Here is a 48,684-nt window from a genome sequence, read left to right as displayed (position 1 = left end):
GCCCCACCCACCGTTCACTCGGGAGCCCGGGAACCGTTCCCGGCCAGCGCCCCTGCGGGCGCGACGGCCCCCGCGGTGACGGCCTCGGTGCTGACGTCGTCCGACGCGGCCACGCTGACCGTGCGGTGGCCGTCGTAGACGTCCCGGTCGAGCTCGCCCTCGGCGTTGGCGACGAGGACCGCGACGAGCGTGTCCCCGTTGACGTTGAGGAAGGTCCGCAGGATGCCCGTGAACCAGTCGACCGCGATGAGCAGGCCGACGGCCTGCACCGGGAGCCCGAGGGACGCGGCCAGGAACATGGCGACCACGGGGAAGCCGCCGGGGACGGTGATCGTGCCCATGTTCAGCAGGATCGCGAGGGCCATGCCGAAGACGATCTGACCGGGGCTGAGCTCCACCGCGCCGGCCTGGGCGAGGAACAGGACGACGATCGTGTAGTTCAGCACCGCGCCGTAGCTGCCCATGGTCAGCCCCACCGACAGCGTGAAGTTCGCGACGCGGCGGCTGACGCCCACCTTCTCGACGGTGTTCTTCAGCACGGTCGGGAACGTCACGGCGGAACTGGTCGTGGTGACGGCGATCGCGGTCTGCTCGGCGAGCTTGCGGGGGAGCCGGGCGGGGTTGATCCGCGCCCGGACGGTGACGATCGCGACGAACAGCACCGTGAGGACGACGACGCCCAGCAGCGTCGTCCCGAGGTAGGCGAGCGCCGTGGTCACGACGCGGAACCCGACGTCGCCGGCCAGCGCCGCGAGGAGGCAGAAGACGCCGACCGGCGCCACGTGCATGACGAGCCGGGTCAGCCCGAGGACGACCTGCTGGAGCTGGTCGAACAGGTCCAGGACCATCCGGTTGCCGGTGCGGGCGACGTAGCCGTTCAGCGCGACGCCGAACAGCAGCGAGAACACGATGATCGGCACCATCGTCGCGGTGGACATGGCGTCGAAGATGTTCGTGGTCACGAACGCCGTGACGGTGTCCTGCCAGCCCGCGGCCGGTCCCGCCGACTCCGCGAGCTCGGGGTCGAGCTCCCCCGCGAAGACCATGCCCTGACCCGGCCGGATCGCCTGGCCGAGAGCCCACGCGACGAGGGCGGCGACGACGGAGAGGCTCAGCATCCAGCGGAAGGTGCGGAACGCGAGCCGCCCGGTGCCCGCGCCGGCCATCGACCCCGTGGCCACGATCACCGACGTCATGACGAGCGGGACGATGGCCATCTGGACCAGGCGGATGAACAGGTCGCCGACGACCTCGAGGTTCGCCGCCCACTCACCGGCGACGAGACCGAACACGACGCCCCCGACCGCACCGGCGCCGATGAGGGCGGCGGGGTGGCGGAGGTTCACGGTGGGAGCGGTGACCGGCACGGGTACCTCCACGGGGTGCGGGCTGCGCACCGGGTGGTGCGTCCACCTCCCATTCAGGTGGCTCGCCGTTTCCGGACGGTTACGTCACCATCACAGCGCTGTGAAGGCGGAACCCCGTCGGCGACTCACCGCGCGCCCGGGCGGGCCGGTCCTCCGGTGTCGTCCCTCCCCGCCCGGCTGGGACCATGGACGCGACGCCGACCACCGACCCCCGGGAGCGACCGGACCGTGCACGCCCCAGGACCCGGCGCACCGCCGCCCGAGAGCGCGGCCATCGAGCTCTACTACGACGACTTCGCCCCGCACTACGTGCCGGGGTGGCGCTCGCTGGAGCACTACGGGCCGCTCGTCGCCGACTTCCTGCTGCGCACCGTGACGCCCGAGTGCCGGGTGCTCGACGTCGGGTGCGGACCGGGGCAGCTGACCCGCGACCTCCCGCCCGACGTGTCCGTCACGGGCATCGACCTGTCCCCGCAGATGCTCGCCCGGGCCGAGGAGGGGCGGCCGGGAGGCCACTACGAGCGGCACGACTTCCACGACCCGCTGCCGGGCGGGTGGGAGCGCTTCGACGTGGTCGTCGCCGTCGGGTGCCTGGAGTTCTGCCGCGACCTCCCGGCGACCCTGCGCCACCTCGCGGACGCGTGCGTGCCCGGGGCCCGGCTGCTGGTGGGCGTCGTCGAGGACCGCACCGCCCAGGCGCCGGGCCACACCCGCCGGGCCTTCTCCGACGAGGGCCTGCCGGGCGTCGACATGCACTGCTACGACGAGGCCGCGCAGCGGGCGGCCGTCGAGGCCGCCGGGCTGTCGGCCGCGTCCTACCGGTTCCTGCCGGCCTGGCGCCACGACGAGTACTCCCTCGTCGTGCGCTACGGGTGGTGGGAGCTGCGCAAGGACGCACCGGGCCGCTGAGCACCGGCGCTGCGGGCCGGCTCAGAGCAGGTAGCGGAACAGGGGCTCACCGGCGGCGACGCGCTCGAAGCTCGCGGGGGAGCCGCCCATCCGCGCGAGCAGCGCGGGCAGGTCGCCGGGGTGGGCGATCTCCAGCCCGACCAGGGCCGGACCGGTCTCGCGGTTGCTGCGCTTGACGTACTCGAACAGCGTGATGTCGTCGTCCGGGCCGAGGACCTCGTCGAGGAACCGCCGCAGCGCCCCGGGTTCCTGCGGGAAGTCGACGAGGAAGTAGTGCTTGCGGCCCTCGTGGATGAGCGCGCGCTCGACGATCTCGGCGTAGCGGGACACGTCGTTGTTCCCGCCCGAGACGACGCACACGACGCTCGACCCCGGGGCCAGGTCGACGGCCTCCGCGAGCGCGGCGGTGGCGAGCGCGCCCGCGGGCTCGGCGATGATCCCGTCGGTCTGGTACATCGCGAGCATCTCGCGGCAGATCCGGCCCTCCTCCACGGTGACGAGCTCGGTGCGGTGCGCGGCCACGACGGGGTAGGTCGACGCCCCGACCTGGCGCACCGCGGCCCCGTCGACGAACGTGTCCAGGTGCGGCAGGGCGACGGGCCGCCCCGCGGCTACGGCCGCCGCCATCGACGCGGCGCCCGCGGGCTCGACCCCGACGACGCGGACGCCGGGGTGACGCTCGCCCATCCACGCGAGGACCCCCGCGAGCAGGCCGCCGCCGCCGACGGGGACCACGAGCACGTCGGGCGGGGCGCCCTGGGCGGCGACGGCCTGCTCGACGACCTCGATCGCGACGGTGCCCTGCCCGGCGACCGTGCGGGGGTCGTCGAAGGCGGGCACGAGCGTCGCGCCCGAGGAGCTCGCGTGCTCCGTCGCCGCGGTCGCCGCGTCGTCGTAGGTGTCTCCCACGACGACGGTCTCGACGAACGCACCGCCCAGGTCGGCGATCCGGTCGCGCTTCTGCCGGGGCGTCGTGCGGGGCAGGTACACGCGCCCCGGCACCCGCAGCGCCGCGCACGCGTAGGCGACGCCCTGGCCGTGGTTGCCGGCGCTCGCGCAGACGACCCCGCGGGCCCGGGGGCCCGCGCCGAGCTGGGCGATGAGGTTGTACGCGCCGCGGGCCTTGTAGGAGCGGACCACCTGCAGGTCCTCGCGCTTGAGCCAGACCCGCGCCCCCGTCGCCTCCGAGAGCCGGACGCTCGGCTCCAGCGGCGTGGTCCCGACGACCCCGACGAGACGCCGCGCCGCAGCCTCGACGAGGGCTGCGTCCACCGCGCCCCCCGCGTCGGGCGCCGTCGTCCCGGGGAGGGGGGCGGCGGGCGGGCCACCGCGGGCGTCAGTCGTCATGACCCCATGGTCGCGCCGCGGGACGGCGCGGGCCGACGGTGGGGGAGGCGCGCCGCTTGGCGGCGACGGTCCGTCACCGCCGCGACGCGGGTCGTGACCTCGACCACAGGCCGGGGGCGGGGGTGCCGGTGACGGCAAGGCTGCCCTATCCTCGGCAAGCCTCACCTCACCTGGTGCGGCGTCCTGCGGAAGGGGTCGCACGTGCTCGCCACCTTCGTCATCGGGCTCCGCGAGGGGCTCGAGGCGGCGCTCGTCGTCGGCATCGTCGCGGCGTTCCTGCGCCAGCGCGGCGAGGCCCGGGCCGTGCGCCAGGTCTGGATCGGCGTGCTGGCCGCCGTGGTGCTGTGCGCCGGCGCCGCCCTCGCGCTGCAGTCCTACTCGCAGGGCCTGCCTCAGCTGCAGCAGGAGCAGCTCGAGACCGTCGTCGGCCTCGTCGCCGTCGCGATGGTCACCTACATGATCTTCTGGATGACGCGCCACGCGCGGTCCATGAAGGGCGACCTGGAGCGGGCGGCGGGTTCCGCGCTCGCCCGCGGCTCGTCCTGGGCCCTCGTCGCGATGGCCTTCCTCGCGGTGCTGCGCGAGGGCCTGGAGACGTCGGTGTTCCTGCTGGCCACCTTCCAGAACTCGGCGGACAACGCCGCCGGCGCGATCGGCGCCGCCCTCGGCATCCTCGTCGCGGTCGTGCTCGGCTACGGCATCTACCGCGGGGGCGTGAAGATCAACCTGAGCCGCCTCTTCCGCGTCACCGGGGTCCTCCTCGTCGTCGTCGCCGCCGGCATCGTCATGGGCGCGGCCCACACGGCCCACAGCGCCGGCTGGCTCCTGGCCGGTCAGCAGCAGGTGCTGGACCTCTCCGCGCTGGTGCAGCCCGGCACGGTCCGGGCCGCGGTCCTGCAGGGCGTCCTCGGCTGGCTGCCGCGGCCGACGCTCGCAGAGGTGCTCGCCTGGGTCGTCTACGCGGTGCCCATGCTCGTCGTCGTGCTGTGGCCGCGCTCGGGCCGCCGCGTCGGCCAGCGGTCCCCGCAGCCCGTCTCCGCCTGATCCCACCGTCTCGTCCGACCGCTCCTGGTGCCGCCGCCCGGCGGCACCGTCCTCCCGAAAGGCGTTCCCGTGTCCCGCAGTCCGCAGTCCCCGCGCACCAGCCGCCCGCTCGTGGCCCTCGCCGCGGCCGGTCCGCTGCTCCTGCTCGCCGCGTGCGGCGGCGGGGCGCAGGCCGAGGGCTCCGCCGCGGAGGGCTCCGTCGTCACCGTGACGATCTCCGACGACCGGTGCACGGCCGAGCCGGACAGCGTCTCGGCCGGGTCGACCACCTTCAACGTCACCAACGAGGACGCCTCGGCGGTGACGGAGGCCGAGCTGGTCAACGCCGGCGGGCGCATCCTCGGCGAGCGCGAGAACCTCACGCCGGGCCTGAAGGCGAGCTTCTCCCTGAAGGTGGAGCCGGGCGACTACAGCATCCAGTGCCCCAACGCGGCCACCGAGCTGACGCCGTTCACGGTCACGGGTGCCGCGGCCACCGCCGCGGCCACGACCGACCCGCTGTTCACGGCGGCCACGACGGGTTACCAGACGTACGTGAAGGAGCAGATCGCCCAGCTGGTCCCGGCGACCCAGGCCTTCGCGGCCGCGGTCGAGGCGGGCGACGTCGAGCGGGCCAAGGCGCTGTACGGGCCGGCGCGCGCGCCCTACGAGCGGGTCGAGCCGGTGGCCGAGAGCTTCGGCGACCTCGACCCCGCCATCGACGCGCGCATCGCCGACGTCGAGGACCCGGCCACGTGGTCGGGCTTCCACCGCATCGAGCAGGCCCTGTGGGTCGAGGGCAGCACGGCCGGCATGGCCCCCGTCGCGCAGAAGCTCGTCGCCGACGTCACCCAGCTCCAGACGCTCGCGCAGCAGGTCACCTTCCAGCCCGCCGAGCTCGCCAACGGCGCCAGCGCGCTGCTGGACGAGGTCGCGAGCAGCAAGGTCACGGGCGAGGAGGAGGCCTACTCGCACCTGGACCTGCTGGACTTCGCGGCCAACGTCGAGGGCGCCCGCAAGGCCTTCGACCTCCTGACGCCCGCGCTCCAGGTCACCGACCCCGAGCTGGTCACGACCATCACGCAGCGCTTCGACGACGTGACCACCGGGCTCGAGCCGTACCGTCGCGGGGACAGCTGGGCGCCCTACACGGAGCTGAGCGCCGAGCAGGTGCGCGAGCTCGCCACCGGGGTCGACGCGCTCGCCGAGCCGCTGTCCACCGTGGCCGGCAAGGTCGTCGGCGGCGCCGGGCAGTGACGACGCCGCGCCGCCCCGAGGAGATCGCCCGAGCAGGAGGAGGAGCCGTGGACGGGATCCGCCCGACGCGCCGGGGGCTGCTGACGGGGGCGGCCGTCGTCGGCGCCGCCGGCATCGGAGCCGGCAGCGTCGCCTTCGCGGGCCGCTCGCCCGAGAGCACGGCGAGCGCCGCCGCCCGCACGGTGCCCTTCCACGGCGCCCGGCAGGCCGGCATCACCACGCCCGCGCAGGACCAGCTGGTCTTCGCGGCCGTCGACGTGACGACGAAGGACGCCTCGGCGCTCGCCGACGTCCTGGCGCGCTGGACGGAGGCGACCCGCGCGATGACGGGCGGCGCGCACGTCGGGGGCGCCGACGGCATCGGTGTCGACCCCGACGAACCGCCGACGGACACCGGCGAGGCCTACGAGCTCCCGGCCTCGAACCTGACCGTGACCCTGGGGTACGGCCCGTCGCTGTTCGACGGGCGCTTCGGCCTGCAGGACAAGCGACCCGCCGCGCTGCAGGAGCTGCCGCCGCTGCCGGGCGAGCAGCTCGACCCCACGCGCTGCGGGGGCGACCTGTGCCTGCAGGCCTGCGCCGACGACCCCCAGGTCGCCTTCCACGCCGTCCGCAACCTCCTGAGGATCGGCCGCGGCGTCGTCGCGGTGCGGTGGATGCAGCTCGGCTTCGGCCGGGCCGCCTCGACCGCCGCCGGGCAGCCCACGCCCCGCAACCTGTTCGGCTTCAAGGACGGCACTGCCAACGTCCGGGCCGAGGACGGCCGCGACCTCGACGCCGCCGTGTTCGTCGGCGGCCCCGGAGCGCCTGCGGTGGACCAGGAGTGGATGCGCGACGGCACCTACCTCGTCGCTCGGCGCATCCGGATGCTGGTCGAGAGCTGGGACCGCGCGACCCTCGGCGAGCAGGAGCGGGTGATCGGCCGGACCAAGCGGACGGGCGCCCCGCTCACCGGCAGCCGCGAGTTCGACCCGCTGCAGCTCGACCGCACGTCCCCCGACGGCGAACCCGTCATCGACGTCGCCGCGCACGTGCGCCTCGCGGCGCCGGAGACCAACGGTGGCGCCAAGATGCTGCGCCGCGGGTACAACTACACCGACGGCCTGGACCCCGTCACGGGTCAGCTGGACGCGGGCCTGTTCTTCATCGCCTTCCAGAACGACCCCGAGTCGCAGTTCGTCGCGGTGCAGCGCCGCCTCGGCGCCCACGACGCGATGACCGAGTACGTCAAGCACGTCGGCAGCGCGGTGTTCGCGTGCCCGCCCGGCGTGGACGCCCGCGGCAGCTGGGGCGACGGCCTGTTCAGCTGAGGCCGCTCCTCGGCTGGGGCCGGGCAGGCGCGCGCGGTCGCGCTCGGCGCGAGCGTCGAGGACCTCCAGTCGGCGCCGGTCACCGGGGTTCGACGGCGCCCGTCGTCTGGTTCCCGCAGCCGACCGTGCGCGCGTTCTCCACCCGGGGGTCGTCCGCGCCGAGACCCTCGCCGACGACGGTCGTCGGACCGTTGGCCGCGCGGCGCCCGGAGTCGGTCAGCTCGACGGCGGTCCGGGTGACGCGGAAGGCCCCGCCGCCCGTGTCCTCGGCGTCCAGGCCCGCGAGCTGGAGGTCCTCCTCGTCGCCGCCCGCGACGCAGCCGACGCCGGTCCCGAAGCCGGTGAACCCGAGGTCGAACGTGTACTGCTCGCCCTGCGCGTTCTGCGTGGCCACGAGCGCGCAGTCGACGACGGCGTAGAGGGCGACGGAGCGGCCGGTGTCCAGCAGCACCACCGCGGGGCCCGCGGGCTGCAGCTTCTGGCCCAGTGCGGAGGCGGCCTGCGGGGCCGCGCTCGTGAACGTCGTGGAGAACGTCGCGCCCGAGGCCGTGGTGATGCCGAGGGTCCGGTCGGGGGTGTCGGCCAGCCACACGGTGTCCGGGGCGCCGTCGAGGTCGACGTCGCCCGTCTCCGCCGTCGCGGCGCCCGCCGGTGCGGCCGAGGCGTTCGGCGCGCACCCCGTCCCGCCGCCCGTCCCCTCGCCCTCCGCGGGGGCGTCCGGCGTGCCGTCGGCGCTGGAGGCCGCGGGCGAGCTCGTGGCGGGGGTGCCGGCGGCGGGTGCGCTGCTCGAGGAGCTGCTGCCCGTCGGGGTGGCCTCCGCGGCCGGGTCCGTGGCGGTGCCGGACCCGCAGGCGGTCAGGAGCGCCGCGAGGGCGACGGCCGCGGCGGCGGGCAGGCGCCGGGCGGGAGGAGGTGCGATCACGACGACGACCGTGTCACCGCACGGGCGGTGAGGGCAACCGACGCTCCGTGAGCACCTGGGGTCAGTCGCCCGGCGGGGCGGTCGGGAGGCCGCCCGGCCCGGACGCACGACGGCGCCGCCCCCGGCCGGGGACGGCGCCGTCGTGGCGGACGTGGGAGCTCAGGCGCCCATGTTCATGGTGTCGGGGTGCGCGCCGACCCGGCCGTCGCGCTCGAGGCCCGAGACCTGCGCCCGGTCGTCCTCGGTGAGCTCGAAGTCGAAGAGGTCGATGTTCTCCCGGATGCGCTCGGGCGTCACCGACTTCGGGATGACGAGGTTGCCGATCTCGATGTGCCAGCGCAGCGTGACCTGGGCGGGCGTCTTGCCGTGGGCCGCCGCGATCGCCCGGATGGTCGGGTCGTCGATGACGCCCTTGCCCGACGACAGGGGGCTGTAGGCCTCGGTGACGACCTGGTGGCGCGCGAGCTCCTCGCGCAGCGCGACCTGCTGCAGGAACGGGTGCAGCTCGATCTGGTTCACCGCGGGCACCACGTCGGTCCCCGCGAGGAGCCGGTTGAGGTGGTGCGGCTCGAAGTTGGAGACGCCGATGGCGCGGACGCGACCCTCCGCGTACAGGCGCTCGAACGCCTTCCAGGTGTCGACGTAGGCGTCCTTGGCGGGCACGGGCCAGTGGATGAGGTACAGGTCCACCGTGTCCAGGCCCAGCTTGCCGAGGCTCTCGTCGAAGGCGCGCAGCGTCGAGTCGAAGCCCTGCTCGGCGTTCCACAGCTTGGTGGTGACGAACAGCTCCTCGCGCGCCAGCCCGGACTGGGCGATCGCCGCGCCCACGCCCTTCTCGTTGCCGTAGATGGCGGCGGTGTCGATGTGCCGGTAGCCGGCCTCGAGCGCGGTGGCGACGGCGGGCGTGACCTCGTCGTCGCCGACCTGCCAGACGCCGAAGCCCAGCTGGGGCACGGTGACGCCGTTGTTCAGGGTGATCTGGGGGACCGCAGCGGTCATGGGGGAAGACGCTCCTCATCGGGGACGGGTGGCGTCGGGCCGGGAAGCGCCTCACGGCGCATCGCCGCTCGTAGCGGCTTCAGTTGGGACCCGGGGCTACCGCGGCCCGACGCCTCCACCAGTGTAACGAGCGGGCCACGACCCGCCAGGGCTGAGTCAGCCGAGCTCGCCGTCGCGCCAGCGCCGCCCGGCCGACTCGAGCTGCTCGGCGGTGCGCAGCAGGCGCGCGGCGGAGCGCGTGAGCCCCGAGGCGTCGTCCTCGGCGTCGGCGACGCGGGGGTCGTCGGCGTGGTGCGCGCGGCCGATGGCCACGACCCGGCAGAAGGCCGCGGCGCGCTCGAGCGTGACGGCGAAGTCGCCCTCGGCCACCCCGGTCAGCACGGCGTCCAGGACGGCGGCGACCTCGGCGGGCCCCGGCGGGTCCGCCACACCGGCCACGACCTCCATGACCGGCGCGTGGCGCCGGCCCTCCGCGAACTGGTCGGCGACCGAGCGGGGCGCGCGCTGCACCCAGGTGCGCAGGACGTACAGCCGCCACAGGGCCCCGGCGAGGGAGTCGGCGGGGGCGTCGGACCACAGCTCGGCGATGACCTCGAGCCCCTCGTCCTGCGCGAGGCGCACGACGCGGCGCGTGACCTCCGCGTCGGCGGCGGAGCGCGCCCCGTGCACCAGCGCGGACGCGGCCGCGTGGGCGGCCTCCTCGCGGGCCTGCGGGTCGATCCCGCCCGCCATGGCGAGGATCGCGTCGTCACCGGGCAGGGCCGGCCGGTGGTGGCGCCGCGCGGGCGGCTGGTCGCTCACGTCCCGATCGTCCCACTGCGCCGGGGCCCCGGCGCCCGCAGGTGGTGGGGCGTCCGCAGGTGGTGGGGCGTCCGCAGGTGGTGGAGCGTCCGCGGGGAGGGCGTCAGTGCCGGTAGGGCGCGGGGGGCGCGGCGAGCACGGCGCGGGGGCAGTCCGCCAGCCGCAGGCCGCCGTGGCCCAGGGCCTCGTCGCACAGCGACTCCACGCTCCAGCCGAGCTGGCTGCCGAACAGGGTCACCGAGACGCGGTAGACCGTGATCTCGTACTTCGTCGGGGTGCCGTAGGCGACGTGGATGCGGCCGATCAGCTCGGCGCCCGCGTCGTTGTCCGGGCCGTTCCACGGCCGGTCGTAGCGTCCCCAGACGCTCGGTGTCGCCTCCCAGACGCCCCCGTTCTGCACGTCGCGGAGCGCGAGCTCGACCAGCACGCGGCGGGCGGCGTCCTCGGGGACGATCGCGGCGGGCCGGATGACCTCGGAGATCTCCCCCACGCGGGTGGCCGGCTGCAGGTCGGTCACGGTCGCCTCGCCTCTCCTCGCCGGTGTGCCGGACGTCGCCCGGTGCCCTCCCATCGGCAGCCCCGGGCCCGCACCTGAGGGGCTCCGGGCCCGCCTGCGCCCGTGCGGTGGAGAGCGTGTGGTGGAGGTGGTGCGCTGCGGGGTCGGTGAGGCATGATGGCGGAGAACGGAAAGCACGCCGAGTAGTCATCTGGTCACCGCTTGTCGCTCCGCTGGGGTGCGAGGTCGTTGGGGAAGACGTCCCTCACACCGACGCAGAGGAGAACGGCATGTCCGGTGCGACGACTCGCGGCGTGCTCTTCGTGCACTCCGCACCACGAGCGCTCACTCCGCACATCGAGTGGGCCGCCGGTGGTGTCCTCGGCGTGCGCCCGTCCTTCGACTGGACGAGCCAGCCGATCGCTCCGGGCTGCCTGCGGGCCGAGTACTCGTGGCAGGCGCCGCAGGGGACGGGCGCCCTCATCGCCTCCGCGCTGCGCGGCTGGGCGCACCTGCGCTTCGAGGTGACCGAGGAACCCAGCCCCGGCTGCGACGGCGGTCGCTGGAGCCACACACCGGCCCTCGGCATCTTCCACACCGTGACGGACGTGCACGGCAACGCCCAGGTCCCGGAGGACCGCGTGCGCGCCGCCCTGGACCTCCTGTCCGGGCCCGCCGCCGACCCGGCGTCGGCGCGGCGCGCGCTCGCCCTGGCCGTCGGGGAGCCCTGGGACTCCGAGCTCGAGGCGTTCCGCCACGCCGGCGACGACACCCCCGTGCGCTGGCTGCACCAGGTCGGCTGAGCCGGGCCTCACCCCGACGCGCGACGGCCCGCAGGGAGTCCCTGCGGGCCATCGTGCGTGCGGGCCGGACCGGCCCGGGGAACCTCAGACCGAGCGGAAGACGAGGCTCGAGTTGTGCCCGCCGAAGCCGAACGCGTTGTTCAGCCCGACGAGGCGGCCCTCGGCCGGCAGCGGCCGCGGGTCCTTGCGGACGACGTCCACCGAGATGTCCGGGTCGATGTCGTCGACGTTGATCGTGGGCGGCGCCAGCCGGTCGCGCAGCGCGAGGATCGTGAAGATGCTCTCGACGGCGCCGGCCGCCCCCAGCAGGTGGCCCGTCATCGACTTCGTGGCCGAGACGGCGATGTGCTCGAGGTCGTCGCCCAGGGCCAGCCGCAGGCCGTGGTCCTCGGCGATGTCGCCCACGGGCGTCGACGTCGCGTGCGCGTTGAGGTGCACGACGTCCGCGGCCGAGATGTCCGCGGCGCGCAGCGCGTCGCCGATGGCGCGGCTCACGCCGAGACCTGCGGGCTCGGGTGCGGCGATGTGGTGCGCGTCGGCCGAGAGGCCCGCGCCCATCAGCTCCGCGTGGATGCGGGCGCCGCGCGCCACGGCGTGCTCCTCCGCCTCGAGGACGAGCATGCCCGCGCCCTCGCCGAGCACGAAGCCGTCGCGCTGGGTGTCGAAGGGCCGCGAGGCGCGCTCGGGGTCCTCGTTGCGCGTGGACATCGCGTGCATCGCCGCGAAGGAGGCGATGGGCAGCGGGTGGATCGCGGCCTCGGTGCCTCCGGCGATGACGATGTCGGCCCGGCCCGAGCGGATCATCTCCAGGCCGTAGGCGATGGCCTCGGCGCCCGACGCGCAGGCGCTGACGGGCGTGTGCGCCCCGGCGCCGGCGCCGAACTCGAGGCTGACGGCGGCCGTGGAGCTGTTGGCCATGAGCATCGGCACGGTCAGCGGCAGCACGCGGCGTGCACCGCGCGTGCGCAGCGTGTCGTAGGCGGTCAGCAGGGTCCAGATCCCCCCGATGCCCGTGCCCACGACCGAGCCCAGCCGGACCTTGTCGACCTCGGGGGCGCCCGCGTCCTTCCAGGCCTCGCGCGCGGCGATGACGGAGAACTGGGCCGAGGGGTCGAGCCGCTTGGTCTCCTGGCGGGTCAGGACGTCCGCGGCCTTGACCGCGGCCTGGGCGGCGAAGGTGATCGGCAGTTCCGTGTCGTCGATCCACGCGTCGGTGATGGGAGCCGCGCCGGAGGTGCCGGCGAGGGCGGCTGCCCAGGACGAACGGACGTCGCCGCCCAGCGGCGTCGTCATTCCGAGCCCGGTGACGACGACGCGGCGAGCGGTCGCGGTCATGTCGGTCAACTCCTTCTCGAACGGTGCGGCTGGGGGGGTCCCCCGACGGAGGTCCCCCGGGCTGAGGTGCCGCGTGCGGCGGCGCCGCCGGCCGGCCCGTGCGGGGCCGGGCCGGCGACGGCGGGTCTCAGCCCTGGGCCTGGGAGATGTAGGCGACGGCGTCGCCCACGGTGCGGAGGTTCTTGACGTCCTCGTCCGGGATGCGGACGGAGAACTTCTCCTCGGCGTTGACGACGATGGTCATCATCGACAGCGAGTCGATGTCGAGGTCGTCGGTGAACGACTTGTCGGCCTGCACGCTGTCGGTGGGCAGGCCGGTCTCCTCGTTGACGATCTCGGCGAGGCCGCTCAGGATCTCCTGCTCACTGGCCATGCGGTGCTCCTTCGGTGGTGGGCGCCCGGGGATCGGACCGCCACGTCGGCCTGGGGCGCCGGTGCTGCGTCCCAGGGGTCTTGGGGGTGCGGCTCACGGCAGCCGGACGACCTGCGCCGCGTACGACAGCCCGGCGCCGTAGCCGATGAGCAGGGCCAGCCCGCCCGACGGCGCGTCGCCGTCGGCCATCGCCCGCTCCATGGCCAGCGGCACCGAGGCCGCCGAGGTGTTGCCCATGTCGACGATGTCGCGGGCCACGTGCACGGAGTCGGGCAGCTTGAGCTGCTTGACCATGGCGTCGATGATCCGGCCGTTCGCCTGGTGGGCGACGAACACGTCGAGGTCGGACGCGGCGACGCCGGCGGCGTCCAGGGCGCGCTGGGCGACCGGCGCCATCTGCCACACGGCCCAGCGGAACACGGTCTGGCCGGCCTGCTCGAGGTAGGGCCAGGTGTCGTCGGGGACCGCGAGGTCGCCCGCCGGCTCGGCGGCGGCGAGCACCGCGGCCTCGTCGGGCACGAGCCGCTGGGGCGAGCGGCCCTGCCGCACGTCGAGCCACGAGAACTTGGAGCGGATGACGTCGGCCTGCCCGCCGTCGGAGCCCCAGACGGTCGGGGCGATGCCGACCTCCTGCGAGGGCCCGAGGACGACGGCGCCCGCGCCGTCGGCGAAGAGGAACGCCGTGGAGCGGTCGTGCTTGTCGGTGAAGTCCGAGAGCTTGTCCACCCCCACGACGAGGACGTGCTCGGCGGTGCCGCCGCGCACCAGGTCGCTGCCCACGGCGACGCCGTGGCAGAACCCGGCGCAGCCGGCCGAGACGTCGAAGGCCGCCGCGGGCGTCGCGCCGAGGCGGTGCGCGAGGACGGCCGCGGCCGCGGGGGTCTGGTAGGGGTGCGAGACGGTCGCGACGACGACGGCGTCGACGTCGCCCCCCGTCAGCCCCGCGGCGGCCAGGGCCTTGGCGGAGGCGTCCTCGGACATGTCGACGACGCTGACGTCGGGCGCCGCCCAGCGGCGCGTGGCGATCCCGGTGCGCTGGCGGATCCACTCGTCGGAGGAGTCGATCCAGGTGCACACCTCGGCGTTGTCGATGATGCGCGGGGGGCGGTGCGCCCCCACGCCGAGGATCCGGGCCTCCCGGTGCGGTGCGGTGCTCAGCCGGGGGCTCACCGGCCCACCTCCACTGGTGTCGTGGTCCGCACGACGCCGCCGTGCTCGGCGATCATCGTGCGGGCCCTCTCGAGGTCGTCTGGGGTCTTCAGCGCCAGGACGTCCACCCCCTTGAGCGAACGCTTGGCCAGGTTGGTCAAGGTACCCGCCGGCGGGACCTCGACCAGCCCGGTGACCCCGAGCCGGGCGAAGGCCTCCTGGCACAGGTCCCAGCGCACGGGGCGGCTGACCTGGGCCACGAGGCGGCGCAGGACCTCGGCGCCGTCGCTCACGAGCTCCCCGTCGGCGTTCGCGGCCAGCGGCACGGCGGCCGTCCCGGGTTCCAGGCCCGCGGCCAGGGCCTCGAGCGTCCCGACGGCCGGCTGCATGTGCGTGGTGTGGAAGGCCCCCGCGACCTGCAGGGGGACGACGCGCGCCTTCGCGGGCGGTGCGGCCGCGAGCGCGGCGAGCGCCTCCACGGTGCCAGCGGCGACGACCTGCCCGCCGCCGTTGGCGTTGGCGGCCGTGAGCCCGTGGGCCGCCAGTGCGGCCGCGACCTCGTCCGGGTCGCCGCCCAGCACCGCGCTCATGCCGGTCGGGGTGGCGGCCGCGGCCGTGGCCATCGCCCGGCCGCGCTCGCGCACGAGGACCAGCGCCTGCTCGGGCGTCAGGGCTCCGACCGCGGCGGCGGCCGTCAGCTCCCCGACGGAGTGCCCCGCGACGGCGCCCGCGGCGCCCGCGACCTCGGCCGGGGACGCCAGCAGCTCGCGCAGACCGAGGAGCCCGGCCGCGACGATGAGGGGCTGGGCCACCGCGGTGTCGCGCAGCGTGTCGGCGTCGGACACCGTGCCGTGGGCGAGCAGGTCGTCGCCGACCACGGCCGAGGCCCAGCGCAGCCGGTCGGCGACGCCCGGCAGCTCGAGCCACGGGGCGAGGAAGCCGGGGGTCTGCGAGCCCTGACCGGGGAAGACGAGAACGAGCACCGTCCCACCTTCTCGTGCCGGCCGGGCCCGCCCTGGTCACGACGCTCACCGACTTCGGCGGCGCGCGTTGTAGGGATCCTCCAAGGCGCGCGGTGGACGGCCCGGCGCGTCGGCACGCTGCGTCAGGGTGCGTGGGCGCAGCGTCAGCCGTCGTCGTCGGCCGTCGACGGCCGCCCGCCCAGGGGCCCGCGCGGCGCCGCCGGCGCCGGGACCTGCGACAACCGGCCCAGCGCGAGCGCCGTCTGCAGCACGAACCGCTCCCGCGGCGACGAGGGCGTCCAGCCGCACACGTCCCCGACCCGCCGCAGCCGGTACCGCACGGTGTTGGCGTGGACGAACAGGGAGCGCGCGCACGCCTCGAGCGAGCCGCCGTGCTCCAGGTAGGCCGTCAGCGTCTCCAGCAGCGCCCCGCCCGCCTCCTCCAGCGGCCGGTAGGCGCGGTCCACGAGCGCCCGGCGCGCGGTCGCGTCGCCCGACAGCGCCCGCTCCGGCAGCAGGTCGTCGGCGAGCACCGGGCGCGGCGCGCGGGGCCACGCGCGGCAGGCGACCACGCCCGCGAGGGCGGCCCGGGCCGAGCGGGCCGCGACCGGCAGCGACGCGACCGTGGGGCCGACGACGACCGGGCCCTCCCCGAACTCGGTCGTCGCGAGCAGCTCGGCCGTCGCGAGGACGTCGGTCAGGCCGGACAGGACGACGACGAGCCGCTCGCCCTGCACGCCGACCAGGGCCTCGCCGCCCGCCGCCCGGACCACCTTGCGCACGCGCGGGACCACGCCCGCGGGGGCGTCGTCGCTGGAGGTGCCCATGACGACGGCCGTCGGGGTGTCCAGGCGCCAGCCCAGCGCCGAGGCGCGGGAGGCGATGGTCTCCTCGCCGTCGCCGCGCAGCACGGCGTCCACGACCAGGGCCTCCAGCCGCGCGTCCCACGCGCCGCGCGACTCGGCGGCGCGCGCGTAGACGGCCGCCGCGGCGAAGGCGACCTCGCGGGAGTAGCGCAGCAGCGACTCCCGCACGCGCGGCCGCTCGGCCGGCGCCCCGTCGCCGACGACGGCGTCGACGCCCTCCTCCACCACCGTGATCGCGGTGCGGACGAGCTCGACGGTCTGCTGCAGCGTCACCGAGCGGGTCAGCTCCCGAGGGACCGTCCCGAACACGTTCTTGTCCGCGAGGCCCGCCGGGTCCGGGTCCCCGAGCCAGCGCAGGAAGTCGGTGTAGCCGGCCTGCGCGACCAGGCCGACCCACGAGCGCTCGTCGGGCGGCAGGCCCGCGTACCAGGGCAGCTCGTCCATCCGCGCCGCGATGGCCGAGGCGAAGGTCCCCGCGGCCGCCTCGAGCCGGCGGACCGTGGCCGCGGACAGCTCGGTGGGGACGGTGGGCACCTCGGGAGCCTATGCACGCGGGGTCACCGGCGTCGCCGCGCGCGCGAGGCCCACCTGCGCGAGGACGGGCCGGGCTGATCGCCCTGGGCTAGGGTTCGAGCGCGCGGTGTCCCACCGCACACGCCGTCACGACCACCGGGGGAGCTCCGACCGCCGACCGTCCACCCGGACCGGCCGGCACCACCGGCCGACCCCCAGCCGGGGGAGCCGGAGGGCTGCGGGGAGGCGCTGTGCGCAGCCGACGGGGACGCCACGGAAGGGGACGCATGGGACTGCTCGACCGCTGGCGCCGGGGAAGCCCCGCGCCCGACACGACCGATCCCGCGCCGCGCCGCGCGGCCGTCCGGCGCCGCCGCCGGCGCCCCGAGGCCGCCGGCATCGCCGGGGAGGCCGCGCTGCGCGAGACGCTGCGCGAGGACCCCAACGACGAGCGCGCGTTCGCGACGCTGGCCGAGACCGTCCGCACGCGGGCGGCCGAGGGGCACGACGCGACGGCGCCCACGAGCGACGAGGCCCGGCGCGCGGCGGACAACGCCGTGTGGGCGCTGGCCGAGGAGCTGGCGCAGAGCCCGCGGGCCTGGCGGCCCCTGCTCGAGCTCGGGCGGCTGTCCCTGACCGACGACCGCGAGGGGGCGCTGCGCCGCCTCGGCATCGCCGCCGAGCGCGACGCCTCGGGCCGCGCGCTGGCCGAGGCGCTCGCGATCCTGCGCGAGGCCGGCATGCCGAACGACGCGCTCGGCCTCGGGGTCGGGCACTGGCGTCCGCGCGAGCACGACGTGGAGGCCGGCCGGCACCTCGTCGCCGCCGCCATCGACTCGGGTCGCCTCGGTGAAGCGCGCCGCCACCTCAAGGCGCTCGCGGAGCACCCCGACCAGGGCCGGGTCGCGCCGCTGCGGGCCGAGCTGGAGGAGGCCATCTCCCGCGCGGACAAGGCGCGGCACTAGCGGCACGGCCGAGGGGACCCGGCGACGGGTGCACCTCACGAGGAAGGGCCCCGCACCGGACGGTGCGGGGCCCTCCCTCGTGCTCAGCCGGTCAGCTCTCGCCGCCCGCGTTGCCGGTCGTGCCGGCGCGGACGTCGTGCAGCCGGTACTTCTCGATGGCCTGGCCCGGTGCGCGCCAGTCGACCTCGCCGCGCTTGGCGAGCATCTCCAGCGCCCGCACCGCGACGGAGGGGCCGTCGATGTGGAAGTGGCGGCGGGCCGCCGCCCGCGTGTCCGACAGGCCGAACCCGTCGGCGCCGAGGGAGGCGAACTCGCCCGGCACCCACTGCGCGATCTGGTCGGGCACGGCGCGCATCCAGTCGCTGACGGCCACGACCGGGCCGGGCGCGTCCTCGAGCTTCCGCGTGACGTAGGGGACCTGCGACTCGTCGCCCGGGTTGAGGAACGCGTGCTCGTCGCACGCCAGCCCGTCGCGGCGCAGCTCGTTCCAGCTCGTCACCGACCACACGTCGGCGACGACGCCGAAGTCGTCCCTCAGCAGCTGCTGGGCCTCCAGCGCCCACGGGACCCCCACGCCCGACGCGAGCAGCTGCGTGCGGGGGCCGTCGCCCTCGCCCGCGCTGACGCGGTGCAGGCCGCGGACGATGCCCTCGACGTCGACGTCCGCCGGCTCGGCCGGGTGGACCATCGGCTCGTTGTAGACCGTCAGGTAGTACATGACGTTCTCGGGGTCGTCGCCGTACATCCGGCGCAGCCCGTCCTTGACGATGTGGCCGATCTCGTACGCGTACGCCGGGTCGTAGGCCACGACCGCGGGGTTCGTCGACGCGAGCAGCAGCGAGTGGCCGTCACCGTGCTGCAGGCCCTCGCCCGTCAGCGTGGTGCGCCCGGCCGTGGCCCCGATGAGGAAGCCGCGCGACATGGTGTCGGCCGCCGCCCACAGGTTGTCGCCCGTGCGCTGGAACCCGAACATCGAGTAGAAGACGTAGACGGGCACCATCGGCTCGCCGTGCGTGGCGTAGGAGGAACCCGCGGCCGTGAACGCCGCGATGGCGCCGCCCTCGTTGATCCCGACGTGCAGGATCTGCCCCTGCGCCGACTCCTTGTAGGCCAGCATCAGCTCGCGGTCGACGGAGGTGTACTGCTGCCCGTGCGGGTTGTAGATCTTGATCGTCGGGAACAGCGAGTCCATGCCGAAGGTGCGGGCCTCGTCCGGGATGATCGGCACGACGCGCTGGCCGAACTCCTTGTCCCGCATGAGGTCCTTCAGCAGCCGGACGAACGCCATCGTGGTGGCGATCTCCTGCTTGCCCGATCCCTTCGCGGCGATCTTGTAGCTGTCGTCGCCGGGCAGGTGCAGCGGCGCGTGCTGCACGCGGCGCTGCGGCACGGGCCCGCCGAGGTCGGCGCGGCGCTTGCGCAGGTACTGGATCGCCTCGTCGTCGTCACCCGGGTGGTAGTAGGGCGGCGCGTAGGGGTCCTTCTCGAGCTGCTCGTCGGTGAGGGGGATCCGCAGCGAGTCGCGCAGGAGCTTGAGGTCCTCCAGCGTCAGCTTCTTCATCTGGTGGGTCGCGTTGCGGCCCGCGAAGTGCGGCCCGAGGCCGTACCCCTTGATGGTCTTGGCCAGGATCACCGTCGGCTGGCCCGTGTGGTTCATGGCCGCCTGGTAGGCCGCGAACACCTTGCGGTAGTCGTGGCCGCCGCGCTTGAGGCTCCAGATCTCGTCGTCGGACATGCTTGCGACGATCTTGGCGGTGCGCTCGTCGCGGCCGAAGAAGTTCTCCCGGACGTAGGCGCCGTTCTCCGCCTTGAACGTCTGGTAGTCACCGTCGGGCGTCGCGTTCATGAGGTTGACCAGCGCGCCCTGGTGGTCGGCGGCGAGCAGCGTGTCCCACTCGCGGCCCCACAGGACCTTGATGACGTTCCAGCCGGCCCCGCGGAAGAACGCCTCGAGCTCCTGCACGATCTTGCCGTTGCCCCGCACGGGGCCGTCGAGGCGCTGCAGGTTGCAGTTGACGACGAAGGTGAGGTTGTCGAGCTCCTCGTAGGCCGCCAGCTGCGCGAACCCGCGCGACTCCGGCTCGTCCATCTCGCCGTCGCCCAGGTACGCCCACACGTGCTGCTGCGAGGTGTCCTTGAAGCCGCGGTGGTGCAGGTACTTGTTGAACTGCGCCTGGTAGATCGCGTTCGCCGGGCCGAGGCCCATCGAGACGGTCGGGAACTCCCAGAAGTCCGGCATGAGCCGCGGGTGCGGGTAGGACGACAGCCCGTTCGGGGCCGCGGAGACCTCCTGGCGGAACCCGTCGAGCTGCTCGGCCGACAGCCGGCCCTCGAGGAAGGCGCGCGCGTAGACGCCGGGGGAGGCGTGGCCCTGGATGAAGACCTGGTCGCCGCCGCCCGCGTGGTCCTTGCCGCGGAAGAAGTGGTTGAAGCCGACCTCGTACAGCGTCGCGGACGACGCGTACGTGGAGATGTGGCCGCCCACGCCGATGCCCGGCCGCTGCGCGCGGTGCACCATGACGGCCGCGTTCCAGCGGATCCAGGCGCGGTAGCGGCGCTCGACCTCCTCGTCGCCCGGGAACCAGGGCTCGGACTCGGGGCCGATGGTGTTGATGTAGTCCGTCGCCATCAGGCTCGGGACGCCGACCTGCTGCTCACGGGCCCGCTGCAGCAGTTGGAGCATGAGGTAGCGCGCGCGCAGCTTGCCGCGCTCGTCGACGACCCCGTCGAGGGAGGCCAGCCACTCGGCGGTCTCCTCGGGGTCGATGTCGGGAAGCTGCGAGGGCAGGCCGTTGAGGATGGGGCCCTTGCCGGCGGGGCCGTTCCCCGCGTCGTCGCGTCTGGCCACGGTGGTGGTCCTCCCGCTGGAGTAGAGGGGCCCGCGGTCAGCGGGCACCCCCACAGGTTAGGCGTCCTCCGCCTCCCGGCACGATCCAGGTCCTCCCGGTCAGGGTCAGGCTCCGGGTCGGGCTCCGGCGCCGCCCGCCACCGCGCCCGGGGAGGCGGTCCCCGCCGCTGCCGCGCCGGCCTCGAGCCGCACGCGGTGACCGCCCGTGTAGACGTTCGCGGTGGGGGGGCGCAGGAAGCCGACGAGGGTCATGCCCGTCCCGCGGGCCAGCGAGACGGCCAGCGAGGACGGCGCGGACACCGCGGCGAGCACGGGCACCCCGGCCACGGCCGCCTTCTGCACCAGCTCGAAGCTGGCCCGGCCGCTGACCAGCAGGACGTGCGAGCGCAGCGGGACGCGGCCCGACCGCAGCGCCCACCCGACGACCTTGTCGACGGCGTTGTGCCGCCCCACGTCCTCCCGCAGGCACACCAGCCGCCCGTCGGCGGTGAACAGGCCCGCGGCGTGCAGCCCACCCGTGCGGTCGAAGGCCGGCTGCGCGGCCCGCAGCGCCGCGGGCAGCGACGTCAGCAGCTCCAGGTCCACCACGACGTCGTCGTCGTCGAGGGGGTGGACCGTGCGGTCGAGGACGTCGTCGACGCTCGCGGTGCCGCAGACGCCGCACGCCGAGGTCGTCGTGAAGGGCCGGGCGACCCGGTCGGTGACCAGCCGGCTGCCCGGCCGCGGCGTGACCTCCACCACGTTGAACGTCGGCTGCCCGTCCTCGCCGACGTCCGTGCAGTGCCGCATCGCGGTGACGTCGTCGGCGCCCGCGACGAGCCCCTCGGCGTGCAGGAACCCCAGGACGAGGTCGAAGTCGTCGCCGGGCGTGCGCATCGTGACCGTCAGCGGCTCGCCCGAAACGGTGATCTGGAGCGGTTCCTCGACCGCCAGCGTGTCCGGACGGGCCGTGCGGGTGCCCGCCGCGGCGTCCAGCCGTTCGGTGCGCGTGCGCGTCGTGACCCGTCCCACAGGGGTCAGGTTGCCACGCCGGGCGCCCCGCGCCACGCGAGCGCACGCTCTCTCGGCGACCCTCCCCGGGGGGCCACGGCCGCCGTCGCCCCCGCGCCGGGACGGGCCACGCCTTGCGCGCCGGGGGGGTTCTCCGCTGGACTAGGTGGTCCAGAGGCATCGGCGCGACCCGTCGGTGCCCGTCGTGGTCCCCCTGCGGGTGGGGCCTGAGGGAGAGGTAGGACAGCAGGTGAGCGCGACCGCGGACCCTGCCGCCGACCAGGCAGCAGTGGCCAAGCTGGGCTTCAAGCCCGGCCAGCTCGTCCAGGAGCTCGGCTGGGACGAAGGCGTCGACGACGACTTCCGCCGGGCCGTCGAGGACACCGTCGGCAGCGAGCTGCTCGACGAGGACGCCGACGAGGTGGCCGACGTGGTCATCTGCTGGTTCCGCGACGGTGACGGCGACCTCGTCGACGCCCTCGTGGACACGGTGACCAACCTCGGCGACGGTGGCATCGTCTGGCTGCTGACCCCCAAGAAGGGGCGCCCGGGCCACGTGCCCCCCGGCGAGATCGACGAGGCGGCCCCCACGGCGGGCCTCCACGCGACGAGCAGCGTCAGCGCCTCGGGCAACTGGGCCGGCACCCGCATGACGACGCCCAAGAGCGACCGCCGCTGACCTCCACCGCGGTGCCCGCGGACACCGTCCTCCGCGACCAGCACGGGTCCGCCGTCCGGCTCGGGGAGCTGTGGGCGCAGGGGCCCGCGCTCCTCGTGCTGGTGCCGGCGGCCTTCTCCACGCACTGCTCCGCAGAGCTCGGCGGACTGGCCTCGGCCGTCGACGCCTTCGACGACGCGGGCGTCCAGCTGGCCGCCCTGTCCTGCGACCCCGTGCCGGCCCTGCGGGCCTGGTCGGAGGCCGGCGGCTACCCCTTCCCGCTGCTCTCCGACTTCTGGCCGCACGGGGCCGCGGCGCGCGCACTCGGGGCCTTCGACGCGGAGCTCGGGGTGGCGCAGCGCCTCTCGGTCCTCGTCGACGCCTATGGGGCCGTGCGCTGGACGCTGCGGCACCCGCACAGCCGGGCCCGCTCGCTCGCGGACCACCTCGCTGCGCTGGACGCCCTGCCACCTGGTCGTCCCGGCCCGCCCGTGCACACCTGAGGCGTACGGTGGGCCGGCCCCGCGCCAGCGCCGGTCCGGGCCCGTAGCTCAGTTGGTAGAGCACCGCGCTTACACCGCGGCCGTCGTCGGTTCGAGCCCGGCCGGGCCCACCAGCACGACCGACCGGTCCCGCCGACCGTCCCGCTCGCCCTAGGGTGCTGCTCCGTGTCGAGGACCGCTGACGCCCCGCCCACCGCCGCACCGTCCGGCGCGCCCACCCTCGGTGAGGTCGTCGACGCGCTGCAGGCGCGGCACCCGCCGGCGTGGGCGCAGCCGTGGGACGCCGTGGGCCTGGTCGCCGGGGACCCGGAGACCGTCGTCCGGACGGTGCTGCTGGCCGTGGACCCCGTCGAGGAGGTCGTCGACGAGGCGCTGGCGCGGGGGGCGGACCTCCTGCTCGTGCACCACCCCCTCTTCCTGCGCCCCGTGACGTCGGTGGCGGCCACGACGCCCAAGGGCCGCGTCGTGCACCGCCTCCTGGCCGCCGGCTGCGCCCTCTACGTCGCCCACACCAACGCCGACGCGGCCAGCCCCGGCGTCTCGGACGCGCTCGCGCGGATCCTCGACCTGCACGACCTCGTGCCGCTGGAGCCCCTGGCGGAGCACCCGGACCACCCCGAGCTCGGCATCGGCCGCGTCGGCGACCTCGCCGAGCCGGTCCGCCTGGGCGACTTCGCCGACCGCGTCGCCGAGGTGCTGCCCGCCACCGAGCAGGGCGTGCGGGTCGCGGGGGACCTCGACGCGCTCGTGCGGCGCGTCGCGGTGTGCGGCGGCTCCGGCGACAGCCTGTTCGACGCGGTCCGCGCGAGCGGCGCCGACGTCTACGTCACGGCGGACCTGCGGCACCACCCGGCGTCGGAGGCGCGGGAGACGGCGGCGGGAGGCCCGGGCGACGGCCGCCCCCACCTCGTCGACGTCGCGCACTGGGCCAGCGAGTGGCCGTGGCTGGCCGGCTGCGCCGACCGGCTGGTGGCGGACCTGGCCGCGCGCGGCCGTACGGTTGGGGCCCACGTGTCCACCACGCGCACCGATCCCTGGACGCTGCGCGTCCCCAGCCGAGGAGAGTGACCGCTCGCGTGCCCAAGGCCCCGGCGATCGACCAGCAGAAGCTGCTGGACCTGCAGGCCGTCGACACCCGCCTGGCGCAGCTGGCGCACCGGCGGGCGACGCTGCCCGAGCAGAAGGAGCTGGACGCGCTGCTCGCCGAGCAGCGCACCGTCGGTGACACCGGCGTCGCGGCCCGCACCGTGGTCGGCGACGTCGAGCGGCTCGTCGCGAAGGCCGAGGCCGACGTCCAGCAGGTGCGGGACCGGGTGGCGCGCAACACGAAGCGGCTCGAGTCGGGCGCGGGCAGCGCCAAGGACCTGCAGGGCCTGCAGCACGAGCTCGAGTCCCTCGCCCGGCGGCAGGGCGTGCTGGAGGACGACGAGCTGGAGGTCATGGAGCGCCTCGAGCAGGCGCAGGCGGCCGCCGCGGAGGTCGCCGCCCGCGAGGCGGAGCTCGCCGCCGCCGTCGAGGCCGTCACCGCGCGCCGCGACGAGGCTCTGACGGCGGTCGCCGACGAGGAGCGCGCCGCGCTGGCGCGCCGCCAGGCCGTCGCGATGGGCATCGACGTGCCCCTGGTGCAGCTGTACGAGAAGGTCCGCGCGCGCACCGGGGGCGTGGGTGCGGCGCTGCTGCGCGCGCGCCGCTGCCTGGGCTGCATGTTCGAGCTGTCGTCCTCGGACGTCTCCGACCTGCGCTCGACGGCGCCGGAGGAGGTCGTGCTGCACGAGGAGTGCGGGAGGATCCTCGTCCGCACCGACGAGTCCGGGCTGTGAGTCCCGCCCCCGGCACCGGGCGGCACCTGCGCGTCGAGGCCGACGGCGGCTCGCGCGGCAACCCCGGCCCGGCCGGGTACGGCGCCGTCGTGCGCGACGCCGCGACGGGCGAGGTCCTCGCCGAGGTCGCCGAGTCCATCGGGCGCGCGACCAACAACGTCGCGGAGTACCGCGGGATGCTCGCCGGGGTCCGGGCGGCGCTGAGCATCGACCCGGACGCGACGCTCGACGTCCGGATGGACTCCAAGCTCGTCGTGGAGCAGATGTCGGGGCGCTGGCAGGTCAAGCACGAGGACATGCGGCGCCTCGCGAGCGAGGCGCGGGCGCTGCTGCCGGCGGGCCGCGCGACGTTCGGGTGGATCCCGCGCGCCCAGAACTCCCACGCCGACCGCCTCGCCAACGAGGCCATGGACGCGGCGGCGGCCGGCCGGGAGTGGCAGCGGACGACCACGCCCGCCGCGACACCGGCTGCGACGCAGGGGGAAGCGGCGGCGACCCGCAAGGCCCCCGCGGCCGCCCCGGACCGCGGGCAGCCGCTCGTCCTCGTGATGGTCCGGCACGGGTCCACCGCGCACACCGAGGAGCGCCGCATCTCGGGCCGGCACGGCGGCGACCCCGAGCTCACCGCCGGGGGCCGTGCCGAGGCGGCCGCGGCGGCGGCCTGCGCCGAGGTGGTGGGGGCCGACGTCGTCGTCACCTCCTCGCTGCGGCGCTCGCGGGAGACCGCGGAGGTCATCGCGCGCGCGGTGGGGGCGGAGCTCCTCGTCGACCCGCAGTGGGACGAGACCGACTTCGGCGAGTGGGACGGTTCCCGCGCCGCCGACGTGGTGCGCCGCTGGCCGGCGGAGTACGCGGCGTGGGCCGACTCCGCCGACGTCGCCCCGCCGGGCGGGGAGTCCCTGCGCACGGTCGAGCGGCGCGTGGCCGTGGCCCGCGAACGGCTCGTCGCGCGGTGGGCCGGGCGGCGGGTCGTGCTCGTCAGCCACGGCGACCCGCTGCGGGCGCTGCTGCGCGGGTGCCTCGGCGCGCCGTCCAGCGTGCACCGCGCCATCCACGTCGACCCGGGGTCGCGCACCCTGGTGCGGCTGTGGGCCGACGGCTCCGCGGAGGTGCTGGCCGTCAACCGGGTGTGAGGCGCTCCTCGCGGCGGCGGGCGACGAGGCCCGCCACCACGGCCGCGACCTCCCCGGGCGTGCGCCGGTCCGTGATCACCACGGGCCCGTACCCGGCGAGCGCGGCCGCGACCCGCTCGTAGCCCGCGAGCCGGGACAGCCGCCGTGTGCGCGCGGCGGGGTCGCCGCCCTCGCGCGTGATGCGCCGCGCCAGCTCCGGGCCGGACGCGTGCAGCGTGACGTGCAGGACGTCGAGCCCGCGCTCGCGCAGGGCGTCGAGCACGGTGTCCAGGGTGGCGGTGTCCAGCAGCGGGACGGGGACCGCGACGACGCGGTCGGTCCGCCGGGGCGGGGCCGCGTGGGCCGCCAGGCACGCCGCGACCCAGGCCCCGGCGGTCGCGGTCCGCCAGGCCGGCCGGGCCCGGACGTCCTCAAGGCGCGCCGTCAGCGGGCCGCCCGCGGGCAGGTCGAGCGAGGGCAGCCGTGACGTGGGCAGGCGTCGGGTCGGCAGGCGTCCGGTGAGGCGCCGCAGGTCGCTCCCGACGCCGCCGGGGTCGAGCGTGCGCGTGCCGGGCACGGCGGCCCGCAGCGCCCGGGCGGCGGCGGAGGCGCCCACGCCGCGGGGACCGTTCAGCCAGACGAGCACGCGGGGCAGCGTAGGACGGGCGGCCGGCGAGCGCCGGTCAGGCCGTCAGCTGCAGGGCCGCGGTCGCGGCCACGACGCAGACCACCGCGCCGAGCAGGCCGAGGGCCCCGAAGCGGGGCAGCGAGATGCGCACGCCCCGCGCCCGGCAGCGCTCCAGCCACAGCAGCGTCGCCAGCGACGCCCACGGCGTCACGAGCGGGCCGAGGTTCACGCCGATCAGCACCGCCACGAGCCGGGACCCGCTGCCCGCCAAAGGTTCCACCGCGAGGTAGGCGGGGAGGTTGTCGACCGCGTTCGCAGTGAGCGCCGACGTCGCGGCGAGCCGCAGGTGGGCGCCGAAGCCCTCGCCGGTCCCGGCGACGGGCGCGAGCAGCCGGTCCAGGCCCTGGGCCTGCGCGGCCTGCACGACGAGGAAGAGCCCGGCGACGAGGACGACGGTCCGCCAGGGCAGCAGGGCGGGGCGCAGCACCTCGGGGCGGCGCCGCGCGAACACCGCGACCAGGACGGCGGCCGCCACCGCGGCCGGGACGGCGGGGGTCACCCCGCTGACGAAGGCGGGGGCGAGCAGGCAGCACACGACCGCGGCCGTGCGGAAGAGGACGGGGTCGCGCGGCGGGCCGGGCGGGGCCGGGGCGTAGCCGCCGCGCAGGCGGCGCCGGTAGGTCAGGCCCAGCACGACGACGGCCCCGAGGAGCCCGGCCAGGAACGGGGCCCACGTGAGCCCGACGAACGTCGCGACGCCCGCGTCGCCGAAGCCCGCGAGGGAGTCCAGCGCAAGCAGGTTGGTCAGGTTGGAGACCGGCAGCAGCAGCGAGGCGGTGTTGGCGAGCCACACCGTCGTCACGGCGAAGGGCAGCGGGTCCAGCCGCAGCTGCGCGGCCAGCGCCAGGACGACGGGGGTGAGCAGGACGGCCGTGGTGTCCAGGGAGAGCACGACGGTCGCCACCGTGCCGAGGGCGACGACGAGCAGCCAGAGCCGCCAGGTGCGACCCCGGCCGGCCCGCGCGGCCAGCCGCGCGGCCGCGTCGAAGACCCCCGCGGCGTCCGCCAGCTCGGCCACGACCGTGACGGCGACGAGGAAGGCCAGGACGGGGCCGGCGCGGCGGCCCACCTCCAGGGCGTCCTCGCCGCTCAGCAGACCGGTGACGGCGCAGGCGAGCCCGGCGAGCCCGGCGATCCACCACACCTCAGGCGGCCGTGGGCGGCGCCTGGACCTGCAGCGTCCACGGCACCCCGGGCCGCGGCGGGGCGAGCAGCTCGGCGTCGAACGCCTCCCGCACCGCCTCGGCGAGCGCGGGCACGCTGCGGGGCGGACGGCCGGGGCGGGTGAGCAGGTGCCGGGCGACGAGCCCGCGCGTGTGCTTGGCGGCGTGCGAGACGACCGCACCGCCGGACAGGACGCGCACGGCCGCGGTCCGGGCCGCCGTCGCGCGGTCGGGGACCCAGGCCGCCGCGTAGGCCGCCGACCGGCAGTCCACGACCACCCCGGCCGGCGCGAGCACGCCCGTCAGGTGCCGGCGCCAGTGCGCCGCGAGCGGGCCGGTCCCGGGCAGGTCGGTCCCCATCGACAGCCGGTAGCCGGGGACGCGGTCGCGGGGGTGCAGCAGCCCCCACAGCGCCGAGACGACGAGGACCCGGCGGGCCGCGGCGGCGGACACGGTGGGCAGGTCCAGGGCGTCGTAGAGGACCCCGCGGTAGACGGCGGACGCGGGCGCGGCGGGCCGGGTGCGCAGGCTGGTGTTGGCGGCGACGACGTCGGCGAGGCCGCGGGGCGTGCCGAGCACCGCGGTGGCGTCGGGGCGGGCCGAGACCGCGACCAGCGCGTCCAGCACCTGCTCGCGGGCGGCGTTCAGCGCGGGGAAGGACAGGCGCTCGAGGTCGACCGGGCGCCCGCGCGCGGGCCCCGCCCACTTGGTCTCCGACGGGGGGAGCAGCACGAGCACGGTCGGCGAGCCTACGTCGTCGGCTAGGGTGCTCGAGGACGAGTCGGCCGGGCGGTCGCGTCGGGCCGGGAGACCGGTCCGCCGAGGAAAGTCCGGACTCCGAAGGGCAGGGTGGTGGGTAACGCCCACCCGGGGTGACCCGCGGGAAAGTGCCACAGAGAACAGACCGCCACCTCCGCGAGAGCGGGGGCGGTAAGGGTGAAACGGTGGTGCAAGAGACCACCAGCACGCCGGGTGACCGGCGTGGCTCGGCAAACCCCACCCGGAGCAAGACCAGACAGGCAGCGTTCGAGGGCGGCCCGCCCGAGCTGCCGGGTAGGTCGCTGGAGGCGTGCGGCGACGCACGTCGTAGAGGGATGACCGCCGCCGCCCGCACCGAGAGGTGCGGGCGCGCACAGGATCCGGCTTACAGGCCGGCTCGTCCACCCCTGTGCCGCTGACCTGCGGCGATGAAGCTAGTGGACCGCGCCAGTCCAGTCCTGGTCCAGTCCACCTCCGCCGAGAACTGCATCCACCGCGTCCCGAGTCCGGTCCTCCGAGTCCGGCCAGAGGTGCGAGTAGGTGTCGAGTGTCTCGGCGGCGTTCGCGTGCCCTAGCCGTGCCTGCACCGTCTTCACCGACTCGCTGTGCCGGATCAGCAACGACGCGTAGTAGTGCCGCAGGTGGTGGAACGTGAGAGTCGTGGGCAGGTCAGCGGACTTGATCGCCGGTCGCCACACACGCGCCGAGAACGCCGTCCTTCGCATCGGCTGCCCATGCGCGTCAGTGAAGACGAACCCCGACGCGGCAGGGAAGTCGCGAAGGTGCGCGGCGAGGGCGTCGACGACGACGCGGGGGAGCGGGATGGTCCGCACGCTCGCCGCCGTCTTCGGGGGGGCGAGGAACGGATCGCGTCCTGGCACCGTCACGAGCTGCCGGTCGACGACGAGACGACGCCGGAGGAAGTCAACTCGATCGACTGTCAGGCCGAGGCACTCGCCGTGCCTCATGCCGGTCCCTGCGGCCAACGTCACGAGCGCCCGCCATCTCGGTGCGATCGCTTCCTCCAGCCGACGGACCTCCTCCGTGGTCGGCGGGATGACCTGCGACGAGGTGACCTTCGGCAGCCTCGTCCCCGTGCACGGGTTCGCCACGACCCGCCGGTCACGGACCGCCGCTCGGAAGATGCCCGAGACGATGCCGTGCACCACGCCGACGGTCGACGGACTCAGCGGCGCCCTCCCGGTCACCGGGTCGCCGGTCGCGATTCGCTTCACCCACGCTTGCACGTCGCTCGGCAGGATCGCGCCAAGGGCGCGATCCCCGAGGAAGGGGTACGCGTGTCGGCGGAGTGATGTCTCCGTGTGCGCCTGCGTCGTCGGGCGGTGCACCTGCGCCGTTCGCCACTGCTCGGCGTAGTCGTGGAACGTCAGTCGCCCGGCCGCCGGGTCGACGTACTGCCCCGTGACGATGCTGGCTTCGCGCTCCCGTAGCCACTTCTCGGCGTCCGACTTCTTCTCGAAGGCCCCGCTTCGCCAAGCACCGCTCGGCTCCTGATAGCGCGCAAGCCAGCGCTTGCCCGTGCCATGCCGGACGCTCTTCCTCCGCTGACCGTCTCCACGCTGGCTCGCGTACCACCGGTCCGATACGGCCCCCATCAGTCCTTCTCCTCCCGTTCGCGTCGAGCGAGCTCCCCTGCGGCGATGCCGCGCTGAACTCGCTGCAAGCGGATCCAGCCGTCGACCTCGACGTCGGGGACGCCCGCTTCCTCGGCGGCCGCGGCGGCGTCTGCCGCGGGCCCGAGGACGTCGAGGTGTTCGAGCAGCTGGTCGATCGTCCAGGTTCCCCTCCGTTCGTGCGGCCGGCTGTTCTCCACGAAGCGTGCGTGGCGATCGGTATCGAAGGGTGCGTCCTGATCCCACGGTGTGCGGGGCGCCTCCGTGCCCTCGAACCAGGACCACACGCGCCGCGCAGCCTCGGCCAGGGTCGGCGTCACGGCAAGAACTGTTTGATCCGCGGCGGGCGTGAGCATGAGGCGCGCCGGGGACACCTCGAGTGCGACGGAGAGGGCGACGAGGTCGTCCACATCGACGCGCCTGCTCAGGTTCTCGATCTTGCTGAGCCCACTCACGGCGATGGGCTGTCCCAGCTGTTCGAGGCGAGACGAGAGGTCGGCCAAGCCCAGGCCCAGTGCCTTCCGCAGGGAGGTGATGTTTGCGGCGACTCGGCGGGCGGTGGGGCCGGGGTCACGAGACGTTGTTGGCATAAAGACGATTCTAGCGTCATGGTTGCGCGATGTCGCCAACTCTGGTCAAGTGGCAGACAACGGCGAATGACAACCGTCAGATTCGCCAGAATGGAGACGCTTGTGCCACGGACTGCGGCGACGCCGACCTACCGGTCGCCCGAGTGGCTCGCTGAGCTCCTCGGCGTCCCCCTCGCCACGTTGTACCGCTGGTCCTCGCGAGGGGAGGGGCCGCCGACCTACAAGATCGGCCGTCATCTGCGCTACCGGGAGGACGAGGTTGTTAAGTGGGTAGCCAGCCGGCGAGCGGGCGGCGCCGGATGAGGGCCGTACCAAGGAGCGGCCCCACGCCGCAGCCTGGGACCGCCCATGACGAGGTTGCCGCCACCGTCACCCCGAGCGTCTTAGCCACCCCCGACGACCTCCAGACGCCGCGACCGGTGACCCTCACCGACTTCGTCGACGGCCTCGACGCCGACGCCTCACCCACCGTCCTGCGCATCGACGGCGACCAGGTCCTCGTCGCAGCCACGCACGTTCGAGAGCGCTCGGAGGTCGTGTCCCTAGGCGTCGGCCTCGCCGCGGTCTACATCCGGAGGTGCGAATGAACGTCAGCGCCACCCTGCGCATCGACGTGCGCGCACGGGCCCGCCGCGGCCGAGGCGCCATCCAGCTCACGCACGCCGCCGTCGTCACCGCCCCGGCCGGCTGCACCGTAGAACTCCTCGTCGACCGCGGCTACCCCGACCAGCGCGTCGTCGACGTCCTGTGCGCCTCGCGGGTCGGCTCGGTGCAGGTGCACGCCGACGACCCCGCGACGCTCACCCGCTGGTTCAGCGCGCTGCGCCAGCAGACCTGCGACCCGATGTTCGGCGTCGTGACCGACGTCGCGCACGACTACTCGCTGAGATTCTCCGCGTGAGCGAGGCGTGGCACGGGCCCGTCGATCCACCCTGGGACGACGACGTGGCCGCGGACCCTGGCCTGCACGCTGCCGAAGCCCGACAGGCCAACCTCATGCGGGAGCAGCTGCTGCTCATGCGGGCCCGCCGCGACGCCCAGGATCAGCTACGCGCCGAGCAGGAGGCCCTCCTGCCCGACGACGTCGACGCGGGCACCCTCGGTGAGCTCCTGGCCAGGGAGCCCGCGCCGCCGGCACGCATCCGGGGCCTACTGCCCGCGGGCGGCCGGGCGACCCTTGTCGCGGCACGCAAGGCGGGGAAGACGACCGCGACCGCGAACCTGGCGCGCTGTCTCCTGACGGGGGAGCCGTTCCTGGGTCGCTTCCCCGTACGCCCGCTGCGCGCCAGCCAGCGCGTCGGCATCCTGAACTACGAGGTCAGCGCCCACCAGATGGCTGTGTGGCTCGACGAGCACGGCGTCGACCACGACCGCATCTGGGTCCGCAACCTGCGCGGACGGCGGAACCCGCTCGCCTCAGCCCACGGGCGCGAGAAGCTCGTCGACCAGCTGCGCGCCGCCCGCGTGGGCTTCCTCATCGTTGACGTCTTCGGCCGCGCCTTCACGGGCGAGGACCAGGACTCCAACTCCCAGGTCGGTCGCTTCCTCGCCCAGGGCATCGACGTCGTCCTGCAGAACGCCGACGTCGACGAGGCCCTCCTGACCGTGCACGCCGGCTGGAACGGGGAACGGACCCGCGGCGCCTCCGCCCTGGAGGATTGGCCCGACGCCATCTGGAAGCTCACCCGCCCCGGTGACCCCGACCGCGACGAGCACGCCATCCGCTTCTTCTCCGCCGAGGGCCGCGACGTCGACGTCGCCGAGGACGCGCTGGCCTTTGACGTCAGCACACGGACCCTGACCTTGACCGGAGCCGGCGGCCGCCACGCCGCGCGCGCGCGCAGCAACGACCAGGACCTCCTCGCCGAACTGCTGCCTCTGCTGGCCGTGCAGGACGGCTTGTGGGTCGGGGAGCTCGAGCGCCGGCTCGCTGCTCACCGCGGACACGGCGTGAAGAACGGCTCCGTGCGTCAGGCCCTCGAGTACGGCCTGCAGTCCGGGCAGCTCACCAGCACTCCCGGGCACAACCGCCGCGTGCACTGGCACCTCGCCCAGGACCAAGAGCCTGGGGCTGACCAGCCTGAGGCTCGCCTACTGGAGCTGCCCCAGGCGGCGACGGAGGCAGCAGCCCAGCCTGGACGGGTGTCGTGACTCGGGTCGGTCATCCCCAGTCCTCCCCGGTCATCCCCAGTCCTCCCCGGTCATCCCCAGTCCTCCCCGGGACTACCTCCTTCCGGTGTTCCCGTGGTCCCCGACCTCTAGGGAGGGGACCAGGGGAGCACCACCCCGGGGACACCAGAAGCATGCCCACGGACGGCCCGGTGGTCCCCGCCGTTGCTGGCCCAGTCCCACCCCTGCAGGAGGCTCGACTCCCGTGACCGGCCGAGCCGCTTCCTACCCCGGCGTTCCCGACCACGACTTGTCGCAGTGGCAGAAGGTGACCGCCGCCTTGGAGGAGCACGGGCCGCCGCCGTGCGCTGCGTCACCGGAGGCGTGGTGGCCGGTGGATCGTCGCGATGAGCTGGCCGCGGAGGTCGCGGCGCAGGTGTGCGCCCGGTGTCCGCTGCTGGATCCGTGCGGGCGGCACGCGGCCGAGGCCGGTGAGCGGGACGGCGTCTGTGGGGGGGTAAAGCGTGCCGCGCTGCCCCGGCGGCGGGCGTCGTGATCGGGCCGACGCACTGGGCGGCCTACCTGCATGGCCCGTGCGTGCTCGTGCCGGATGAGGTCGCACTGCTGCTGGATCGGCGGCTGGATCTGTCGAGGCTGCGGGTGGCTGTGCGCGGTGAGAACGCGGCCGTCGACTCGGTCCTGCTGGCGCTGCGCCATGGGGCGATGCGTGCGGCCGCTTCCGCGGCGACTTCCGCAGACGGAAGCGAACCGCGGAAGCCCGACGTCGAGCAGGCAGGGTGGCAGGGCACGGTTACGACAGGGCAGGCAGCGGAACAGCTGGGGTGCTCGGCTCGGCGCGTTCGGCAGCTCCTAGAGGCCGGCCGGCTTCGCGGTCACCGCGAGGCCGGCCGGTGGGTTGTGACCGTCGGGGACCTGCAGGAGTTCGCGAATCGCCGCACGGCGGCCTGAACAGGAGGACCAGCTGATGAGCTTCGACAAGACGACATGGCGCACCGCAGCGGACACCGCCCGCCAGCGCGCGGAGCGCCAAGTGGCGAAGGTGCAGGCGAACCCGAACCTCAGCGACGCGGGTAAGGCGCGTGCGCTGGCCCGGCTCTTCACCCAACACCGCGAGGAGCTCGCGCAGCTGCAGGCGGAGATGAACGGGCGGGCGGCGCAGACCGCGCGGCAGCTGGAGCGCCAGCTGTTCGGCACGAGCGACCGCGACGGCCAGCAGGACGCGATCTCCCGTCGAGACGCCGAGGACCGCGCCACGCAGCTGGCCGCGAAGCCCGCGCAGGCGCAGGCCGTGATGGCCCGGGCGCTGCGCAACGGTGACATGACCCTCGCCAACGCGATCGCGGAGGTCGCCCACACCCAGGCTCAGGCGCCGATCGGTTCGGCGGGCTGGTCGGAGGTCATGGACCTGTGGCTCGAGGCGCGACCGGACGCGGCACCACAGTTGCAGGAGCTGGTCAGCGTCGCGGCGCCCAGCATCCAGGACAACTTCATCGACGGGGCCCTGTTCCGGCCGGCGAAGCCTATCGAGATCGCTTCTTTGACCGACGGCGTCATCGAGGCACTGGCACAGGCGAGCGACGCGGCGATCCCGGCGCCTATGAACTACTCTTAGCGCACGCAAGTGCAGGTCGTAATTCACGGCGACTGCAGAACTGCGCGCATTCTAATACCGCATGACCGAATAGGGCAAGTAGCAGTCGCGCCTCCTCCCTACTTGAACTAACGAAAGGTACGAGTTCGGCTGCCTCATACGCCGCACCAGGGGAGGCACCGCGGCGGCTGTGTCACGAGTGCCGAGGTGGCGGTAAACGAGATTAAGTTTGAGTTTCGCTTAGCGCTCGGTTGTGATCTTCTGCCGGCCAGTGGTTGGGTCGAAGTTCACCGTTGGGACCTCTGAGCGTGGACGGTAGGGTCGTTCTACCGTCGCCCTGAATCGACATGACCTGCCCCCACGTTAACCCTTTCGTTTCAACGAGCTGGGTGCCGCCGAATGCAGCGCCTATCATCTGCGCGCCACCCAATTCAGCCTGACCCATGTCTAGCTCGGTTAGCTCTGCGTAGAATAACTTCGCCGAGGTGAAGTCGGCGTTCTTTACTTTAGCTGCCGTGAGTACACAGTTGTTCAAAGAGGCCATCGTAAGGATTGCTTCGGTGAGGTCCGCGCCTCTCAAGTCGGCCGAACTGAGACCAGCTGCGGTCAAGTCCGCTCCCTGCAGGTGCGCCCCCCTCAATTCTGCGAACCCCATCCATGCGCCCCGCAAATTCGCGCCTTCCAGGTGGGCCCCATTCAAGCGGGTCCCCAGGAGTTGCCGGTCGTGCAAGTCCACCTGCTGAAGAAGTGCGCCATTCAATCTAGCGCCCTGCAGTCTTGTTCCGGTCAGCCGAGCTTTTCGGAGATCTGCGCCATCTAGCGTCGCGGTCGTCAAGTGCGCTTCGTGAAGATTGGCAGCCGTGAGGCATGCCCGCCGCAGGTTGGCGCCCTCCAGATGGGAGCGGGACAAGTCGACCCTGACCAAATAAGCGTCAGTTAGGTCAGCGCCTCGGAGGTTGGTGCCGCTCAGATCAATCTTGTGGTGGTCCAAGTTGCCGCGGTCGGAAGCGGGGAGACTGTCTAAGTGAGCGCGGCGTCCGAGAATAGTCAACGCAACCTGGACGTCATTGAAAGGTCGGGGCGTGTGTTTCGACATTAGGCGTCGCCACCGTGGCACGTAGGACTCAGCGCGGATGGCTTCGGTGGCGGATTGAGGCGGCCAAGGAGCCCGGTGCCGAATATAGGCGGCCAAGACGTCTACAATCGTCGCGTAGTAGATCTTCGGCGATTCGCGCATGAGTTGTTCGAGGGCATATAGTCCCCCAAGTCGAGCATTCAGCTGCTGGTCGTCGTTAATGAGTTCGATTGCTCGCACAAATCTGTCGTTTCGTTGCGCGGCCTCAGTCAGGCGGGTAGTCTCCAAATCCCGACTTCGTGTCTGCTTTAGAGCTACGCGTGCGACCGTCACGTTGCCATGATTGACCCACACGCCAAGGGCGGCGATAGCTGCGGCGAAGACGGCGGCGGCAGGGATGCGAGCAGCGTTGACCGCAACGGCCCGTTCGGCGGGGGTGGAAAAGGCACGCCGATTAAGCTGCTCAGGGACCAGCCAAAGAGCCGCGACTGCAAGTCCGGCCAGTACGCCCAACACGAGTAGCGCGGTAACAGCGCCTCGGGCGGTGCCAAGGGTACGCCAAGCCTCTGGAGACTCGTCGGATCCTGGGGCGTCGGCACTCACTTCCTCGGAGTGTGGGTTCTTACCCGCCGGCTTTGACCCTCTGGCGTCTGTCATGCCGGAAGAGTGGCATCTTGCCAGCCGTCACTGCCACCCTTCCTCCACCCCCGTCGGCGAGACCCTGCCCGGTGACCTCCAGGTCGCGCGCTGGCGTGCGGACTAGCGGGTGGCTCGAGCGTCGGAACCACCCCATAACCGAGGCCATCCTTACCTAAGCGCGGCTGCGGAGTGCTGGGACAACAGTGGGAAGTGCAATCGTTGACCCTTGCGAGGCGCGTCACCGGGAAGGTAACCGACCCACGGGAGGGGACCCCACATTGCAGGCAGCCGGCGCGATCAGTTGCGATGCCGCTTCGCTTGTAAGCCTGAGTGCCGCCACTGCTGTCCGGACTGAGCGACAGCCAAATCTAGCGCCTCGCTCTGTCGACCCTTAGCCATTGGCACTTTAGTGAAAGGCGTCGGCCGTGAGACGGGTGCCCTTTGCGCTTTGGCGGCGCTCCCTTATGTGTAAAGTCTGGATTGAAGTTCACCAACCGTCGACGTTACTCACTGAGAAGACGACTGAACGTGCGTCGTGCTGCTTGATGTTTAGAGCAGTCACTCGACGGGAGACATGCTTATGTGGGCAGCGTCAAAAGCTTGCACTAGACCCCGACTCACCAGCTGCCTTTGCCGCGTCTATCAGAGCTTCCGTCAGCGCATGCATCGGCGGCCATGGCGTCGGACTCTTTCCACCACCTGAGGTGATTGATTGCAACATGGCAGTGATTCGGCGTTTCACAGCCCTCTTGTCCGAGAGTTCTCCTTGGCGAGCATTCAAGCTTTTGTCGCCTTTTGACCATTGGATGGGCGTCAGTTGGCCGTCGGCGCCGCGTAGACAATCCTCCCCGAATTGGAACTCGATAGACACGGCGCAGCCGTTGACGTCGTCTCGTCCCTCACCGGCCGGGCCCAGAGTAGGATAATTCTGTGCGTAGGGGACATCGGGCAGCATAATCCACTTGATAGTAGGTCTCAGTGGCGCAGATCTAAGCGTGCGGTCGCCAATCCGCCCAGCGACGTCGTTATCGAGGACGCCAATGACTCGATTCGTAACGCCGGCTGCAGAGAAACTACGGAGCGTCTTGACGACGTGATCTACGCCCCCGGCTGGCTTCCCGGTATAGTCCAAGAACCGGAAGAAGTCTGCGACAGCCGGCGCCGTAATACGCAGCATGCGCTGCAGCAAATCCGCGTCACTAGAACCTTCGGTGACTACGATGACTGGGCCCGTGCTTGACAACTCCTGGGTCAACTCGTCGAAAGCCACTTGTGCGACAGCATCCTCAACTGCGAAGTACCCCGACAGCATGAGGTCGTGCAGATCGACGGACAAAATATGGGCGGGGTCCATGGTTGACAATTGGAGAGCCAGCAGGGTTCTATGGTCGGCCTCGCTGCCTAAGTAGGGCTCTAAAGCGTCAAGGCAGGCGTCCTCGATAGCAGTCAGTCTATGGGGGGCGCCCGTTTCGTCCTGGACTTTAAGGAGGGCCGAGAGTGCCGTCTCCAAAGCCGCCTCGTAGGGGATTCGCGCCTCGCCCTCTCCTTGTGCTGAGGGAATCTCGAACTGGTCGGTTTCGTACACCTCTCGGAGAAGGGTGACCACCTCTTCCTTGCAAGCGCCGCTTGTGAATCCCATGAGATCAAGCCGCTGCTTAACCACCGCAACAGGTGCACGGTATCCAAAGATTTCCCTCGGGGGTGTTCGCTCTATGTAGGCCGCGGCCTCCTCCATCTGTTCTTCCTCGCATACTATGACGTCAATCGAAGTGTTCTCCAGATCGTGGGCTAGCAACCATTTCGTGTCAACATACTTCTCCGCCTCAACGAAAAGGCTAAGAAGCCGAGCAGGGACAAAGTTCTTCCCCCACTGCAATTGCTTGCCCTCTTTATACAGCCGCCACCGAGCACCCATGGCTGCCTCCAAATGTGTCTTCCATAAGCCCAGGAACTTATGTCGAGTCGAATGATTGACGACCTGTCTACGTGGTTCAGACGGCAATTTACCGTAGCGCGCATGGTCGCGGGTGCCGAGGTGAGCCGCGACGGCGCGACCTAGCGCAGCCTTCCCTGCCCGTCGACTCGATCATGACTTGCTTAAGCGAGTGACATTTTGAAGGTGTGATTGAAATGCCACCCAAAATACGCGGCTCGGTCAGGTCGCCACGCAGAGCACTTCCGACCGGCCAACATATTCAGATAGGCATCAAGAGCGGTGGACGGCTGAGCCAGGTCGCTAATAAGAATGGAACCTGCAGTGTCGACGCTGATGTATCCTTCCTCAAATAGACTGTCGCAGCCAAACTTGCACGCGAGCATTGCGATAGCGGGGATGTCTAGCCGCTCCCAGGTAGAGCAAGCGGCGCGCTTCTTAATGTGGGCCGCGATCAGCATCTGCGCCGGGAAGTCACGCCCGCAGAGGTCACATCGACCTTCAAGCGAAGGTAAGAGGTGCCGGCGTAGTAGGCCTTGTTCAAGCCGTTGCACACCTTTAACTTCTCGTTCGGTCTCGCCCTTCAGTCCCGCCAGAAGGTTCTGTAGCGCTCCGACGGTTGGTGTCGACGGATAGGTGTCACTGTCGAGGGACAGTTGGTCGAATAGGAGTGCGCTTCGTGTCTCGTCAAGGACACTGAACCCTTGAATTACGTTATTCGCCTTGTACCCTACGATCTGGTTGAAGTCGGCGTACGGCAGATCGAAGTGTCGGAGTTCGTCGACCGCAAACATCAGCTCCCAAGTGCGATTCCTGTCGTCGGTGCCCCACAGCTTGGTGGCGAGTCCTGCATTGCGGAACTTGCGGGTCACCGTACCGCCACGGAAGATTCGCCCCTCAGCGGCGAACATAACGTAATCGCCCGTACTCATGCGGTCGTAACGACCTACGTTGATGTCCTTCTCGCCTGTCGTAGCACCCCAAAGGGGGGCTGCTCCCGACGGATAAAGCTTGACGAGTGACTGGTAGTCCACTCCAAGAAGTTGTGCATTCTCCTGTAGGGGAACCGGCGTAGCGATCGTGTCGGCGTAGTGCTTGCGTGCACCCGCGTTACCAGCCGGTTGCAGGATGACGCGCCTCAAGACTGCTCCTCGTAGTCAGTGTACTTACGGGCGTTGCCCCGGGACCGATCCACGGGGTACTTCTGTTCGTTGACGACAATCTTCGCCTTCAAGGCCGCTTCAAGGTCAATACTCAGGACGTCGGCCAAGCGAAGCAAGTAGGCAAGAATGTCGGCCATCTCCTCGGCCACGCGCACCCGTTGCACTTCGTTAACTGCCACCGCCTCACATTCCTGAGGGGTCAGCCACTGAAACAACTCGGTGAGCTCGCCAACTTCGCCGGTCAGCGCCATGATCAGATTCTTAGGGGTGTGGAATTGCTCCCAATCCCGCTCGCGCGCGAAGCTGTTTAGGGACGATTGTAATTCGCGGAAACTCATTCTCCTCCTACCTTCAGTTGATGACGTGCAGTCTAGTTGTGCCTGCGCACCGCAATGATCGCCCGCCACCTCGACAAGCGATGCTGCCACATGCTCTACGAGACCGTCTTTAAGTCAGCACAGGACCTCAGTCGAGCGATACAGATCTTGAGAGCGACCTTCGCGTAACGGAGCCGGCAGTGGTCGGGTGCGGGCCGTCCTCTGTGTGGAGGTCAGCTTCGGTCTCGTCGGGCAGCAGCGCCCGCGGCTCGCCGACGGTAGGTGATGCGAAGACCAAAGCTGCGCATGGAGTCCTGCCTCTCACTGCCCTTGCTCAGGTGGTTACGGCAGTAAAGCTCTTGTTGTGGCGCACGACGCAGGCACGTTCGTACTACTGTGTATATAAGAGCCGGACCGCCATCGATCTCAATCGTGAGGTGAACGAACTTGGTCGAGCCGCAATGGTTTAGCGCAAGTGGCAGTTTGGTGGCAGTTGGGCTGGCATTATTTGGACAACAGATTCGACCATGGGTCAATCGCCCTCGGCTGGAAGCCGCGTGGATCAACCCTACTGAGTCTTTGTCCGCTAGCCGTAGGCCGGAGCCTGAGATCGGCCAAGAGTTATGGGTCACTCTCGTCATTCGGAACCAAGGTCGTCGTGATGCCGCTGAAGACGTGCAGGTAATCGTCGACTCCATCGAGGTCGTTGGTGAGGGTAACCATACCCATCGAGACTACGAGCCGTTCCCGAGACGATTCTCGGTCTTCGTAAAGTGGAGCCACACCCGGGAGATCACGGAGACGATACCTGCTGGTTCTTCTAGGCGGATCGATCTGCTGCGATACACCAGCGAAAAGGGCGCTGCTACCTTCGTTCTTGCTAGAAATATCGACCAAAGACGACTAAACATCGACAACGCGGCGCGACTGCCGGGTCAAGGCTCCTACTGTTTGAATTTAACCATTGCCGCAAAGAATGCTCGCGGTATACGTCGAGCTGTCACGATTTCAGGTAAAGCCGATAAGGTTCAGGAGCGCTGGGACCCTGTGCAGGACCTCGTAGTCGGCGATCAACCAGTCCGCGCATTGAAGTAGCTGAGCCTCTAATACCATTGCCGTGTAAGTCAGAGAAGCGCTGCGCTCGGGGCCATATTGACCAGGCGCCTCACTCAAGCATGAGGAGCTAGAGAATTGATCATAAGTAGTGGAATAAGGGTCCGGACGCCAGACGGCTCAGCGGGAGCGCACGGGAACCCCGCCGGGGACCCCCTCCCTCCCGTCGACAGCAGTACCGGAGCGCATAGGGCCCGGGACCGCGCCCGGGTCACAGGGTCGAGCGGGGGACTTGGCTGATGCCGGGGCGAGGCCCGGTGCCGAAGCGGTCGGAGGAGCGGCTCGGCCACCAGTCAAAGGCGGACGCCGCGCGCGTGGAGAGGGCCGACGGGGCCGCGGTCGTCGAGCAGCCGGCGGCGGACCCGACCTGGTGCCGGCAGGCCGTGGCGCTGTGGGAGGCGATGGGCTCCTCCGGACAGGCGCAGTACTTTGAGCCCTCGGACTGGGCGGAGGTCGCGGTGGCGATGTGGTTCCTGACCTCGAAGGTTGCGGCGGGGCGGATAGCCGGGCAGGACCTGCAGGCGTTGCACTCCATCCTCAGCGATCACCTCGTTTCAGAGGGAGCCCGCCGACGCCTGCGAGTCGAGCTGCGGCGGTTGCACACGACGCCGGAGGTAGCAGCGCTGCCGGAGGGCGTCACGACGCTGGAGCGTCATCGAAGTGCCTTGACGTGACGACTTCGCATGGCGGAACGGGCACGGCGCGCTGAGAAATTCGCTAGCGTTCCGACACATGACGAATCACCGCCGGATGATCCCCGACCGTGAGGGGCGTCGCTGCCCCCTGTGCAGTGCAGTCCTGCAGGAGGAGGTCATCACCGTCACCGGCACCCTCGACCAAAGCCCTATTGACACCTTTAGCGAGACGCGGACATGTCCGACGCCTGGCTGTCTTGGGCTGGGATTCAAGAACACTGGAATAGCTGGCGCCTGACCTGACAGTCCTGGCATAGGCGGGGTCAGTAGTCGCTGATAGCGCCGAGCGACTTGGGCATGCCCCGCTCAGCCCACGCAGTCACGTGGTTGGTCCGCCTACTCGCGACGGGGCCCAAACGGTGCCCCGGGTGGTGTCCGCTCGGTTGTCAGCTGATGAGCGGAAAGCACGACTGATCACGACTAATTGGCGGGTAGCCTCACCAGATGTTGCGGCCGGAGTCGACGAGCCTCAGACCAAGCGCATATGACGCGTCGCAGTCGAGATCGGCAGGAGCACGTTGTTGCGAGCACTATCGAACCCTGCCATCTGAGCGACGTCATCTGGAGTCAGGCCACGCTCAATCAGTAGTTTGCCGATGTAGGCGGGCAACTCTGGCTCTTCCGGCGGTAGTTCGTCACTAAACGGTTCCACCGTCCGCCATCCGCGGATGGACATGGTTTTGTAGAAGTTTGTTCGCGCTTCCTTGGTCATCAAGTCGTCTCGGTATGCCCGCTCCACTAAGGCTTGCATTGAGACTCCCCATTCGCGCTTCAAGTCACCAAGACGAGCAATCTTCAACGACCGTAGCTGGGGTCGGATGACTTCCATCGGCATCAGAAATTCAGCGGCGAACTCATTCGCCTCATCTTCCAAGGATGGAGTCATCTCTTCGTGATGCAGCACGAGGTGCCCGAGTTCGTGCGCCATCGTCAACCGCTTGCGGTCCGTGGGGACTGAGCTATTCATGAAGATCACTGGTGTGTCGGAAACCCATTGCGACAGTCCGTCCACGCGGGAGTTTCCGAAGTCACGCTCAATGACAAGGCAGCCTGCAGCTTCCAGCCACCGCACTACATTCCTCACCGGACCAACAGGCATCCTCCACTGCATTCGCGTGAGCCGCGCAGCGTCGGACGCCCTCACCTCGATGGGGTCGAACGTAGGGATCCTCATCTGCGATTGCAGATGCACTTCCTCGAAGATCAAGCTCGCGTGCATCCGTAACACGTTGAGCTCTGCTTCGAGCTGCCGCCAAACCGTGGGCTTCGCCGTCTGGCGTCGACGCATATGTGCATCGACAGCCATAGCGGCTTCAGGGCGGCCTGCGTACGCCAGGAAGCGAGGAGTCACACCAAGTGCTTTGGCCAACTGGTCAAGGTTGTCCGCGTCAGGCTCACGGAGGTCGTTCTCCCATCGTGAGAGCGCGGCCTGTGTAACCCCGGCACCTTCTGCCAGTTCTGCCTGGGTGAGTCCTCGTGCCCGGCGAGTCGTCTCGATGACTACGCCGAGCTTGCTCATTCTTCTTCGTTCTCCTTGCGGTTGTCGCCGATGTTCGGCGAAACGATGACAGTGGGGAGGCCCGGCACGGGTGCCGGCGGGGCGGTGCTCACGGGAGCGGTACCGGCCTGCGGCGGAGCGGCGGGCAGTTCAATGATCCAGATCGGCGGTTCGCCATACCCATCATGCAAGGACAGGACAGTTTGACCCATGGTGGCCATGTCGGCGTCCCACTCGTAGCCCACGCAGAGCCGGACCTCGTCGAGGCCGATCTCGCTGAACAGCGTCGCTGACTGCTCGAAGAAGGCCAGCGCTCCCCGAGTCGGGTACGTCGCCACCAGACCGATCTTGGAGTGCTTCTTGACGCGGATGCGGTACCGCAGGCCCACGGTGATGTCGGTGAAGGGCTCGCGGTGGGCCACCGTAAGCCCGCTGACGTCTTCGAGCTCCCGGCGGCAGTGGGCGATGATTCGATCGTGCAGCCAGTTCGCGAGGCCTCGCTTGGTGGCATCCGCCACCCAGCCCGGGTGGGCGGCGCGATACACACCCAGGTCCTCGCGGGCATCCCTGAGCGCTGTAGCGAGGCCGATCACGATCTTGTCGCCGAGGTCGTCGAGGACCTCCTGCGATCCGGGGCGCGATGTCATACCAGGGAATATACCACCGCTCACCTCCTCGAACAAGGGTTCGGTTGGACGACCCATCAAGTCGTAGCCGACGGAGATGGTGGCGCGCCCGACTAAGTGTCAGAGCCAGCCATTGCCCGTGCGTTTGATGGTTGACCGGGGCCGGCGCCGCCGCTGCTCGACGGCACGGAAGCCCCGTGACCAGCGCAGCGCGAAGTCCTCTAGGGCCTGGTCGTCGTGGCAGGCCGCGAGCTCGGCGTCTTCCTCCAGCGTCCAAGGAGCGGAGCTGCGGTGGGCGTAGGCCGCGGTGCGGGCGTGACGGCTTGCCTGCGACAGGGGACGGTCCAGGTGGGGCACGTCGTCTTCATCGGCAGGCGCGGCCGCTCCCGCTATCGCCCGTCCGGGCAACGTCCAGCTCGACGGGCTTGTCGGTGCCGGCGGCCATGCTGCAGGACGTGGCACCGCTCCTACATGGACACCCCGACGACTGGTGGGACGGGCAGGACTGGGAGGCCTGGTGGGCGCGCCTGCGCGGCGACCAGCGCGCCGACCTCCTCGACCTCGGCTGGGGCGACGAGCCCCGCGGGTTCGGCATCGTCTTGACCAGCCTGCGCGGCGCGACCCACGAGGTCGCCGAAGTGCTCCAGTCGACCCCGGAGCGGCTGCGCTGCCGAGCCGTCGTCACCCGGCATCCCCCGACCGACGACTTCCTCGTCTGGCTCGAGGAGAAGCGCGCCGCCGCACCCGACTGCCTCGTCCGCTGACGAGGTTCTCGTCAGCGGGTGCGGCCGCCGGCCGTTCCGACCGTGACGGCCAGCGCCTGACCGAGCGCGGCGTGCAGCGCGTGGGCCTGGGCTAGGGTCAGGACCACGTCCCCACCAGGCTCCTCGAGCCGCCGAGGCAGAGCGTGAGCGGGTCGACGCTCCAGTGGGCACCGGCCACCGCGCCCTCGGCCCGACAGCTGCGAGGGGCGTGCTCCTGCGCTTCCTGAGTCACCCAGACCGCGCGAGCGTCTGGGGCGAGGTGAGAGCCGGCCGGGATGGTGGGCTCGCAGCGGTGACGCCACTCGACGACCTCGTCCTCAAGGTAAGCGGCCGAGCCGTCGCGGGGGATTGTCGTGGTCGCCAGGCCGGGGCGGCGGGCTCGTCGTGCTGGCACGTCTCGACGTCGAGGATGGTGACGGTCGTCCTCCGTCTAGGGGTACCGGCAGGTTCCTGTGATCGGGGGCACCTTGTCGGTCGCCTTGCCCGCGGTCAACGCACACGAGTTGATGCAAGGTGCATGTGGTGTGCATCAGGCGCCGCTAGCTGGTCCAGTTCTGGTCCAGTGGAGAGCGACTAGCACCACCAACAGACGGCAAGCGTCGACAAGTGAAACCGCAGGTCAGCACGATGCAGTCCTGTATCACCGCAGGTCACGGCCTCGGCGTGAACGGTCTCCGGCTTACAGGCCGGCTCGTCCACCCGTCCCGTCCGGCCGCCGCGTCCCCGGCGGACGCGTCGCGGCGCCCCGGTCAGCCCTCCAGGCCCAGGTGACCCCGCAGCGTCGTCGACGTGTACTCGGTGCGGAACCGTCCCCGCTCGCGCAGCAGTGGCACCACCTCGTCCACGAAGTCGTCGAGGCCGTGGGGGTTCAGGTGCGGGGTGAGGACGAACCCGTCGCACGCGTCGGCGTCGACGAAGGCGATCATCTCGTCGGCGACCTGCTCGGGGGTGCCGACGAAGCTCTGGTGGCTGGACATCTCCGCCGCCGTCTCGCGCAGCGTCAGGCCGCGGGTGCGCGAGAGCTCCCGCCACTGCGCGCTCACGGCGGCGCGGTCGATGCGCCGCGACGCGGCCCGGCCCTGCGAGAGCAGCTCGCCCTCGACGGGCTCGACGTCGGGCAGCGGGCCGTCGGGGTCGCAGTCGGACAGGTCGCGGTTCCACACCTGCTCGGCGAAGGCGATCGCGGTGGCGGGCGTGACCTGCTGGAAGCGGATCTGCTCGGCGCGCTCGGCGGCCTCCCGCGCGCTCGCGCCGAGGACCCAGGACACCGCGGGCAGGACCTTCACGTCGCCGGCCCGGCGGCCCGAGCGCACGGCCCGGCCGCGCACGTCGGCGACGAAGGCCCGGCCCGCCTCGAGCGTGCTGTGCCGGCTGAAGATGACGTCGGCGGTGGACGCGGCGAAGTCGCGGCCCTCCTCGGAGTCGCCGGCCTGGATGACGACGGGCCGCCCCTGCGGGCTCGGCGGCAGCGTGGCGCGGGCCCGGACGTCGAACTGCGGGCCGGAGTGGACGACCTCGTGCACGCGGGCGTCGTCCAGGAAGCGCCCGAGCGCGCGGTCGCCGAGCACGGCGCCCGGCTCCCACGACGCCCACAGCGCCCGCGCCAGCTCGGTGAACTCCGCTGCGCGGGAGTACCTCTCGTGGTGCTGGAGGTAGCCGCCGCGGCGGAAGTTCTCCCCCGTGAACGCGTCGGAGGACGTGACGACGTTCCAGCCCGCGCGCCCGCCGCTCAGCAGGTCGAGCGTCGCGAACCGGCGCGCGAGCTCGTAGGGCTCGTTGAACGTCGTGCTCATCGTGGCGGCGAGCCCGAGGTGCGTCGTGACGGCCGCCAGCGCGCTCAGCACCGCGATCGACTCGGGCCGCCCGACGACGTCCAGCTCGTGGATCAGGCCCTTCTGCTCGCGCAGCCGCAACCCCTCGGCCAGGAAGAAGAAGTCGAACGTGCCCCGCTCGGCGGTGCGGGCCATGTGCGCGAACGACGAGAACGCCACCTGGCTGCCGGCCGCCGGGTCCGACCACACGGTCGTGTGGTTCACGCCCTGGAAGAAGGCCGCGAGGTGCAGCGGCCGGCCCGCCGGCGCGCTCACGACGACACCGCCGCGCGGGCGTAGCGGCTCGCCGGCCGCGCCAGCCCGAGCCGGTCGCGCAGCGTCGCGCCCGGTCCGGCGGTGGCCAGCAGCCCCGAGGCCGCCAGGCGGGGCGCGAGGTCGCGGGCGATCCGGGGGAGGTCCTCGGCGAGCGCTGCGGGCCGCAGCTCGACGCCGTCGAGCCAGCCGCCGACCGCGGCGGACGTCCGCTCCAGCTGCGCGGCGAGACCCGCGGCGGTCCCGACGAACGCCGGCACCCCGTCCGCGCCGAGCGCGTCGAGCTCCTCCGCGCGGCCCCGGGCGGCGGTGTCGTCGTCGCCGAGCACGACGCGCAGGCTCGCCAGCACCCGGACCTCGCGGCCCAGCCCGGCCGCGGCCGCCCGGACGCGCTGCGCCGCCTCGCGCGTGCCGGCCAGGTCGGCGCCGGTCAGCAGGACCAGGTCGGCCCGCAGGGCGGCCGTGCGCAGCCGCGCCGCCCCGGCCGGCGTGGCGACCGGGACGCGCACGGCCACGACGGGCCGGCCCTGCGGCGGGCGCGGCACGATCGACGGCCCCCGCACCGTGAAGGCCCCCGTCGGGCCGCCGGGCCCCGGGTCGGCGGCGCGCACGGGTGCGTCGACGTGGTGCAGGCGCTCGCGGTCGACGAACCGGCTCGTGGCGACGTCGCGGACCACCGCGTCGTCCTCCCAGCTGTCCCAGAGGCGGGCGACCGCCTCGACCACGTCCTCGGCCTGCGCCCAGACGAGGTCGGCGGGGGCGGGCGCGCGCCGGCCGATCGCGGCGGCGGAGGCGGCGTCGGTGGACACGTCGACGACGACCCCGGCGCGCCCCTCGCTCACCAGGTCGAGCGTCGCCGTCGCGGTGGAGACGTGGAAGGGCTCGGTGTGCGTGAGGGTGACCGTCGGCAGCAATCCCAGGCGCGACGTCTGGGGCCCCAGCCAGCAGGCGGTGGCGAGGGCGTCCAGGCGGCCGCGCAGCCGGCCGGGCGCGGGCTCCGGCAGCGCGAGCGCGTCGTCGAGGGTGGCGAAGACCAGGCCGGCGGCCTCGGCGAGCAGCGCGGCGTCGCGCGCCGCCCGGCCGTCGAAGGCCGTCAGGTCGGGGGCGGTGGGCAGGCGCCAGGCTCCGGGGGCGTCGCCCGCACCGTCCAGCGCCGTGCCGACCGCGTACGTCGGGGTGGTCATGGTCCTCCTCGGGCTCCGCTCGGGCGGGGGTCCGGCGCCCGGCCGCGGCGTGCGGACGGGCGCCGCCCGGCGCGGCACCGCGGGGACCCGGCCCGGCCTGCAGCGGCCGGGGCGAGGGTCAGGGGCGCAGCCGCGACCGGGACGAGCCCGGACACGAGGACGAGCCGACCCGGCAGAGGTCGATGTGCTCACGACGGATCAGTCGCAGGCTCGTGCGGTCCACAGGCGCGACCCTAGGCCACGCGTCGGGTCCCCGCGGCCCCGGCGCCGCCCCCGCCCGGTGGGCGGAAACCCCTGGGCGCAGCCCGCGCGGGCCCCCATGATGATCGCCGTGGACCCCGAGCAGCAGCAGTTCGTCACGACCTTCCGCACCTTCCTCGAGGAGGTCGTCCACCGGGCGCGGGCGGAACCCGCCGACGGCGAGCCCGCGCTCGCCGACGTCGTCGCGGAGCACCTGGGGACGGCGGTGACGCAGCAGCCGGTCGTGCGCGAGGACGTGCTCGAGCACCAGTTCGTCGACGCCGACGTGGCCCTGGGCGTCGTGGCCGAGGCGGGCGGCGGGGAGCGCGTCGTCGGCGTCGGCGGCGGCGACCAGCGCCACCACTCGAGCTTCGGCGACCTGCTGGGCAACACCTACGGCCGCTTCTCGACCGCGGCCGTCGACCACGTCAACCTGCCGACGGGGCCCGACACCGACCGGCGCGCGGTCGCGTTCGGCGTGCGGCTGCTCCGCTTCGATGGGGTGCCGGTGGCCGTGCTGCAGCGCGCCGCGCAGCGCCAGTACGGCCGCGAGCCGGGCCTGGAGGTCGTGGCGGCCGACCCGGACGTCGTACCCCGCCTGCTCGAGGAGGTGCGCCGGCTCATGCTCGAGCGCAGCGTCCTGCGGGGGCAGGTCGTCTCGTTCAGCGGGTCCCCCTACGACCCCTCCAGCGGCGGCATCACGTTCCTGCGCCGCCCGGACGTCGCGGCCGGGGACGTCGTGCTGCCGCCCGGCGCGCTGGAGCGCATCGCCCGGCACGTCGTGGGGGTCGGCGCGCAGCGCGCGCGGCTGACCGCCGCGGGCCAGCACCTCAAGCGCGGGGTCCTGCTCTACGGCCCGCCCGGCACGGGCAAGACGCTCACCGTGCGGCACCTGCTGTCCCGCACGCCCGGGACGACGACCGTGCTGCTGTCCGGCCGCGCCCTCGCGCACGTCACGACGGCCGCGCACCTGGCGCGCGCCCTGCAGCCGGCCCTCATCGTCCTGGAGGACTGCGACCTCGTCGCGGAGGACCGCAGCACGCACCCGGGCGAGCAGCCGCTGCTGTTCGAGCTGCTGGACGCCATGGACGGCCTCGAGGGTGACGCCGACGTCGCGTTCCTGCTGACCACCAACCGCGCCGACCGGCTGGAGACGGCGCTCGCGCAGCGTCCCGGCCGCGTCGACCTCGCCGTGGAGGTCCCGCTGCCGGACGAGGCCGCGCGGCGGTCCCTGCTGGCGCTGTACGCCCGCGACCTGCCGCTGTCCGCGGCGGCCCTCGACGCGGCGGCCGCCCGCAGCGCGGGGGTGACCGCGTCCTTCACCAAGGAGCTGCTGCGCCGCGCGGTCCTGCTCGCGGCCACCGACGACCGGGAGGTGTCCGACGCCGACCTCGCGACGGCCCTGGACGAGCTGCTCTCCGACGCGGAGACCCTGACGCGCAGCCTGCTCGGCAGCGGGGGGACCAGCGT

Annotated in this window: 49 protein-coding genes, 1 tRNA gene and 1 other RNA gene; 24 read left to right on the top strand and 27 right to left on the bottom strand. The window is 72.4% G+C overall.

Translation table 11 applies throughout. The annotated features are described in order from the left end of the window. Positions 1–14 precede the first annotated feature (14 nt). Positions 15–1,367 (bottom strand): cation:dicarboxylate symporter family transporter, encoded by a 1,353-nt coding sequence (locus GTR02_RS02115; RefSeq protein ID WP_205708461.1) that lies wholly within the window; start codon positions 1,365–1,367, stop codon positions 15–17. 228 nt (positions 1,368–1,595) lie between these two features. On the opposite strand from GTR02_RS02115, the gene GTR02_RS02110 reads away from it, so the two are divergent. Next, positions 1,596–2,276, top strand: a complete 681-nt coding sequence (locus tag GTR02_RS02110) for a methyltransferase (protein ID WP_205708460.1) — start codon at positions 1,596–1,598, stop codon at positions 2,274–2,276. 21 nt (positions 2,277–2,297) lie between these two features. Here the strand turns inward: GTR02_RS02110 and ilvA are convergent, their stop codons facing one another. Next, the gene (gene ilvA, locus GTR02_RS02105) at positions 2,298–3,623 is read right to left on the bottom strand and encodes a threonine ammonia-lyase IlvA (RefSeq protein WP_166605819.1); all 1,326 of its coding nucleotides are present in this window, start codon (positions 3,621–3,623) and stop codon (positions 2,298–2,300) included. A 201-nt stretch (positions 3,624–3,824) separates the two neighbouring features. Between ilvA and efeU the strand changes: the two genes are divergently transcribed. The 3 genes from efeU to efeB all read left to right on the top strand — a co-directional run bounded on the left by efeU (position 3,825) and on the right by efeB (position 7,213). Next, positions 3,825–4,667 (top strand): iron uptake transporter permease EfeU, encoded by an 843-nt coding sequence (gene efeU / locus GTR02_RS02100; protein ID WP_166605818.1) that lies wholly within the window; start codon positions 3,825–3,827, stop codon positions 4,665–4,667. A gap of 69 nt (positions 4,668–4,736) precedes the next feature. After that, positions 4,737–5,903, top strand: coding sequence for an iron uptake system protein EfeO (efeO, locus tag GTR02_RS02095; protein WP_166605817.1), 1,167 nt, complete (start codon positions 4,737–4,739; stop codon positions 5,901–5,903). Between the two features lie 47 nt (positions 5,904–5,950). Then, positions 5,951–7,213 (top strand): iron uptake transporter deferrochelatase/peroxidase subunit, encoded by a 1,263-nt coding sequence (gene efeB / locus GTR02_RS02090; RefSeq protein WP_166605816.1) that lies wholly within the window; start codon positions 5,951–5,953, stop codon positions 7,211–7,213. Between the two features lie 79 nt (positions 7,214–7,292). On the opposite strand, the gene GTR02_RS02085 is transcribed toward efeB, so the two are convergent. The 4 genes from GTR02_RS02085 to GTR02_RS02070 all read right to left on the bottom strand — a co-directional run bounded on the left by GTR02_RS02085 (position 7,293) and on the right by GTR02_RS02070 (position 10,452). Further along, complete coding sequence (locus GTR02_RS02085) at positions 7,293–8,135, bottom strand: hypothetical protein (protein ID WP_166605815.1); 843 nt, start codon at positions 8,133–8,135, stop codon at positions 7,293–7,295. A gap of 159 nt (positions 8,136–8,294) precedes the next feature. Next, positions 8,295–9,134 (bottom strand): aldo/keto reductase, encoded by an 840-nt coding sequence (locus tag GTR02_RS02080; protein ID WP_166605814.1) that lies wholly within the window; start codon positions 9,132–9,134, stop codon positions 8,295–8,297. A gap of 156 nt (positions 9,135–9,290) precedes the next feature. Next, the gene (locus GTR02_RS02075) at positions 9,291–9,935 is read right to left on the bottom strand and encodes a hypothetical protein (protein WP_205708459.1); all 645 of its coding nucleotides are present in this window, start codon (positions 9,933–9,935) and stop codon (positions 9,291–9,293) included. A 103-nt stretch (positions 9,936–10,038) separates the two neighbouring features. After that, positions 10,039–10,452 carry a hypothetical protein gene (locus GTR02_RS02070; protein WP_166605813.1) on the bottom strand — a complete coding sequence of 138 codons (414 nt, stop codon included), beginning with the start codon at positions 10,450–10,452 and terminating at the stop codon, positions 10,039–10,041. A gap of 269 nt (positions 10,453–10,721) precedes the next feature. Between GTR02_RS02070 and GTR02_RS02065 the strand changes: the two genes are divergently transcribed. Beyond that, positions 10,722–11,234, top strand: a complete 513-nt coding sequence (locus GTR02_RS02065; protein ID WP_166605812.1) for a DUF3145 domain-containing protein — start codon at positions 10,722–10,724, stop codon at positions 11,232–11,234. 84 nt (positions 11,235–11,318) lie between these two features. Here GTR02_RS02065 and GTR02_RS02060 read toward each other — a convergent pair whose 3' ends face one another. From GTR02_RS02060 to GTR02_RS02040, 5 genes are all read right to left on the bottom strand, one after another. After that, positions 11,319–12,569 (bottom strand): beta-ketoacyl-[acyl-carrier-protein] synthase family protein, encoded by a 1,251-nt coding sequence (locus GTR02_RS02060; protein ID WP_166605811.1) that lies wholly within the window; start codon positions 12,567–12,569, stop codon positions 11,319–11,321. Between the two features lie 127 nt (positions 12,570–12,696). Continuing rightward, on the bottom strand, positions 12,697–12,942 hold the full coding sequence (locus GTR02_RS02055; RefSeq protein WP_166605810.1) for an acyl carrier protein: 246 nt from the start codon (positions 12,940–12,942) through the stop codon (positions 12,697–12,699). A 93-nt stretch (positions 12,943–13,035) separates the two neighbouring features. Beyond that, a complete protein-coding gene (locus tag GTR02_RS02050; protein WP_166605809.1) occupies positions 13,036–14,112 on the bottom strand; it encodes a beta-ketoacyl-ACP synthase 3 in 1,077 nt (358 codons plus the stop codon). Next, entirely contained in the window at positions 14,109–15,074 is a 966-nt protein-coding gene (locus GTR02_RS02045) for an acyltransferase domain-containing protein (RefSeq protein ID WP_166605808.1), read from the bottom strand. Before GTR02_RS02045 ends, GTR02_RS02050 begins: the two co-directional genes overlap by 4 nt. Before the next feature lie 143 nt (positions 15,075–15,217). Next, entirely contained in the window at positions 15,218–16,453 is a 1,236-nt protein-coding gene (locus tag GTR02_RS02040; RefSeq protein ID WP_338073517.1) for a PucR family transcriptional regulator, read from the bottom strand. Positions 16,454–16,719: 266 nt separating this feature from the next. Here GTR02_RS02040 and GTR02_RS02035 point away from each other — a divergent pair, with 266 nt between their 5' ends. Next, positions 16,720–17,397 carry a hypothetical protein gene (locus tag GTR02_RS02035; protein WP_205708458.1) on the top strand — a complete coding sequence of 226 codons (678 nt, stop codon included), beginning with the start codon at positions 16,720–16,722 and terminating at the stop codon, positions 17,395–17,397. Between the two features lie 91 nt (positions 17,398–17,488). Here GTR02_RS02035 and aceE read toward each other — a convergent pair whose 3' ends face one another. Continuing rightward, the gene (gene aceE, locus GTR02_RS02030; RefSeq protein ID WP_166605807.1) at positions 17,489–20,245 is read right to left on the bottom strand and encodes a pyruvate dehydrogenase (acetyl-transferring), homodimeric type; all 2,757 of its coding nucleotides are present in this window, start codon (positions 20,243–20,245) and stop codon (positions 17,489–17,491) included. A 105-nt stretch (positions 20,246–20,350) separates the two neighbouring features. Continuing rightward, positions 20,351–21,256 (bottom strand): formate dehydrogenase accessory sulfurtransferase FdhD, encoded by a 906-nt coding sequence (fdhD, locus tag GTR02_RS02025; RefSeq protein WP_166605806.1) that lies wholly within the window; start codon positions 21,254–21,256, stop codon positions 20,351–20,353. 229 nt (positions 21,257–21,485) lie between these two features. Here fdhD and GTR02_RS02020 point away from each other — a divergent pair, with 229 nt between their 5' ends. The 6 genes from GTR02_RS02020 to GTR02_RS01995 all read left to right on the top strand — a co-directional run bounded on the left by GTR02_RS02020 (position 21,486) and on the right by GTR02_RS01995 (position 25,349). Beyond that, positions 21,486–21,914 (top strand): DUF3052 family protein, encoded by a 429-nt coding sequence (locus GTR02_RS02020; RefSeq protein ID WP_166605805.1) that lies wholly within the window; start codon positions 21,486–21,488, stop codon positions 21,912–21,914. Between the two features lie 11 nt (positions 21,915–21,925). Then, complete coding sequence (locus GTR02_RS02015) at positions 21,926–22,396, top strand: redoxin domain-containing protein (RefSeq protein ID WP_205708457.1); 471 nt, start codon at positions 21,926–21,928, stop codon at positions 22,394–22,396. Positions 22,397–22,433: 37 nt separating this feature from the next. Continuing rightward, positions 22,434–22,509: transfer RNA gene (locus tag GTR02_RS02010), tRNA-Val, on the top strand. Between the two features lie 52 nt (positions 22,510–22,561). After that, positions 22,562–23,464, top strand: a complete 903-nt coding sequence (locus tag GTR02_RS02005) for a Nif3-like dinuclear metal center hexameric protein (RefSeq protein ID WP_166605804.1) — start codon at positions 22,562–22,564, stop codon at positions 23,462–23,464. 8 nt (positions 23,465–23,472) lie between these two features. Beyond that, entirely contained in the window at positions 23,473–24,216 is a 744-nt protein-coding gene (locus GTR02_RS02000; RefSeq protein WP_166605803.1) for a CT398-like coiled coil hairpin domain-containing protein, read from the top strand. Further along, the gene (locus GTR02_RS01995; protein ID WP_166605802.1) at positions 24,213–25,349 is read left to right on the top strand and encodes a bifunctional RNase H/acid phosphatase; all 1,137 of its coding nucleotides are present in this window, start codon (positions 24,213–24,215) and stop codon (positions 25,347–25,349) included. Before GTR02_RS02000 ends, GTR02_RS01995 begins: the two co-directional genes overlap by 4 nt. Here GTR02_RS01995 and GTR02_RS01990 read toward each other — a convergent pair. From GTR02_RS01990 to GTR02_RS01980, 3 genes are read right to left on the bottom strand one after another with little or no spacing between them, the layout of a single operon-like run. Then, positions 25,336–25,974, bottom strand: a complete 639-nt coding sequence (locus GTR02_RS01990) for a hypothetical protein (RefSeq protein WP_166605801.1) — start codon at positions 25,972–25,974, stop codon at positions 25,336–25,338. The two genes, GTR02_RS01995 and GTR02_RS01990, sit on opposite strands and share 14 nt — an antisense overlap. Before the next feature lie 37 nt (positions 25,975–26,011). Next, on the bottom strand, positions 26,012–27,160 hold the full coding sequence (locus tag GTR02_RS01985) for an SLC13 family permease (RefSeq protein WP_166605800.1): 1,149 nt from the start codon (positions 27,158–27,160) through the stop codon (positions 26,012–26,014). A 1-nt stretch (position 27,161) separates the two neighbouring features. Further along, on the bottom strand, positions 27,162–27,917 hold the full coding sequence (locus tag GTR02_RS01980; protein WP_166605799.1) for a peroxide stress protein YaaA: 756 nt from the start codon (positions 27,915–27,917) through the stop codon (positions 27,162–27,164). Positions 27,918–27,956: 39 nt separating this feature from the next. Here GTR02_RS01980 and rnpB point away from each other — a divergent pair. Further along, positions 27,957–28,342: RNase P RNA component class A (gene rnpB, locus GTR02_RS01975), an RNA gene on the top strand. A 30-nt stretch (positions 28,343–28,372) separates the two neighbouring features. On the opposite strand, the gene GTR02_RS01970 is transcribed toward rnpB, so the two are convergent. Next, the gene (locus GTR02_RS01970; protein WP_166605798.1) at positions 28,373–29,554 is read right to left on the bottom strand and encodes a tyrosine-type recombinase/integrase; all 1,182 of its coding nucleotides are present in this window, start codon (positions 29,552–29,554) and stop codon (positions 28,373–28,375) included. Then, on the bottom strand, positions 29,554–30,075 hold the full coding sequence (locus GTR02_RS22295) for a hypothetical protein (protein ID WP_205708456.1): 522 nt from the start codon (positions 30,073–30,075) through the stop codon (positions 29,554–29,556). Before GTR02_RS22295 ends, GTR02_RS01970 begins: the two co-directional genes overlap by 1 nt. Before the next feature lie 105 nt (positions 30,076–30,180). Between GTR02_RS22295 and GTR02_RS24850 the strand changes: the two genes are divergently transcribed. The 7 genes from GTR02_RS24850 to GTR02_RS01930 all read left to right on the top strand — a co-directional run bounded on the left by GTR02_RS24850 (position 30,181) and on the right by GTR02_RS01930 (position 33,904). Next, entirely contained in the window at positions 30,181–30,465 is a 285-nt protein-coding gene (locus GTR02_RS24850) for a helix-turn-helix transcriptional regulator (RefSeq protein ID WP_420814674.1), read from the top strand. A gap of 116 nt (positions 30,466–30,581) precedes the next feature. After that, the gene (locus GTR02_RS01955) at positions 30,582–30,749 is read left to right on the top strand and encodes a hypothetical protein (RefSeq protein WP_166605796.1); all 168 of its coding nucleotides are present in this window, start codon (positions 30,582–30,584) and stop codon (positions 30,747–30,749) included. Further along, positions 30,746–31,063 (top strand): hypothetical protein, encoded by a 318-nt coding sequence (locus GTR02_RS01950; protein ID WP_166605795.1) that lies wholly within the window; start codon positions 30,746–30,748, stop codon positions 31,061–31,063. The genes GTR02_RS01955 and GTR02_RS01950 overlap by 4 nt, the downstream gene beginning before the upstream one ends. Further along, on the top strand, positions 31,060–32,313 hold the full coding sequence (locus tag GTR02_RS01945) for an AAA family ATPase (RefSeq protein WP_166605794.1): 1,254 nt from the start codon (positions 31,060–31,062) through the stop codon (positions 32,311–32,313). The genes GTR02_RS01950 and GTR02_RS01945 overlap by 4 nt, the downstream gene beginning before the upstream one ends. Before the next feature lie 85 nt (positions 32,314–32,398). After that, positions 32,399–32,827 carry a WhiB family transcriptional regulator gene (locus tag GTR02_RS24845; RefSeq protein ID WP_420814673.1) on the top strand — a complete coding sequence of 143 codons (429 nt, stop codon included), beginning with the start codon at positions 32,399–32,401 and terminating at the stop codon, positions 32,825–32,827. Continuing rightward, a complete protein-coding gene (locus GTR02_RS24115; protein WP_166605792.1) occupies positions 32,824–33,240 on the top strand; it encodes a helix-turn-helix domain-containing protein in 417 nt (138 codons plus the stop codon). The genes GTR02_RS24845 and GTR02_RS24115 overlap by 4 nt, the downstream gene beginning before the upstream one ends. A 16-nt stretch (positions 33,241–33,256) precedes the next feature. Beyond that, positions 33,257–33,904: a hypothetical protein gene (locus GTR02_RS01930; RefSeq protein ID WP_166605791.1), complete on the top strand. Its 648-nt coding sequence runs from the start codon at positions 33,257–33,259 to the stop codon at positions 33,902–33,904. A gap of 202 nt (positions 33,905–34,106) precedes the next feature. On the opposite strand, the gene GTR02_RS24840 is transcribed toward GTR02_RS01930, so the two are convergent. The 4 genes from GTR02_RS24840 to GTR02_RS01910 all read right to left on the bottom strand — a co-directional run bounded on the left by GTR02_RS24840 (position 34,107) and on the right by GTR02_RS01910 (position 39,031). Further along, the gene (locus tag GTR02_RS24840; protein WP_420814675.1) at positions 34,107–34,979 is read right to left on the bottom strand and encodes a pentapeptide repeat-containing protein; all 873 of its coding nucleotides are present in this window, start codon (positions 34,977–34,979) and stop codon (positions 34,107–34,109) included. A gap of 1,210 nt (positions 34,980–36,189) precedes the next feature. Continuing rightward, positions 36,190–37,512, bottom strand: coding sequence for a hypothetical protein (locus GTR02_RS01920; protein ID WP_166605789.1), 1,323 nt, complete (start codon positions 37,510–37,512; stop codon positions 36,190–36,192). Between the two features lie 182 nt (positions 37,513–37,694). Beyond that, positions 37,695–38,672 (bottom strand): hypothetical protein, encoded by a 978-nt coding sequence (locus GTR02_RS01915; RefSeq protein ID WP_166605788.1) that lies wholly within the window; start codon positions 38,670–38,672, stop codon positions 37,695–37,697. Beyond that, positions 38,669–39,031: a nucleotide pyrophosphohydrolase gene (locus tag GTR02_RS01910; protein WP_166605787.1), complete on the bottom strand. Its 363-nt coding sequence runs from the start codon at positions 39,029–39,031 to the stop codon at positions 38,669–38,671. Before GTR02_RS01910 ends, GTR02_RS01915 begins: the two co-directional genes overlap by 4 nt. 426 nt (positions 39,032–39,457) lie before the next feature. Between GTR02_RS01910 and GTR02_RS01905 the strand changes: the two genes are divergently transcribed. Further along, positions 39,458–40,105: a hypothetical protein gene (locus tag GTR02_RS01905; RefSeq protein WP_166605786.1), complete on the top strand. Its 648-nt coding sequence runs from the start codon at positions 39,458–39,460 to the stop codon at positions 40,103–40,105. A 275-nt stretch (positions 40,106–40,380) separates the two neighbouring features. After that, the gene (locus tag GTR02_RS01900; RefSeq protein WP_166605785.1) at positions 40,381–40,797 is read left to right on the top strand and encodes a phage terminase small subunit; all 417 of its coding nucleotides are present in this window, start codon (positions 40,381–40,383) and stop codon (positions 40,795–40,797) included. Positions 40,798–41,287: 490 nt separating this feature from the next. Here GTR02_RS01900 and GTR02_RS01895 read toward each other — a convergent pair whose 3' ends face one another. From GTR02_RS01895 to GTR02_RS01885, 3 genes are all read right to left on the bottom strand, one after another. Further along, the gene (locus tag GTR02_RS01895) at positions 41,288–42,337 is read right to left on the bottom strand and encodes an XRE family transcriptional regulator (protein WP_166605784.1); all 1,050 of its coding nucleotides are present in this window, start codon (positions 42,335–42,337) and stop codon (positions 41,288–41,290) included. Further along, positions 42,334–42,963 carry a hypothetical protein gene (locus GTR02_RS01890; protein WP_166605783.1) on the bottom strand — a complete coding sequence of 210 codons (630 nt, stop codon included), beginning with the start codon at positions 42,961–42,963 and terminating at the stop codon, positions 42,334–42,336. The genes GTR02_RS01895 and GTR02_RS01890 overlap by 4 nt, the downstream gene beginning before the upstream one ends. Positions 42,964–43,062: 99 nt before the next feature. Then, on the bottom strand, positions 43,063–43,299 hold the full coding sequence (locus tag GTR02_RS01885) for a hypothetical protein (RefSeq protein ID WP_166605782.1): 237 nt from the start codon (positions 43,297–43,299) through the stop codon (positions 43,063–43,065). 98 nt (positions 43,300–43,397) lie between these two features. On the opposite strand from GTR02_RS01885, the gene GTR02_RS01880 reads away from it, so the two are divergent. Further along, positions 43,398–43,706 carry a hypothetical protein gene (locus tag GTR02_RS01880; RefSeq protein ID WP_166605781.1) on the top strand — a complete coding sequence of 103 codons (309 nt, stop codon included), beginning with the start codon at positions 43,398–43,400 and terminating at the stop codon, positions 43,704–43,706. A 749-nt stretch (positions 43,707–44,455) separates the two neighbouring features. Here GTR02_RS01880 and GTR02_RS01875 read toward each other — a convergent pair. Together GTR02_RS01875 and GTR02_RS01870 are read right to left on the bottom strand one after the other, a co-directional pair. Next, the gene (locus tag GTR02_RS01875) at positions 44,456–45,793 is read right to left on the bottom strand and encodes an NtaA/DmoA family FMN-dependent monooxygenase (RefSeq protein WP_166605780.1); all 1,338 of its coding nucleotides are present in this window, start codon (positions 45,791–45,793) and stop codon (positions 44,456–44,458) included. Continuing rightward, positions 45,790–46,974, bottom strand: a complete 1,185-nt coding sequence (locus GTR02_RS01870) for an LLM class oxidoreductase (RefSeq protein WP_166605779.1) — start codon at positions 46,972–46,974, stop codon at positions 45,790–45,792. Before GTR02_RS01870 ends, GTR02_RS01875 begins: the two co-directional genes overlap by 4 nt. A 280-nt stretch (positions 46,975–47,254) precedes the next feature. On the opposite strand from GTR02_RS01870, the gene GTR02_RS24110 reads away from it, so the two are divergent. Next, positions 47,255–48,684: AAA family ATPase (locus tag GTR02_RS24110; protein ID WP_338073516.1), on the top strand; the 1,430-nt coding region annotated here is incomplete at its 3' end.

Source organism: Kineococcus siccus (assembly GCF_009906795.1).
In the GTDB taxonomy this organism is placed as follows: domain Bacteria; phylum Actinomycetota; class Actinomycetes; order Actinomycetales; family Kineococcaceae; genus Kineococcus; species Kineococcus siccus.
The sequence above is the reverse complement of the archived record's forward strand: the minus strand, read 5'-3'. Positions and strand labels throughout refer to the sequence as shown.

Bases quoted from the DNA above. Each gene is read 5' to 3' on its own strand.
- ilvA (WP_166605819.1), bottom strand. From the start codon at position 3,623: ATGACGACTGACGCCCGCGGTGGCCCGCCCGCCGCCCCCCTCCCCGGG.
- GTR02_RS02080 (WP_166605814.1), bottom strand. From the start codon at position 9,134: ATGACCGCTGCGGTCCCCCAGATCACCCTGAACAACGGCGTCACCGTG.
- GTR02_RS02065 (WP_166605812.1), top strand. From the start codon at position 10,722: ATGTCCGGTGCGACGACTCGCGGCGTGCTCTTCGTGCACTCCGCACCA.
- GTR02_RS02060 (WP_166605811.1), bottom strand. From the start codon at position 12,569: ATGACCGCGACCGCTCGCCGCGTCGTCGTCACCGGGCTCGGAATGACG.
- GTR02_RS02055 (WP_166605810.1), bottom strand. From the start codon at position 12,942: ATGGCCAGTGAGCAGGAGATCCTGAGCGGCCTCGCCGAGATCGTCAAC.
- GTR02_RS02035 (WP_205708458.1), top strand. From the start codon at position 16,720: ATGGGACTGCTCGACCGCTGGCGCCGGGGAAGCCCCGCGCCCGACACG.
- GTR02_RS01970 (WP_166605798.1), bottom strand. From the start codon at position 29,554: ATGGGGGCCGTATCGGACCGGTGGTACGCGAGCCAGCGTGGAGACGGT.
- GTR02_RS24850 (WP_420814674.1), top strand. From the start codon at position 30,181: ATGGTTGCGCGATGTCGCCAACTCTGGTCAAGTGGCAGACAACGGCGA.
- GTR02_RS01950 (WP_166605795.1), top strand. From the start codon at position 30,746: ATGAACGTCAGCGCCACCCTGCGCATCGACGTGCGCGCACGGGCCCGC.
- GTR02_RS01930 (WP_166605791.1), top strand. From the start codon at position 33,257: ATGAGCTTCGACAAGACGACATGGCGCACCGCAGCGGACACCGCCCGC.
- GTR02_RS24840 (WP_420814675.1), bottom strand. From the start codon at position 34,979: ATGTCGAAACACACGCCCCGACCTTTCAATGACGTCCAGGTTGCGTTG.
- GTR02_RS01920 (WP_166605789.1), bottom strand. From the start codon at position 37,512: ATGGGTGCTCGGTGGCGGCTGTATAAAGAGGGCAAGCAATTGCAGTGG.
- GTR02_RS01910 (WP_166605787.1), bottom strand. From the start codon at position 39,031: ATGAGTTTCCGCGAATTACAATCGTCCCTAAACAGCTTCGCGCGCGAG.
- GTR02_RS01895 (WP_166605784.1), bottom strand. From the start codon at position 42,337: ATGAGCAAGCTCGGCGTAGTCATCGAGACGACTCGCCGGGCACGAGGA.
- GTR02_RS01890 (WP_166605783.1), bottom strand. From the start codon at position 42,963: ATGACATCGCGCCCCGGATCGCAGGAGGTCCTCGACGACCTCGGCGAC.
- GTR02_RS01870 (WP_166605779.1), bottom strand. From the start codon at position 46,974: ATGACCACCCCGACGTACGCGGTCGGCACGGCGCTGGACGGTGCGGGC.